At 59.3% G+C, this 57,120-nt stretch carries 53 protein-coding genes and 1 tRNA gene (1 of these 54 cut by a window edge); 22 read left to right on the top strand and 32 right to left on the bottom strand.

The window, feature by feature from the left end; genetic code table 11:
• Both ACR0CG_RS07300 and ACR0CG_RS07295 read right to left on the bottom strand, forming a co-directional pair.
• A protein-coding gene (locus ACR0CG_RS07300; protein WP_480523766.1) for a peptidoglycan-binding domain-containing protein crosses the window boundary here: on the bottom strand, positions 1-447 show its 5' end (the start). 843 nt of this gene lie to the left of the window's left edge; only the first 447 of its 1,290 coding nucleotides appear in the window; it begins with the start codon at positions 445-447; its stop codon lies off the left edge, out of view.
• 304 nt (positions 448-751) lie between these two features.
• Positions 752-2,287, bottom strand: a complete 1,536-nt coding sequence (locus tag ACR0CG_RS07295) for a formylglycine-generating enzyme family protein (RefSeq protein ID WP_480523764.1) — start codon at positions 2,285-2,287, stop codon at positions 752-754.
• 239 nt (positions 2,288-2,526) lie between these two features.
• Here ACR0CG_RS07295 and rfbC point away from each other — a divergent pair, with 239 nt between their 5' ends.
• Genes rfbC through rfbA form a run of 4 tightly spaced genes read left to right on the top strand, consistent with a single transcriptional unit; the run spans position 2,527 to position 5,859 of the window.
• Positions 2,527-3,093, top strand: coding sequence for a dTDP-4-dehydrorhamnose 3,5-epimerase (gene rfbC / locus ACR0CG_RS07290; protein WP_480523762.1), 567 nt, complete (start codon positions 2,527-2,529; stop codon positions 3,091-3,093).
• Complete coding sequence (gene rfbB / locus ACR0CG_RS07285) at positions 3,090-4,139, top strand: dTDP-glucose 4,6-dehydratase (protein ID WP_480523760.1); 1,050 nt, start codon at positions 3,090-3,092, stop codon at positions 4,137-4,139. Before rfbC ends, rfbB begins: the two co-directional genes overlap by 4 nt.
• Positions 4,136-4,990 (top strand): dTDP-4-dehydrorhamnose reductase, encoded by an 855-nt coding sequence (gene rfbD, locus ACR0CG_RS07280; RefSeq protein WP_480523758.1) that lies wholly within the window; start codon positions 4,136-4,138, stop codon positions 4,988-4,990. Before rfbB ends, rfbD begins: the two co-directional genes overlap by 4 nt.
• On the top strand, positions 4,987-5,859 hold the full coding sequence (gene rfbA / locus ACR0CG_RS07275) for a glucose-1-phosphate thymidylyltransferase RfbA (RefSeq protein ID WP_480523756.1): 873 nt from the start codon (positions 4,987-4,989) through the stop codon (positions 5,857-5,859). Before rfbD ends, rfbA begins: the two co-directional genes overlap by 4 nt.
• 59 nt (positions 5,860-5,918) lie before the next feature.
• Here the strand turns inward: rfbA and ACR0CG_RS07270 are convergent, their stop codons facing one another.
• Positions 5,919-6,779, bottom strand: a complete 861-nt coding sequence (locus tag ACR0CG_RS07270) for a DUF5672 family protein (protein ID WP_480523754.1) — start codon at positions 6,777-6,779, stop codon at positions 5,919-5,921.
• Between the two features lie 536 nt (positions 6,780-7,315).
• Positions 7,316-7,990: a phosphoglycolate phosphatase gene (gene gph / locus ACR0CG_RS07265; RefSeq protein ID WP_480523752.1), complete on the bottom strand. Its 675-nt coding sequence runs from the start codon at positions 7,988-7,990 to the stop codon at positions 7,316-7,318.
• Between the two features lie 223 nt (positions 7,991-8,213).
• Between gph and hemP the strand changes: the two genes are divergently transcribed.
• The gene (gene hemP, locus ACR0CG_RS07260; RefSeq protein ID WP_170615874.1) at positions 8,214-8,381 is read left to right on the top strand and encodes a hemin uptake protein HemP; all 168 of its coding nucleotides are present in this window, start codon (positions 8,214-8,216) and stop codon (positions 8,379-8,381) included.
• 74 nt (positions 8,382-8,455) lie between these two features.
• On the top strand, positions 8,456-8,794 hold the full coding sequence (locus tag ACR0CG_RS07255) for a hypothetical protein (RefSeq protein WP_480523750.1): 339 nt from the start codon (positions 8,456-8,458) through the stop codon (positions 8,792-8,794).
• 112 nt (positions 8,795-8,906) lie between these two features.
• Here ACR0CG_RS07255 and ACR0CG_RS07250 read toward each other — a convergent pair whose 3' ends face one another.
• From ACR0CG_RS07250 to ACR0CG_RS07215, 8 genes are all read right to left on the bottom strand, one after another.
• Positions 8,907-11,969 (bottom strand): aminotransferase class III-fold pyridoxal phosphate-dependent enzyme, encoded by a 3,063-nt coding sequence (locus tag ACR0CG_RS07250; protein ID WP_480523748.1) that lies wholly within the window; start codon positions 11,967-11,969, stop codon positions 8,907-8,909.
• A 99-nt stretch (positions 11,970-12,068) separates the two neighbouring features.
• Positions 12,069-12,941, bottom strand: a complete 873-nt coding sequence (locus ACR0CG_RS07245; RefSeq protein ID WP_480523826.1) for an NAD(P)-dependent oxidoreductase — start codon at positions 12,939-12,941, stop codon at positions 12,069-12,071.
• Between the two features lie 100 nt (positions 12,942-13,041).
• Complete coding sequence (gene cueR, locus ACR0CG_RS07240; RefSeq protein ID WP_480523746.1) at positions 13,042-13,431, bottom strand: Cu(I)-responsive transcriptional regulator; 390 nt, start codon at positions 13,429-13,431, stop codon at positions 13,042-13,044.
• Positions 13,428-15,908 (bottom strand): heavy metal translocating P-type ATPase, encoded by a 2,481-nt coding sequence (locus tag ACR0CG_RS07235; protein WP_480523744.1) that lies wholly within the window; start codon positions 15,906-15,908, stop codon positions 13,428-13,430. Before ACR0CG_RS07235 ends, cueR begins: the two co-directional genes overlap by 4 nt.
• Before the next feature lie 88 nt (positions 15,909-15,996).
• A complete protein-coding gene (locus tag ACR0CG_RS07230; protein ID WP_480523742.1) occupies positions 15,997-16,755 on the bottom strand; it encodes an SDR family NAD(P)-dependent oxidoreductase in 759 nt (252 codons plus the stop codon).
• Positions 16,752-17,684, bottom strand: coding sequence for an SDR family oxidoreductase (locus ACR0CG_RS07225; RefSeq protein WP_480523740.1), 933 nt, complete (start codon positions 17,682-17,684; stop codon positions 16,752-16,754). The genes ACR0CG_RS07230 and ACR0CG_RS07225 overlap by 4 nt, the downstream gene beginning before the upstream one ends.
• Positions 17,681-18,583 carry a bile acid:sodium symporter family protein gene (locus ACR0CG_RS07220; RefSeq protein WP_480523738.1) on the bottom strand — a complete coding sequence of 301 codons (903 nt, stop codon included), beginning with the start codon at positions 18,581-18,583 and terminating at the stop codon, positions 17,681-17,683. Before ACR0CG_RS07220 ends, ACR0CG_RS07225 begins: the two co-directional genes overlap by 4 nt.
• Complete coding sequence (locus ACR0CG_RS07215) at positions 18,580-19,896, bottom strand: flavin-containing monooxygenase (protein WP_480523736.1); 1,317 nt, start codon at positions 19,894-19,896, stop codon at positions 18,580-18,582. The genes ACR0CG_RS07220 and ACR0CG_RS07215 overlap by 4 nt, the downstream gene beginning before the upstream one ends.
• 64 nt (positions 19,897-19,960) lie before the next feature.
• On the opposite strand from ACR0CG_RS07215, the gene ACR0CG_RS07210 reads away from it, so the two are divergent.
• Positions 19,961-20,623 carry a TetR/AcrR family transcriptional regulator gene (locus ACR0CG_RS07210; RefSeq protein WP_480523734.1) on the top strand — a complete coding sequence of 221 codons (663 nt, stop codon included), beginning with the start codon at positions 19,961-19,963 and terminating at the stop codon, positions 20,621-20,623.
• Between the two features lie 226 nt (positions 20,624-20,849).
• Here the strand turns inward: ACR0CG_RS07210 and ACR0CG_RS07205 are convergent, their stop codons facing one another.
• Together ACR0CG_RS07205 and ACR0CG_RS07200 are read right to left on the bottom strand one after the other, a co-directional pair.
• Positions 20,850-21,470: a pyridoxamine 5'-phosphate oxidase family protein gene (locus ACR0CG_RS07205; RefSeq protein ID WP_480523732.1), complete on the bottom strand. Its 621-nt coding sequence runs from the start codon at positions 21,468-21,470 to the stop codon at positions 20,850-20,852.
• 11 nt (positions 21,471-21,481) lie between these two features.
• Positions 21,482-21,946, bottom strand: a complete 465-nt coding sequence (locus ACR0CG_RS07200; protein ID WP_480523731.1) for a nuclear transport factor 2 family protein — start codon at positions 21,944-21,946, stop codon at positions 21,482-21,484.
• A 300-nt stretch (positions 21,947-22,246) separates the two neighbouring features.
• On the opposite strand from ACR0CG_RS07200, the gene ACR0CG_RS07195 reads away from it, so the two are divergent.
• A complete protein-coding gene (locus ACR0CG_RS07195; protein ID WP_170682180.1) occupies positions 22,247-22,810 on the top strand; it encodes a TetR family transcriptional regulator in 564 nt (187 codons plus the stop codon).
• 139 nt (positions 22,811-22,949) lie between these two features.
• Positions 22,950-24,107, top strand: coding sequence for an acyl-CoA dehydrogenase family protein (locus ACR0CG_RS07190; protein WP_170682179.1), 1,158 nt, complete (start codon positions 22,950-22,952; stop codon positions 24,105-24,107).
• Positions 24,108-24,210: 103 nt separating this feature from the next.
• Here ACR0CG_RS07190 and ACR0CG_RS07185 read toward each other — a convergent pair whose 3' ends face one another.
• A complete protein-coding gene (locus ACR0CG_RS07185; RefSeq protein ID WP_480523728.1) occupies positions 24,211-24,735 on the bottom strand; it encodes a GNAT family N-acetyltransferase in 525 nt (174 codons plus the stop codon).
• Between the two features lie 30 nt (positions 24,736-24,765).
• A complete protein-coding gene (locus ACR0CG_RS07180; protein WP_480523726.1) occupies positions 24,766-25,662 on the bottom strand; it encodes a LysR substrate-binding domain-containing protein in 897 nt (298 codons plus the stop codon).
• Positions 25,663-25,759: 97 nt separating this feature from the next.
• Here ACR0CG_RS07180 and ACR0CG_RS07175 point away from each other — a divergent pair, with 97 nt between their 5' ends.
• Genes ACR0CG_RS07175 through ACR0CG_RS07160 form a run of 4 tightly spaced genes read left to right on the top strand, consistent with a single transcriptional unit; the run spans position 25,760 to position 31,483 of the window.
• The gene (locus ACR0CG_RS07175) at positions 25,760-26,926 is read left to right on the top strand and encodes a pyridoxal phosphate-dependent aminotransferase (RefSeq protein ID WP_480523724.1); all 1,167 of its coding nucleotides are present in this window, start codon (positions 25,760-25,762) and stop codon (positions 26,924-26,926) included.
• A 22-nt stretch (positions 26,927-26,948) separates the two neighbouring features.
• A complete protein-coding gene (locus tag ACR0CG_RS07170) occupies positions 26,949-29,141 on the top strand; it encodes a dehydrogenase E1 component subunit alpha/beta (RefSeq protein ID WP_480523723.1) in 2,193 nt (730 codons plus the stop codon).
• A complete protein-coding gene (locus ACR0CG_RS07165) occupies positions 29,138-30,172 on the top strand; it encodes an ACP S-malonyltransferase (protein ID WP_480523721.1) in 1,035 nt (344 codons plus the stop codon). Before ACR0CG_RS07170 ends, ACR0CG_RS07165 begins: the two co-directional genes overlap by 4 nt.
• A 39-nt stretch (positions 30,173-30,211) precedes the next feature.
• Entirely contained in the window at positions 30,212-31,483 is a 1,272-nt protein-coding gene (locus ACR0CG_RS07160; RefSeq protein WP_480523719.1) for an NAD(P)/FAD-dependent oxidoreductase, read from the top strand.
• A gap of 2 nt (positions 31,484-31,485) precedes the next feature.
• Here the strand turns inward: ACR0CG_RS07160 and ACR0CG_RS07155 are convergent, their stop codons facing one another.
• On the bottom strand, positions 31,486-32,187 hold the full coding sequence (locus ACR0CG_RS07155; protein ID WP_170824707.1) for an SDR family oxidoreductase: 702 nt from the start codon (positions 32,185-32,187) through the stop codon (positions 31,486-31,488).
• A gap of 105 nt (positions 32,188-32,292) precedes the next feature.
• Here ACR0CG_RS07155 and ACR0CG_RS07150 point away from each other — a divergent pair, with 105 nt between their 5' ends.
• Positions 32,293-33,144, top strand: coding sequence for a LysR substrate-binding domain-containing protein (locus tag ACR0CG_RS07150; RefSeq protein ID WP_480523717.1), 852 nt, complete (start codon positions 32,293-32,295; stop codon positions 33,142-33,144).
• On the opposite strand, the gene ACR0CG_RS07145 is transcribed toward ACR0CG_RS07150, so the two are convergent.
• On the bottom strand, positions 33,135-34,037 hold the full coding sequence (locus ACR0CG_RS07145) for a LysR family transcriptional regulator (protein WP_480523715.1): 903 nt from the start codon (positions 34,035-34,037) through the stop codon (positions 33,135-33,137). The genes ACR0CG_RS07150 and ACR0CG_RS07145 overlap by 10 nt on opposite strands.
• A gap of 73 nt (positions 34,038-34,110) precedes the next feature.
• Between ACR0CG_RS07145 and ACR0CG_RS07140 the strand changes: the two genes are divergently transcribed.
• The 5 genes from ACR0CG_RS07140 to ACR0CG_RS07120 all read left to right on the top strand — a co-directional run bounded on the left by ACR0CG_RS07140 (position 34,111) and on the right by ACR0CG_RS07120 (position 41,287).
• Positions 34,111-37,323 carry a reductive dehalogenase gene (locus tag ACR0CG_RS07140; RefSeq protein WP_480523713.1) on the top strand — a complete coding sequence of 1,071 codons (3,213 nt, stop codon included), beginning with the start codon at positions 34,111-34,113 and terminating at the stop codon, positions 37,321-37,323.
• 128 nt (positions 37,324-37,451) lie between these two features.
• On the top strand, positions 37,452-38,318 hold the full coding sequence (locus ACR0CG_RS07135; RefSeq protein ID WP_480523711.1) for an FAD binding domain-containing protein: 867 nt from the start codon (positions 37,452-37,454) through the stop codon (positions 38,316-38,318).
• Positions 38,315-38,794, top strand: a complete 480-nt coding sequence (locus tag ACR0CG_RS07130; protein ID WP_170615926.1) for a (2Fe-2S)-binding protein — start codon at positions 38,315-38,317, stop codon at positions 38,792-38,794. Before ACR0CG_RS07135 ends, ACR0CG_RS07130 begins: the two co-directional genes overlap by 4 nt.
• On the top strand, positions 38,794-41,049 hold the full coding sequence (locus ACR0CG_RS07125; RefSeq protein ID WP_480523708.1) for a xanthine dehydrogenase family protein molybdopterin-binding subunit: 2,256 nt from the start codon (positions 38,794-38,796) through the stop codon (positions 41,047-41,049). The genes ACR0CG_RS07130 and ACR0CG_RS07125 overlap by 1 nt, the downstream gene beginning before the upstream one ends.
• Positions 41,042-41,287 (top strand): MoaD/ThiS family protein, encoded by a 246-nt coding sequence (locus tag ACR0CG_RS07120; RefSeq protein ID WP_480523706.1) that lies wholly within the window; start codon positions 41,042-41,044, stop codon positions 41,285-41,287. The genes ACR0CG_RS07125 and ACR0CG_RS07120 overlap by 8 nt, the downstream gene beginning before the upstream one ends.
• Before the next feature lie 27 nt (positions 41,288-41,314).
• Here ACR0CG_RS07120 and ACR0CG_RS07115 read toward each other — a convergent pair whose 3' ends face one another.
• The 4 genes from ACR0CG_RS07115 to ACR0CG_RS07100 all read right to left on the bottom strand — a co-directional run bounded on the left by ACR0CG_RS07115 (position 41,315) and on the right by ACR0CG_RS07100 (position 44,241).
• Positions 41,315-41,851: a hypothetical protein gene (locus tag ACR0CG_RS07115; RefSeq protein ID WP_480523705.1), complete on the bottom strand. Its 537-nt coding sequence runs from the start codon at positions 41,849-41,851 to the stop codon at positions 41,315-41,317.
• Positions 41,852-42,112: a hypothetical protein gene (locus tag ACR0CG_RS07110; protein ID WP_480523703.1), complete on the bottom strand. Its 261-nt coding sequence runs from the start codon at positions 42,110-42,112 to the stop codon at positions 41,852-41,854.
• Positions 42,109-43,368, bottom strand: a complete 1,260-nt coding sequence (locus ACR0CG_RS07105; RefSeq protein ID WP_480523701.1) for a hypothetical protein — start codon at positions 43,366-43,368, stop codon at positions 42,109-42,111. The genes ACR0CG_RS07110 and ACR0CG_RS07105 overlap by 4 nt, the downstream gene beginning before the upstream one ends.
• A 174-nt stretch (positions 43,369-43,542) precedes the next feature.
• Positions 43,543-44,241, bottom strand: a complete 699-nt coding sequence (locus tag ACR0CG_RS07100; RefSeq protein WP_480523699.1) for a lysophospholipid acyltransferase family protein — start codon at positions 44,239-44,241, stop codon at positions 43,543-43,545.
• A 143-nt stretch (positions 44,242-44,384) separates the two neighbouring features.
• On the opposite strand from ACR0CG_RS07100, the gene ACR0CG_RS07095 reads away from it, so the two are divergent.
• Positions 44,385-44,460, top strand: a tRNA-Trp gene (locus ACR0CG_RS07095).
• A 141-nt stretch (positions 44,461-44,601) separates the two neighbouring features.
• Positions 44,602-45,744, top strand: coding sequence for an LPS export ABC transporter permease LptF (gene lptF, locus ACR0CG_RS07090; RefSeq protein ID WP_480523697.1), 1,143 nt, complete (start codon positions 44,602-44,604; stop codon positions 45,742-45,744).
• A 2-nt stretch (positions 45,745-45,746) separates the two neighbouring features.
• On the opposite strand, the gene ACR0CG_RS07085 is transcribed toward lptF, so the two are convergent.
• Positions 45,747-46,580 (bottom strand): LysR family transcriptional regulator, encoded by an 834-nt coding sequence (locus ACR0CG_RS07085; protein WP_480523696.1) that lies wholly within the window; start codon positions 46,578-46,580, stop codon positions 45,747-45,749.
• Positions 46,581-46,679: 99 nt separating this feature from the next.
• Here ACR0CG_RS07085 and ACR0CG_RS07080 point away from each other — a divergent pair, with 99 nt between their 5' ends.
• Complete coding sequence (locus tag ACR0CG_RS07080) at positions 46,680-47,282, top strand: HD domain-containing protein (RefSeq protein ID WP_170806902.1); 603 nt, start codon at positions 46,680-46,682, stop codon at positions 47,280-47,282.
• 40 nt (positions 47,283-47,322) lie between these two features.
• Here the strand turns inward: ACR0CG_RS07080 and speB are convergent, their stop codons facing one another.
• The 9 genes from speB to ACR0CG_RS07035 form a co-directional block, all read right to left on the bottom strand.
• Complete coding sequence (gene speB / locus ACR0CG_RS07075; protein ID WP_480523694.1) at positions 47,323-48,165, bottom strand: agmatinase; 843 nt, start codon at positions 48,163-48,165, stop codon at positions 47,323-47,325.
• Positions 48,162-49,331, bottom strand: coding sequence for a carboxynorspermidine decarboxylase (gene nspC, locus ACR0CG_RS07070; RefSeq protein WP_480523692.1), 1,170 nt, complete (start codon positions 49,329-49,331; stop codon positions 48,162-48,164). Before nspC ends, speB begins: the two co-directional genes overlap by 4 nt.
• A gap of 81 nt (positions 49,332-49,412) precedes the next feature.
• A complete protein-coding gene (locus ACR0CG_RS07065; protein ID WP_480523690.1) occupies positions 49,413-50,624 on the bottom strand; it encodes a saccharopine dehydrogenase family protein in 1,212 nt (403 codons plus the stop codon).
• A gap of 24 nt (positions 50,625-50,648) precedes the next feature.
• Entirely contained in the window at positions 50,649-52,538 is a 1,890-nt protein-coding gene (gene speA, locus ACR0CG_RS07060) for a biosynthetic arginine decarboxylase (RefSeq protein WP_480523688.1), read from the bottom strand.
• Between the two features lie 103 nt (positions 52,539-52,641).
• Positions 52,642-53,727 (bottom strand): DUF1513 domain-containing protein, encoded by a 1,086-nt coding sequence (locus ACR0CG_RS07055; protein ID WP_480523686.1) that lies wholly within the window; start codon positions 53,725-53,727, stop codon positions 52,642-52,644.
• A gap of 5 nt (positions 53,728-53,732) precedes the next feature.
• Entirely contained in the window at positions 53,733-54,743 is a 1,011-nt protein-coding gene (locus ACR0CG_RS07050; RefSeq protein WP_480523684.1) for an imelysin family protein, read from the bottom strand.
• A gap of 3 nt (positions 54,744-54,746) precedes the next feature.
• Positions 54,747-56,294 carry a di-heme oxidoreductase family protein gene (locus ACR0CG_RS07045; protein WP_480523683.1) on the bottom strand — a complete coding sequence of 516 codons (1,548 nt, stop codon included), beginning with the start codon at positions 56,292-56,294 and terminating at the stop codon, positions 54,747-54,749.
• Positions 56,254-56,739: a bacterioferritin gene (bfr, locus tag ACR0CG_RS07040; protein ID WP_170806895.1), complete on the bottom strand. Its 486-nt coding sequence runs from the start codon at positions 56,737-56,739 to the stop codon at positions 56,254-56,256. The genes ACR0CG_RS07045 and bfr overlap by 41 nt, the downstream gene beginning before the upstream one ends.
• Positions 56,687-56,980, bottom strand: a complete 294-nt coding sequence (locus ACR0CG_RS07035; protein WP_170615961.1) for a (2Fe-2S)-binding protein — start codon at positions 56,978-56,980, stop codon at positions 56,687-56,689. Before ACR0CG_RS07035 ends, bfr begins: the two co-directional genes overlap by 53 nt.
• Between the last annotated feature and the right edge of the window lie 140 nt (positions 56,981-57,120).

Below are 57,120 nucleotides of genomic sequence, written 5' to 3'. Positions count from 1 at the left end.
TTCGGCGGCCATCAGTCGTGGATATGCGTTGCCCGCGCCAGCCTGATACTTGCGCCATGCGTTGATCAACGTATCCCGTTCCCACTGGGAAAGGCGTCCGTTGGCGGGATCGCCCATGAAGTACTGATAGTCGCGGATGGCTGCGCGGCTCCGGCGGCCCAATACACCGTCAGCGTTTCCGACCGGAAAGCCGAATGTGTTCAAGGCGTTCTGCACGTCGCGGTTTTGTTGACGTTCTTCCTCGCTTAGAACGGGCGTTGGGACCGGCTTTCTGCCGGGAGGTCTTGGTTTGTTTCTTGGGCAGATGTTTGGATTGGCGAGACATAACAGCATCGCTGTACCGATCACTTCCTTGGCGCCTGCGTTTGCGCGTTCAACCGATGCTGTCATCATCATGGATGCGGCCAATGCGCCGCCCAGCGTGTGTTTGAAAATACTGCGTGCCATTGTCGACCCCCTAAGCAAAAAACTATCTGGGACCAACGCTAGCCAGTGCCGTTCAAAATAGCCCGTTACAAAAAATGTTATCGCTCAGGATCGGGGGGAAGTTCGAGTTTTGCGTTTTCTTTTCAAGGAGTTGGCTTTAGTCTTCGGTTTTTTTGGCCTCAAGACTGACCCATAGCGCAAACATGCATTAGGGCACCAAGGGACGGAGCGTGCCCGGATTTTTGCCCGAAATAGCTTTTGGTCATTAAGATTTGCGGGGGCTGCTCAGTCAAATGAATGGGTCCACAAACCGCACAGGTTCACCCTACTGAATAGCGATCAGCAGCAGTTGATCTTTCTCCATGTCCGGTTCTTCAAGATAAAGCCCCATATCCGTCCAGAACCGGTTGAGCATTGTCAAAAGCTGCGCCTGTTCCGCCTGGGCCAGATCCTGCGCCAGCCCTTCATAGGCGCGTTCACGGATTTCTGCTTCGACGTCGGAACCCAAGGTCTCAAGCGTTGCCCGGTAAGACAGCAAGTACGTATCCCGGCTTGCCCGCAAGGCATCCAGCCGGTCGAGGTTCAGGTTCAATGTCTGCATTAGTTGGGTTCGTTGATTGCCGACCGTGACCTTGATCGTGTCCAGCAGGCGCAGGCTGTCCCGTTCCAGTTGCTGAATTTCGCGGCTGCCTTCGATCAAGGTCTCCACGAAAGCTGCCCCGCTCAGAAGCGTGGATTTTGCGGCTTGAAACAGGGATTCCGCCGCCTGTTCCCGCGCGATGCGAAATTCCAGCTGAAGATCGCCCAAGGCAGATTTGCGGCGGGGGTCCACTTCCTCTTCCAGCAGCGCGTTCAGGGTCGCCAGTGGGTCAGATTGCTCTTCCGAGGACCGATCAGCCTCTTGCGTCCAGCCATCCCGGATCGCGTCATAGCGGTCTTCGGATACCACGGCGGCACTGATGACCAGCCTGACGCCAAAATACTCGCCGGCCAGAGCCTGACCATTCAGGCTGCTGTACATCGGGTATTCATTACGGCGCGCGGTGTAGATTTGCGCGTCTTCCTGATCGACCGAACCGCCACGCGTGACCAGTCCGCCAGACTGGCCGTGACTGCGCCCGATGGCATTCAGGCGGAACGGTTCAAGCATCAACTCCTCAACATTGCCATAGATATCCAGAAGGCCCAGCGGGTTGGGTTTGCGCCGCGCTCCGATGATGCTGAGCTTGGTGCTGCCGCTGCCAGGCGCCAGATAGGCGGCGTAATCGGACAACGTCCCTTCGGAAAAGAACCTGCGGGCGGCAAATACCGAGGCGTCGGCTTTTGCGCCACCACGGGCGGCATATTCCCATTCAGGTTCGGTCGGCAGCCGCAGAAAGCCGGTGCGGTCACCCTGCCGGGGCAGGCTGTCGCGGGCGTTCTGCATCAGCCATTCGGAATAGGCGCGCGAGAGATCAATGGCTTCGAACCAACTTAATCCGCCTTTGGCCCGGGCTTCGACCGGTTTGAAGCCGCCGTCGCAATTCATGTTGATGGCGCGGTACTGAGCCTCATTCAATTCGTACCGGGCAATATAATAGTAGCTGACACTGTTTTCGGGGTCGTCGAATGCCCCGCGCAGATAGGTGGGCTTGAGGTAGTCCGAAAAAGCGGTATCGGCATCAGACTGCCCCATACGAAAGGGTCGGTCCGACAACGGGCGGGCGATATCGACCGGCACGTTGACTTTCTGAAAGGCCATGCCACCGCCACAAGGCATCGGTAAGATCAGATCTGCGGGACCGTGCTCCTGGCTGGACGGGTCGATCAGAATTGGGGGCCAAGGGGCGTCGCTTGCCCAAGCCGAAGACAGCCAAGCCATGAAAAAACACAGGCTCAGTCGAGCAGATACGGGCAAAATCGGAACTCCCCAAAATTCTGTAACCACCCGGCATCGGGCAGGAGACAGTTTTGCACAGATGAAACAGATTGCAACTGATGCAGTCCGGCGGTTCTTGCCGGAATCGCGTTCGCGTGGTGGTAATTCCACATCAGGCGGGTTAGAGGGTGGGCAACCGACAAACCGAGCATTTGCGATTGAAACGGCAGGAAGTTTTCTCAATGCAGATAGAAGATACTTCAATAGAGGGTGTGAAAATCCTTACGCCAGCACGCTTTAGCGATAATCGTGGGTTCTTTTCCGAAAGCTGGAGTAGGAGGCGCATGGAGGATGCGGGGCTGAACTTTGACTTTGTACAAGACAATCATTCGGTATCTGCAACTGTGGGAACGCTGCGCGGGCTGCATATGCAAACTCCGCCTCATGCGCAGGATAAGCTGGTGCGCTGTGGACGTGGGCGGTTGTTGGATGTGGTCGTCGATATTCGCAAGGGCAGCCCGACCTACGGAAAATGGGTGGGTGTCGAATTGAGCGCCGAAAATGGCAAACAGATGCTAATTCCAGCTGGGTTCTTGCATGGTTTCGTCACCCGTGAGCCGGACACCGAGATCGTCTACAAGTGTTCGGACTACTACGCCCCGGACTGCGACCGCTCGGTCCGGTTCGACGATGCCGATATCGGTATCGACTGGGAGCTGGAAATTGATCCTGTGCTGAGCGCCAAGGATGAAGCGGCCGTGACACTGGCGGCTTTGGACAATCCGTTTGTATATGAAGGTCAGAAATGAAAATTCTCGTGACCGGCGGGGCCGGGTTCATTGGATCCGCGGTAGTACGTCAGGCTATTCGTGACGGCCACAGCGTGGTCAACCTGGATGCGCTGACATACGCGGCGTGTCTTGAAAACGTGGCCAGTGTGACCAACCACCCTAACTACGGTTTTGTACAGGCCGATATTCGAGACCGCGCAGCCCTGGACAAGGTGTTTGCAGAACATGAGCCGGACGCGGTCATGCATCTGGCGGCGGAAAGCCATGTTGACCGGTCGATCGACGGGCCGGGCGATTTTATCGAAACCAACATCACGGGCACCTATCAGATGCTCGAAGCTGCAAGAGCATACTGGACACACATGGGTCAGCCCGAGGCGTTCCGGTTTCACCACATCTCGACGGATGAGGTTTATGGCTCGCTACCTGCTGACCCGCAGGTTCAGTTCACCGAGGAGACGTCCTACGACCCCCGCTCGCCCTATTCCGCTTCGAAAGCGGCAAGCGATCACCTTGTTCGCGCCTGGGCCGAAACATACGGCCTGCCGGTCGTGCTGACCAATTGTTCTAACAATTACGGGCCGTTCCATTTTCCTGAAAAGTTGATCCCCGTGATCATCCTCAATGCTCTGGCGGGCAAGCCACTGCCGATCTACGGGGATGGTTCTAACATCCGTGACTGGCTGTACGTGGAAGATCACGCGGATGCGCTTCTATTGGTGGTGCAAAAGGGGCAGGTGGGCCGCACCTATAACATCGGCGGCGAAAACGAGCGCACCAATCTGGAACTGGTCAAAACCCTTTGCGAAATCCTTGACCGCAAACGTCCAAAAGACAGCGGGTCTTACGCAGACCAGATCACCTTTGTAACCGATCGCCCCGGCCATGACGCACGGTATGCCATAGACCCGACCCGCATTCGCAATGAGTTGGGTTGGAGCCCGTCCGTAACCGTCGAGGAAGGGCTGGAAAAAACCGTCCAGTGGTATCTGGACAACGAAGACTGGTGGCGCGCGCTGCAAAACCGCGACGGCGTTGGCCAGCGACTGGGGACGGGAAAATGATCCTTGTCTTTGGAAAAACCGGGCAGGTCGCCCAGGAAATCGCCCTGAATGCGGGCCAGCGCGAGATCGTGTTTCTTGGCCGCGATGCAGCGGATTTGACCAACCCGGAACAGTGCCAGGCCGCCATCGAAACGCACCGGTCGCAAGCGGTGATCAATGCCGCAGCCTATACCGCTGTGGATCGGGCTGAGGATGAGGCCGAGACGGCAATGGCCGTCAATGGCACGACGGTTGGGGCCATTGCCCAGACCTGTGCAGCGCTGGGTGTTCCGTTGGTGCATATCTCGACCGATTACGTTTTTGACGGCTCGGGTGAGGCACCACACCAACCGGAAGATGCCACGAATCCAATCAACACCTACGGCCGCACCAAGCTGGCTGGTGAAACAGCGATCCGGGCCAGCACCTGCCGTCACGCCATATTGCGCACCTCGTGGGTGTTCTCGGCCCATGGCAACAACTTTGTCAAAACCATGCTGCGCCTATCTGAAACCCGGGATGCGCTGAACGTTGTAGACGATCAGATTGGCGGCCCGACCCCGGCTGCGGACATCGCGCGGGCCTGCCTGCGTCTGGCCGACTGCCTGATGGCTGGTGAGATGGACAGCGCAACCCTGCATTTTGGCGGTGCACCGGACGTCAGCTGGGCCGGATTTGCGCGCGAGATTTTCTCGCAGGCCGGTCGGTCCGTGACTGTTACTGGTATTCCGACCTCTGACTATCCTACTCCGGCCAAACGGCCCCTGAATTCGCGAATGGACTGCAGCAGCCTGTCTGCCTGCGGTCTGGAACGCCCCGATTGGCGGGCCGGCCTGCGCGACGTATTGAACAGCAAAGAGATTTCATCATGACGAACCGTAAAGGTATCATTCTGGCCGGCGGCTCGGGCACCCGTCTGTACCCGATCACGATGGGTGTGTCCAAACAGCTTCTGCCGATCTATGACAAGCCGATGATCTATTATCCGCTGTCGGTACTGATGCTGACGGGAATCCGCGAGATCTGCATCATCACCACGCCCCAGGATCAGGACCAGTTTCAGCGCACGCTGGGGGATGGCAGCCAGTGGGGTCTGGAACTGACCTACATCACCCAGCCGTCGCCGGACGGTCTGGCGCAAGCCTATCTGCTGGCCGAAGAATTTCTGAACGGCGCGCCGTCGGCGATGGTGCTGGGGGACAACATCTTCTTTGGCCATGGTCTGCCGACCCAACTGCAAAAGGCCGATGCGCAAAGCACAGGCGGAACCGTTTTTGGCTATCGCGTGGCCGACCCGGAACGTTATGGCGTGGTTGGCTTTGATGCGACCGGCGCAGTGCAGAGCATCATTGAAAAGCCCAAAGTGCCGCCGTCGAACTATGCCGTGACGGGCCTGTATTTTCTGGACGGTACCGCGCCAGAGCGCGCGCGGCAGGTCAAGCCGTCGGAACGCGGAGAGCTTGAGATTACGTCTCTGCTTGAGACGTACCTAGACGACGGAACATTGCGCGTCAGGCAGATGGGGCGCGGTTATGCCTGGCTGGACACCGGCACACATGCGTCATTGCTTGAGGCCGGAAACTTCGTGCACACGTTGTCGAACCGACAAGGTCAGCAGGTCGGGTGCCCGGAAGAGATTGCGTTCGAACACGGCTGGATTTCGCAGGAGCAGCTTCTGAAACGCGCGAAACTATTTCGGAAAACGGCATACGGAAGATACCTGCGCAACCTAGTGGACTAGTCCCACCGGGTTCCGATCCGCGGTTTTTTTTGAGACTGGTGAATATTGCGCGGGCCGGATTACCGGTCGGCGCTGAAATACTCGTCTGGGAAATATTTGCGCCAGAACGTGCTGCCATATCTTTGGAAGGCGTGGCAGCCAAATGGCAGCTTCCCGTCGTTGCATTCCAGCAGGTATTCCGGGGCCGCCTCAAACGCGAACCGCGACGCCTGAATCGGAGTGGGAATTGTAAACCCGCTGAAATAGCGCGGCACCAGGTTTGTCCAGATCACATCCTCGTTCACGCTGGGTTTTACGGGAATAATTGTTTTTCCGAACAGACGAAGCACTAGGTTTGCCAGGGCCACGGCACCAACCTTGTTGGCTATTCTGACGGCACCTGCGCAAGTCAGGAAAAGCGCCTCATGCGTCACCCTACGGCAATCGCTGATTTTGCGAAGGGACAATCCACCGTTCAGTTCACCCGTGAAGTCATACGGCAGGTTTGGTTGGCTGTACCCGTCAAAAACCGGCGCTCCGACAAAGGAATATCCATGCGCGGTCCAGGAATCGAGATGATCCTGAATGATCAGACAATCGACCTGACAAATCAGGATGTAAGAATAATCAGCAAATTTGTCATAAAACTCCTGACTGATCATCAGTTGGTTGTACGAGTCGATGCTGACAAAATGGGAATCGGACAGGCAAAGAGTCCGCGCTGTTCCTTCCGTTTCCCGCAGGACGTTTTTTGTGACCGTGTTGTCAAGGTAATCGCACAGAGCGTCTGGCCCCAGAATGGTGACATCGTGCGATTTCAGAATCCTGACATTGTGCAGAAGGGCCGCCATTTCCGTGTCCGTCAGTTCCCGGTGAACGGGCACGACAACATTGCAGCAGCCAGAAGTGTTTCCTGCGTCTGAACTGTGCGGCACTTTCATGAATTCGCCCCTTCATAGGCCAACTATTTGTAATCTTGCAATATTAGTGGGCCGATACACGATTCAGCCAAACTGTCAGGTTGAGCGAAATTTTCTTCGTTTCTGCTCTCAATCTAACAGCACCGCAATTGATTGCCAACGATACTCGGCGCTTGTCCTGCCGTGACAGGTGATGCTGACGCCATGACCCTCAGGTTGTCTTGTAACCCCGTCGCACATTCATGATTTGGGCTGAGGTGTCAATCCGATCTTTGCCCGCGGGGCGCATCCAGCCAATCCAGTGGGGTAATCCAGGCCAGATTCACTCAAGTACGTGCGGCTTTGCCTACCAATTGTCGGGCCGCATTCTGTCAGGAAAATCGGCGTTCATGGGCGTGAAAACTGGGTCCTACGGGAATCCCCCAATATCGCTGTCAGCCGCGAATCGTTAATTATGTATTTCAGATACCGGGTCTAAACAGACCAAACCACTTTTCCCCCAAGAAGGGGCTGGCTACTTACCCCCTCGGCCGGCCCCTTACCCCTTTTAGGAAAGTTTACAGATCTCCGGCCTGACCAGTCGCCAACCGCGCGACAAGCGCGGGCAGTTCCAATGCATCGTTGTACACCACATCATGGTGAATGTCCGAAATGGCCGATTTCCGGTAACCATTGGTGAAAAGCAAAAAAGGCACCTGCGCGCGGCGCGCCGTTTCAGCGTCAACTTCGCTGTCTCCGACAAACAGCCGCGGTCCTGTGTCGGGCAGGGCTTCGAAGCAGGCATTAAGATGGGCCGGATTGGGCTTGCGTATGTTCAAGGTATCGCCGCCGATAACAGCATCAAAGAAACCTGACATTCCCTGCGCTTCCAGGATGTGCCGGGCGGGCCGTTCGGGTTTGTTGGTGCATACACCCATCGCACAGCCCATTTCGCTGAGCGCATGCAGCGCCTGGATCATGCCGGGATACGCAACGGTGTGGACGCTGCTGGCGGCGTTGTAGTGGGCCAGAGTTCTCTGTGTCAGGTCCGAGTGCTGTTCAAGGGGAAGGCCGCAATGATGGATGACCCGCTCGACCAGTTTGGGAAGGCCGTTTCCAACGAATTGCCGGATAGTGTTCTGTTCCAACGGTGGATGACCGACATCATCCAGCATTCGGTTTGCCGCCGCCGCAATGTCGGCGAGGCTGTCGAGCAGGGTTCCATCCAGATCGAATACAAGGGTTGCAGTCACAGAAATGTCCACCGGTATCAATGCGTTCCAAGACCTACCCGGTGTCCCGGCCCGACGCAATCAAACAGTTATTCGGAAATGTGAAGGCACATGCTTGACAAACCTGAGTAAAATAATCAGATTAAGGCGTAGACAGTCAGCCAACCCGGCTCCGGGTCAGCCAGATCGTTGAAAAACGCAATCAGATCAAGGCGATTTGCCAAAACCTATCCGGAGTTGCCCGATGAACATGCAGAACCCGAATCCAAGCCAGGCCTATGCCGTTTCCATGTTGCCTGCTCATAAGGCGGAAGACCTGACCAAGGGTGGAAATCTGGCTCATATCGAGTTGGGGGACCAGCTTTACACGCTGCGCATCACCCGTGCCGGCAAGCTGATCCTCACGAAATGAGCGCGCAGTCCTCGCGCGGCGGGGCAACGGTTGGACATTTGGCAGATCTGAGCCCGGTTGAGGCAGGAGCCGTCATGTATCTCCGGCTGTGGGGAAACGGTGCCAACGGCCGCGCTGATGCCGCAAGCGATTTTGAAATCGCTTTGGGTAATGATCACGGTCGCGCCGCAATGCTGACCTTGGACAGGTTGTGCTCGCTTTGCGCCAACCATGGGCGCCGACCTCTGATACGTCACGGCCTGAACTGCGCATGCCTGGGTGCGGACGAAAACTGCTTTGCGCAGATGATTGCTGCCGCATCCGAAGGGGCGCGAGAGGATGCGATGATGATGGCCTCGCTTATCATCAGGCCGGATTTGCACCGGCGCTTGTCTGTCTGTCCGAAGAATTTGGGCTGGCGCTGCGCCGAATGACCATCTCGGCTCCGTTGCCCAACACGGGGCATCATACCCCGGCAGCTATTTTACATTGAAAGAGACCGAATGATGAGAGAACCCCGCGCTGCGCAGTGGGGTTCTTCTGAATTCAGCAGCAACTGCAACCAACATGGTGGTCGTGATCGCAGACTGGGGTGGGTGCATAATCACCCACTTCGCTCAGAACGCTTCTCAAGGCCCAAAGGATCATGTCCACGTCTTCAGCCTCGATCGTCAGCGGCGGGCGAATCTTCAGGATATTGTCCTTTGGACCCTCGCTTCCGATCAGAATGCGATGATCCCGCATCCGGTTCTTGACGAACTTGCAGATCTCGGTTCCTTCCGATCCGTCAGGGTTGATCAGTTCGACGCCCAGAAACAGACCCATCCCGCGTACATCTCCGACGCAGCCAAAATCAGCCTCAATCCCGCGCAGGCCGTCCATCAGGCGTACACCCATATTCCGGGCATTGTCCTGCAATCCCTCGTCATCGACGATGTCCAGCACCTCTTTCCCAATCCGGCAGGACAGGGTCGAACCGCCGAAAGTCGAAAAGAACTCGATGCCATTGTCGAAGCTGTTCGCGATTTCCTTGGTCGTGACCAGAACGCCCAGCGGATGGCCATTGCCGATGGGTTTGCCCATGACAACGATGTCGGGCAGTGCCCCCTGATGTTCAAAGCCGAAATAATACTCGCCCAGCCGGCCAAGGCCGGTCTGCACTTCGTCCGCAATGCAAACGCCACCTGCGGCCCGAATTTTTTCGTAAACGGCCGGAAGATAGCCCTTGGGTGGAATGATCTGGCCGCCGACCGATGGGAAGGTTTCCGCGATGAAGCCAGCAACCCCATGTCCTTTGGCCTGCAATGCGGCAATTGCGGGGTCCACCAAGTCTGCGAACTTCGCGGCACGGTCGGAATCGTCACGTCGGAATGAACCGCGATAGTCGTCGGCCACTTCGACCAGTTCGACCCAATCCGCCTGCCCCACGCCGCCGGGCTTGTTGAACTTGTAGGCCGAGATCGCCACAGCCGCATTGGTGTTGCCGTGGTAGCCGTGATCCGGCGTTACGATCCCCTTTGCCCCTGTGCGCGCTCGCGCCAGCCGAAGGGCCAGTTCGTTCGCCTCGGTCCCCGAGTTCACGAAGAAGCAGACCTCCAGGTGATCCGGCAACTTCGACAGAATCTTGTCGGCAAATGCCGTTTGGGCCGGGTGCAGATAGCGCGTGTTCGAGTTCATCCGCTTCAGTTGGTCCGCTGCGACCGCCTGAATGCGGGGATGTGCATGGCCCACGTGGGGGACGTTGTTATAGGCGTCCAGATAGGGGCGGCCCCACTCGTCGAACAGATGATGCTTCCAGCCGCGAACCAGCATGACCGGATCGTCATAGGTCAGCGACAGGTTGCCACCAAAATGGTCCTGGCGCCCGCGCAGGATCGCCTGTTTGTCGGTCGGGCGATAAAACACCTTGTCGTCCGGCAGGTTCAGTATTGCCGCAGGGTTCGGGCATACTGCGTGCCACAGATACATCTCGTCCGGGTCGCCGACACCGGGCCAGTCCGCCTGCATCCCGGCGGTGGTCAGGGCCAACTGGAAATGCACATGAGGGGCCCAGCCTCCATTCTGACTGGCATCCCCTAGGCGGGCAAAGGCCGCGCCCTGTGCGACGGGATCGCCCGGCTTGAGCCGCGCGCAGACCTCGGGGTCCAGGTGACCATATAAGGTATAGAACGGATCGCCTTCAGGGGTTTCATGATGCAGGATCACAACGCCGCCGTAATCCAGATGGGCATCGCGGTTCTCGACCACTTCAACACGTCCGCTCATCGGAGCATACAGCACGGCTCCGGCGGGCGCGAAGACATCAACGGCCAGATGAACAGTCCGCCGGTCCGAGGCCTTCCAAGACCCCTTACGGAAACCGGGCTCGGCATAAATCAGGCGCGGCTCGTTGTAATACCCCAGCCACAGGCCATCGCCGAACTCGGCGCCCACGCGGGCGGCCTCTTCCAGAGGCATGTGGAACGGGTTCTGCGGCCATGTCGAATTTTCAACCGAAAGCGATCCCATCGGCACATCCGCCAGATTCTGCCCGAACATCTGCGCAAACTGGCCGCGGTGGTCGGACAGATAGGCGTGGATACGCTCGGCCCCGTCCGTGACCGGCAGCCCGCAGGCCGCGCGCAGGCGGGCGGGCATCAGACCGCCATTGACGGATGTGTTCTCTAGGAACCGCCAGGCCGGAGCCTGCGAGATGGTGACATAGGGATCATCCGGGTTTTCAGCCGCCATCAGAGTCGAATTCACGACGGACACCGCCAGACGCATCCGCAGCAACGGCCAGATCAGGTCGACTTCGTCGGTGCGCAGCGGGTTGGCGGCGTGATAGCCACGCACCAGCGCCGTCAGGGCGCGTTCAGGCCTGGGATGATCCAGAACAATATAGGCCCCGGCAATTGCGAGGTCACAGATACGCGGCGCTGCACACATGTCGCCCAGATCAATCAGGCCCGAGATCTTCTGGCGTTGTCCAAGCTCACCCTCAACAAGAATGTTGTAATCGTTTGCGTCATTGTGGATGGCCTGCCTGGGCATCGCAGCCAACCTGCCGGATACCTCATGGAACCCATCACAGATTTCGGTCAGCAACGCGCGTCGGTTGGGATCCGAAACAACCTCAAGCCTGCCGGAAATCCACCCGGCCTGTGTCAGATCCCATTTGAAATTGTCCCTGCTCAGCCCTGAATGATCGAACTTTTCCAGAGCTCGATCCGTCGCTCCAAGAACACGGCCCAACTTCATGATCAGCTCGTCGGTTTTGGGCGCGGCCTTGGCGTAGCACTGGCCCGGCAGACGCTCCAACAACCAAGCAAGTCTCGGCTGCCCCTGATCGTCAGGGATTTCGGGCAGCAATCCACCGGTCAGGTCCGGGATGACCGCCGGCATCGGCAGGCCGGGGGCCTCGGATGAGATATGGCGCAATGCCTGAACCTGCAGGTCCACAAACTCGGCCTCACACCCGGCCCGCATCACCTTGAGAACGTAGTCCCGTCCGTTGGTGGCTTCGGCCAGGAAGTTCAGATCGTATTCGCCGTCCAGCCGGGTCAGCCTCGCTTCGATCCCCCAGGTCGCTCGCAGCGCGTCCGCCCAGAATTGCGTCAGATCATTCATGCGCTTTGTGTCCTTTCCCAAAGCCGATCTCTTCTTTTGTGCCCAAATATCTCGGGGGTGAACTGCCGCTTACGGCAAAACGGGGCAGCCGCCTTGCCTTCAGTCCAGCGCGCGCAAGCGTTTGATCAAGGAAGAGGTGTCCCAGCGCCCGCCGCCCAGTTTCTGAACGTCCTTGTAGAACTGATCAACCAATGCCGTCAGCGGCAGCGACGCGCCGTTCCTGTTTGCCTCGTCCAGACAAATACCCAGATCTTTCCGCATCCAGTCCACCGCGAACCCGTAGTCGAAATGATCGTCCAGCATCGTTTCGTGCCGGTTTTCCATCTGCCAGCTTCCGGCAGCACCCTGACTGATCACTTCGATCACGGCACGGCCATCCAACCCGGCTTTCTCGGCAAAGTGCAGGGCTTCGCTCAGCCCCTGCACAACACCGGCGATGGCGATCTGGTTGCTCATCTTCGTCAACTGGCCCGCGCCGCTGTCGCCGATGCGGCGGCATATCTTCGAATAGACCTGCATGACCGGCTCGGCCTTGTCATAGGCGTTTTGCGCACCGCCGCACATGATGGACAGAACGCCGTTCTCTGCGCCCGACTGGCCACCCGAAATGGGCGCGTCCACAAAGGCAAATCCCCTATCATCCGCAACCGAGGCAAGCTCTTGCGTCACTTTGGCGGATACCGTGGTGTGATCGACAAAGACGGCACCTTGCGACATGCCATCAAAAGCGCCGTTCTCGCCGGTGCAGATCGCGCGCAGGTCGTCATCATTGCCCACACAGGCAAAGACCAGTTCCGCGCCTTGCGCAGCCTCCGCCGGGGTTTCCGCCATTGCGCCGCCGTGCTGATCAACCCAGGCCTCGGCCCGTTTTGCGGTGCGGTTGTAAACGGTGACGTCATGCCCTGCTGCCTGCAGGTGGCCAGCCATGGGATAACCCATGACTCCAAGACCTAGGAACGCGAGTTTTGCCATCAGGTGATCCTCCCAGCTGTCCGGCCCTGCATCCGTCTGGTGGCGGGCCGGAATGTTCAGCAGAGACAAAGCAAAGCTGCGGGCAAAGGGCAACCCCGTGTCAGCTTTTGCGGCTCAGATCGCTGAGGATTGGACAGTCGGGCCGATTGTCTCCGGCGCAGGCATCAATCAGGTGGCTTAGCGTGTCACGCATGGCGTTGAGATCCGCAATCTTGATTTCGATCTGCGCCAGGTGATCGCGCGCGACCTTTTTGACATCAGCACTGGCGCGGGTCTCATCTTCGTAAAGGGCCAGCAGCGTCCTGCAATCGCCGATCGTAAAGCCCAATGCACGGGCGCGACCAAGAAAGATCAGCTTGTGCACGTCCTGTTCGCGAAACCTGCGATAGCCGTTGTCATCACGCATGGGCCTGATCAGTCCGATATCCTCGTAGTACCGGATGGTTTTGGCGGGCAGACCGGTCTGGCTGGCAATGTCTCCGATATTCATGGTGTCACCGATTGGGCTGTTGGGATTGCAGAGGGTACGGGCGCGCTGACGCTCACCCGCCGCAAACGCAGTGCGTTGGTCACAACAAAGACGCTGGACAAGGCCATCGCCCCCGCCGCGAGCGCAGGGGACAGCAGCGGCCCGCCAAACGGAAACAAAACACCCGCGGCGACGGGGATCAGCAGCGTGTTGTAGCCAAAGGCCCAGCAGAGGTTCTGGCGGATGTTGCGCATAGTCCGGCGGCTGATTTCCAAGGCGTTCACGACGCCCCGCAGATCGCCGGAAATCAAAACGACGTCTGCCGTCTCGATTGCCACATCCGTTCCCGTACCAATGGCAAGGCCGATATCTGCAGCAGCCAGCGCCGGCGCATCGTTGATCCCGTCGCCAACAAAGGCCACCACGCCAAGACTGTCCTGCAGTTCGGTGATCGCGGAAAGTTTACCATCGGGCAGAACATCGGCCACGACATGGTCAATGCCCAACTCATCGGCCAGCGCCTGCGCGGTGCGGGCGTTGTCGCCTGTGATCATTGCAAGGTTCAGCCCCATATCGCGAAGCTGCGCCAACGCTTCTTTTGTTCCCGGCTTGACCGGATCGGATACGGCAAGCATGGCCGCTGCCGCGCCGTCAATGGCAACATACAAGGGCGTGGCCCCCGATGCCGCGCGCCTGTCCGCCTCGGCCCTCAGATCGTCAATGTCTATTCCGTTTTGCATCATCAGCTTCGCTGAGCCGATCATGACGTCCTGTCCTTCGACCTCGGCGCGTACGCCAAGCCCGGTCATCGATTCAAACCCGGACAGCTCAGGCAAATCCGATGGACCGGCCCTTGTGATCGCGGTGGCAATTGGATGTTCGGACCGTGCCTCAAGCGCGGCGGCAAGGCGCAGCATTTTTTTCGGGTCAAATCCGTTGGCCGGGATAATGCCGTCAAGCTCGGGCCGGCCCAACGTCAAGGTTCCGGTTTTGTCAAAAGCGATGACCTGCGCCTGCTGCAATTGCTGCAGAGCATCACCTTTGCGGAACAGAACACCCAATTCGGCCGCGCGCCCGGTGCCGACCATGATTGAGGTCGGCGTTGCCAGCCCCATCGCGCAGGGGCAGGCTATGATCAGCACCGAAACGCCCGCAACCAGCGCCAGGGGCAGTGCGGGTTCGGGGCCGAAAACAAGCCATAGCATGATTGTCAGAACTGCCACCGCAATGACCACAGGAACGAAATAATAGGTTATGCGGTCGACAAGACCCTGAATCGGCAGTTTCGCGCCCTGCGCCTTTTCAACCATCTGTATGACCTGGGCCAGCACGGTGTCCGCCCCCACGCGTATGGCGCGGACGCGCAGCGCACCGGTGCCGTTGACCGTGCCGCCCACCACGGTGTCTCCGGCGGATTTCCCGACCGGCACCGGTTCGCCGGTGATCATGCTTTCGTCCAGATACGACGTGCCGTCCAGCACTTCGGCGTCCACCGGAACGCGCTCGCCCGGGCGGATTTGCAGGATGTCGTCCACCACAATGTCTGCGACGGGCAGGTCTGCGACCATGCCGTCCCTTTCAACCCGCGCCGTTTTGGGCTGCAATCCAATCAGCCTGCGGATCGCGGCACCTGTTCGACCCTTGGCGCGCGCTTCCAGCAGGCGTCCCAAAAGGATCAGCACGATGATGACGGCGGCCGCTTCGAAATAAACATTCGCCGTTCCTTGCGGCAGTATTCCGGGCGCAAAGGTGGCGATGACTGAATAAAGAAAAGCCGCGCCTGTGCCGAGAGCAACCAGCGCATTCATATCGGGCGCGCCACGTAGCAGGGATGGGACGCCTTTTGCATAAAAGACACGACCGGGGCCAACCAGCAGAACCGCGGTCAGAAGAAACTGGATCATGTGGCTGGTTTGCGCGCCGATATTTGCCTGCACCCAATGATGGAAGGCAGGGACCATGTGCCCGCCCATCTCAAGCACAAAAACCGGTAATGCCAGAACCGCCGCCAGCAGGGTCGAGCGAAGGAGGACGTTCAACTCGTCCGATTTATCGGCGGGCTTGGGATCAGGCGCATTCCCCTGGTCGACATGCGCGGTATACCCGATTCCGTCCGACACCTGCGCCAGTGCCTCGGGGGTCGTCGTCCCTTCGAGGTACGAGACCAGTGCTGTCTGGGTCGCCAGGTTGACCTGCGCATCAATGACACCGGGGCTGGCCAGTAAGGCCCGTTCAATCCGGGACACGCATGAAGCGCAACTCATCCCCTCGATTCTCAGCGTCGCTTGCTGGGTTGCCGCAGGGTATCCAACGCTAACCAACGCCTGAACCAGCGGTGCCAAGGGGCCTTCGATTGAAACCTGTGCCGTTTCCGTTGCGAAATTGACAGAAGCGTCAGTGACGCCGGAAACACCCCGCAGCGCCGCTTCCACACGTCCGACACAGGAAGCGCATCCCATGCCCGTGATCCTGAGTTGCAGTGTTTTCAGTTCAGCCATCCGACTCGTCCCGACATAAGTTCTTCCCTGCACATGGGGGTTCCAGTCACGGGAAGGTCAAGGGGTTCGACTGGTTTTTTGTCCGAATTCAGGATCCGCGTATGTTCCGTTCCATCAGTCGCTGATACAGGCGCGGCGACAAACTGTTGAGCCACCACGCAATGCGCGCAACACGCCCGACCGGGATCATGGGCTTGGACCTGTCCAACCCCCGCAGGATGACCTCGGCGGCTTTTTCGGGGCTCATGGCGTCCATTTCATCGGATGCCGAGCCGGGACGTGCCATTCCATCTGCCTGCGTTTCGGCATTGCCGGGATTGGTGGAAACAAAGGACGGCGCGGCAATATGCACTCTGACGCGGTGCGGCCCCTCTTCGGATCGAAGCGATTTGAAAAACCCTTCAAGCGCATGTTTCGAGGCAGCATAGGCCGTCCGGTGATAAAGCGGCGCGAAGCCTGCGACCGACGAGATCGCCAGATGCGTGCCCTGCGTTCTGCGAAGCTCCGGAAGAAACGCGCGCGCCATTGCGACGGCGGCGAAATAGTTGATCTCGAACAGTTTGCGATGGCTGGTGTCGTCGGAAACGTCAAACCCGCGAATCTGGGTGACACCAGCATTGTAGATGACCAGATCGATGCCATCGCTGGATGTGATGGTCTCGAGGACCGCTTCCTGCAACTGCTCGGGTTTCGTCAGGTCGCACCCGATCGGAAGCTGTGTTGGGGTCGCCGTAAGATCTGACACATTCAGATCCAACAGGACAACACGCCAGCCCCGCCGCTGAAGCCCCGCCGACAAGGCCCGGCCCAGCCCACCTGCGCCGCCGGATATCACCGCCGTTTTCATAGCCCCGCCCATCCTTTCCACAGCGCGAATACCTCGGCGCTGGACTTTTCCGGGGTGTATCCGAAATTGGTTTTCAGCGCAGTGTTGTCCAGCACCGGCCGGTATTGCAGAAATCGCACCTGTTCCGGTCCGTATCGCGACAGGCCAAGGGGGCGGGCAAGGCTCAGGGCTGATCGGATCACCCACGCAGGCAGGCGCAAAACAGGTTTGTTCATGAGGTGCGCCAGTTCCGTTATTCCCAGCGCTCCGTCGCCGGCCACGTTGAAGATACCGGCCGGTCCATCTGTCGCCGCACGTTTCAGTATACGCGCCAGATCGCGGGTCCAGATGAAGACAAAGGGACTGTCGCTGCCGGAAACCGCCAGCAGTCGTGGTTTGTGAAACAGCGCCGTAATCTGATTGTCCGTGCCTTCCCCCAGTACAGTGCCCACGCGCAGGACCACCTGCTCAAGCTGCGGCGCACGTTGACGGGCCTCGGCCAGCATCTCCTCGACCTGCCGTTTGTGGTCGGCATAGGGAAATTCGGCATTGCCACGCAGCGGATCCTTTTCGCGTAGCGGGACGCGGTTGTCCGGGTGATAGCCGTAGGCAGCGCCCGACGACGTGACGACCAGCCGCCGAACGCCATTGGAAATTGCAGCGTTCAACACGTTTCTTGTGCCGGTGACATCCACCTCAAACGCTTTCTGGCGGCCCAGTCCGGGCGGTGGTGTCACAATCGAGGCCAGGTGAACGATGACTTCCGGCTTCACCTTCGCGATCACACGGGCCGCTTCGTCAGTGGTCACGTCCAGATGCAGAAACGCGATGTCTTCGGGCAGGTCGGACGGTCGGTTCAGGTCTGTGGCAAATACAGCAAAGTCTTTGACTTCGGCCAGAAGGGCGCGCCCGACTGTTCCGGCAGCGCCGGTAATTAGGATGCGGGTCATCGCGCTGCCTCGGTCCGAGCCATTGCCGTTGCCAGCGCAATCCCCGAGATCGCGTGCCAGATGCCCCAGAAGGCTGCCACAACGGCCATGCCGCCCAATCCGTTGAAGAACGCGAATATCAGGACCAGCCCGAGGCCGGAATTCTGAATACCGGTTTCGATCGTTATGGCACGGCGGTCATAGGGGGACAGCCGGGTCAGAGTGGCCACAACCCAACCGCCCCCCAAAGCCAGCGCGTTGTGAATGATCACAAGCCCGGCGACGGCTCCGGCAAAGCCCAGGAAAAAGTCCCAGTTGGCCGCCAGAGCAAGAATGATGAACGCAACGAAGATGCCCATGGACAGGTACTGCAGCGGTGTCCGCAACCGCGCGGTCAGATCCGGCCGGCGCTGGTTCAGCACCATGCCAAGCACCAGAGGCAGGATCAGCATCAGCCCCACGATGATCGCAATCTGCCAGGGGTCGATTGCCGTTCTTTGAAGGATTTCCCGGGTCGGTGGATAAAGCCCGCCCCAAAACGCAATGTTGAACGGGGTCATTGCGATTGCCCCGATCGTGGCGAATGCAGTCATCGATACGGACAGGGCGGCATTGCCGCCAGCACGATGCGTTATGAAGTTAGAAATATTGCCGCCGGGGCAGGCTGCGACAAGGATCAACCCCAGAGCAATCGAAGGACGCGGGGCCGCCAGCCAGACCAGTACAAACGTCAGCGCAGGCAGCACTACGAATTGAGAGGTCAGCCCCACGATCACGGGCTTGGGCGCCCGGCGCAGGCGGTTGAAATCCTGCGGGGTCAGGTCGATGGCAATCGAAAACATCACGATCGCAAGAATGCCGTTCAGCAATGTCAGTGAGGCCGGGGTGAAGTTCAGGGTGATCTCATCGATGCCGGTCATGGGGCGGCTTTCCTAAACTTGTCAATCCAGCCGGTGACCGCTTTGCGGTAGGTCGCCTTGTCCACGTAATACGCCATGCGGGCGAGGTTGAGGTAGTTCATGCCCCCGGTGGCGCGCTCATAGGATTTTTGTTTTGTGGCCTTCAGTTCGGCCGCCGCGGTGCAGCCGCTCTGAATACCTTTTATATAGCGCGCCACCATCTCGGCTTGCTCGTGGCGTCCCTGCCAGCCCAGACCGGTCGCTTCGATCATCCCCAGAACAAACAGGTCGTCGCGGTCCGGGTGCATGGAGTTGAGGTAAAGATGCGGCGCATCGCCCTGCCAGTTCAGCAGATCTGGGTCGATGAACGGGTAATGCAGTTTGTACCCGGTCGCGGCGAGGATCATATCATAGTCTTCGCTGCCGCCATCTGTGAAATGCACCGTTTTACCGTCGACCTGCTGAATGTCGGGCCGAACGCGCAGATCTCCGTGACCCGCGTGGTACAGCACCAGTGAGTTCACGATAGGATGGCTCTCGTACAGTCTGTAGTCCGGTTTGGGAAAGCCGTATTTCTGCGGATCCCCGATGAACCACCCAAGGATCAGGCTGTCGATATTGCGCTTCAGCCACATGGGCAGGCGGATCATTCCGCCCATCGTATCAGCTGGCTTCCCAAACACGTATTTTGGAACGAAATAGTACCCGCGCCGCATCGACAGATCGCAGCGCACGGCATGGTGAATGGCGTCCACCGCAATGTCGCAACCCGAGTTTCCTGCGCCCACGATCAGCACGCGTTTGCCATCGAACTGTTTGGGATACCGGTATTGCGAGGCGTGGATCAGTTCACCTTCAAAAGTGCCTGCGAACTGCGGCATGTTAGGTTCGGACAGGGTGCCGTTGGCGATCAGAACACCGGCAAACTCGGCCTCATGTTCCCCGTCCTGATCCCGCCAGCAAACGCGCCAGCCATCGCCGGGTGCGCCCAACGGCCTGGCTTTCGTTACCTCGGCATTGAATGTGAAGAACTTGCGCAGATCGAAGTGATCAGCAAAGGCGCGAAAATAATCCCGCATTGCCCGATGCGACGGATATTCGGCGACCCCATCCTCCATTGGGAAGTCGGTGAATTCCGTCATCCGTTTTGACGAGATCAGGTGGGCAGTCTCATACATGGTTGATCTGGGGGCATCAATGTCCCACAGACCACCGACATCCGAATGCAGCTCGAACCCCTGAAATGGAATACCTTGCTCCTTTAGCACCTTGGCCGCAGCCAGCCCCATCGGGCCCGCCCCGATGAGGGCGAATGCCTCGCGCTTTTCTGACATGAACTCTCCCCTGTTCGCACGGCTTAAGTTGAACGATCGTACAAAATAAGGCAAGATGATTTTCATGACCGCCAAAGTGACTGAAATAAAACGACAAAGAGCACCATCGAAACGATCGCTGCAGACCCGGGCGCGCATTCTGGACGCGGCCGAGGCGCTGTTTGCCGATCGCGGATTCGAAGGGGCGTCGATCAGGGACATCGCGGCCAAAGCCGGTGTGCAAGTCGGGTTGGTGCATCACCACGGGGGCGGCAAGGAAGAGTTGTTTCACAAGACCGTTGCGCGTCGCGCGGATGAACTGGCCCAGATCCGGCTGGACGCCCTGAACGCGTTGAAAGAAGCTGGTCAGCCAACACTGCGCGGTGTTCTGGACTGCTTCATTCGCCCTTACATTACGTTAGCCGAAACGGGCGGAGCGGGATGGATGGCCTATGGGCGTCTGGTGGCACATGTGTCTGTGGACCCGCGCTGGCGCGCCATCGCGGCGGAATGCTTCGACCCAACGGCGCGGCGTTTCATTGCGGAAATCGCGGCGCTGTACCCGAAGGTCGATGCCGCTTTGCTGGCCAGCGGGCAGGTGTATTCGGTGTCCGCAGTTCTGGCGCATCTCAACAGTGCATGGCGGGTGGATGCCTTGTCAGAAGGCGGACAACTTGCCGGGACCGACGAACTGATCGATTTTTGCGCGGCAGGGATCGAAGCGCTTGTTCGATCCGCAAACCCCTAGACGGTTTGGCATTACCTGGTTTCAAACTGTATCAGCAGAAGCGAATTATACGCCGCGGGCGGAGACGTTCGAACCGCTTCGGGCGAGGCAAAGAACCCAAACGAAATCACTGCCAGTGAAAAAACGATGCCAGCTAACAGCGCGCTGGCTAAATTCATTGTTGATCGCATCATTCGGGTAATTCCTTGTTCTAATTCAAGGGTAAGGAGCGTTGTTGACGCCGTGTTCAGGATCGCCCTGCCAATTGCTGCCTGAGCTTTTCGTTTTCGGCCTGAAGCTGCGCCAGTTGCTGGCCAAGCGAATTCAGGTGAGGCCGAAGCTCGGCCTCGGTGAAACGAGGGGTGATGTGGCGGGGGCAGTTCCAGTCCAAGGCCTCGACCTTGATGATCACTGCGCGCTCGGCGGGGGCTTCGGCGTTGTCAGGGTAAAGCCTGGCGGCTGCGGCTTCGCCTTCGGTGAATTCGACCCGTCCCAGAATCTTCAGACGGCGCTGATTGGCATAATCCATCAGGATCAGGGCAATCCGGTCGTTGCCGTCCAAATTCCCGCGTGAAATGTACTGTTTGTTGCCTGAAAAATCAGCGTATCCAAGGGTTTGCGGCCCAAGCACTTTCAGGAACCCGACCGGACCGCCGCGGAATTGAACATAGGGCCAACCGGTCTCGGATACAGTGGACTGATAAAAGCTGTCGCGGGCCTGAATGAATGCCTTTTCAGCCTCTCCGATCAGGTGTCCTTTTTGCGGACCGCCGTCCAGGAACTTGGCATAGCTTCGCGCCGAACCCATCCTCTCCTGATGGGCGCGAACGGCGGGGGTGAAGGTCAGTTCGGAAAACGCGCGTGGCATGGGCTGTCCTTTCAAAGACCCAGATCAGACAGGCCGGGATGGTCGTCGGGGCGCTGTCCTGCGGGCCAGTGGAACATGCGTTGTTCTGCGGTGATCGGCAGATCATTCAGCGACGTGTGGCGCGAAGCCATTCGGCCGTCTTCAGCAAATTCCCAGTTTTCGTTGCCATATGACCGGAACCACTGACCGCTGTCGTTTTGCCATTCATAAGCATACCGTACGGCGATGCGATTGTCGCGATAGGCCCATAATTCCTTGATCAAGCGGTAATCAAGCTCCTTGGCCCATTTTCGTGTCAGAAACGCGTGAATCTCGGCGTGCCCGCTCAGGAACTCGGCGCGGTTTCTCCAGCGGCTGTCTTCCGTGTAGGCGGGCGTTACGACGTCCGGGTCGCGGCTGTTCCAGGCGTTTTCCGCCATGCGCACTTTCCGGGTGGCCGTTTCATGCGTGAAGGGCGGCGAAGGGGGGCGGTTCATATTTCAGGCTTTCAGGTTAAGGCGGCAGTGATCAGCGCCAGAGTCAGAAGAAACGGAACGTATTGCGGTGAAAATAGACTGGCACGACGTCGCATCGGTAAATTCCTTTGGTGTACAGATCGGTAAATCTTGATGATAAGATGTACAGATCGGTACACTTTTTCAAGTCCTTTTTTCGAGAATATTCGATGTCATTCTCCTGACTTGAAAAATAGCATTATAAAACAATGCAGTAATTGTTATCATTGAAGGTGCTTTGAAAAGTGTATATGTACTGATCAGTACAATCCGGAGCTAAGAATGCGCCCCAACAAACGTGATGAGCTTGTCCGCAAGGCCTTGGAGGTTTTCTACAGGGACGGTTTTCATGCCACCGGAATGGACAAGCTGGTGGTTGAAACAGGCGTATCCAAAACATCGATGTACAAGCATTTCCGCACCAAGGAGGAGTTGATCCTTGCGGCATTGCGCCTGCGAGATGAAAACTTCCGAAACTGGTTCGTCCGAAGGATTGAAGACCTTTCCGAAACGCCCGCCGGTCAGCTGATCGCCAGTTTCGATGTGCTGAAGGAATGGTTCGAGGAAGACAAGTACCGCGGCTGCATGTTCATCAAGGCCGGGGCTGAGTACCAGGAAAAAGACCACCCGATCCACGTTCAGGCGGCCGAGCACAAGCGGTTGCTTCTGGACTACATGACCGATCTGTGCCGCAAGGCCGGGGTTCGTGATCCTGAAAGTCTGGGGTGCCAGCTGCTGCTTTTGCAGGAGGGCGCGATTGTGACGGCGGTTCTTCTGAAAAAATGCGACCCTGCGCAGGATGCAAAGGAGGCGGCGCAGGTTCTGCTGGACCACGCGCTGACATGACCGGATTTGATGAGAAGGTCAGACACCAGACCGCGCAAAGGAACGTCGCGTAGCAAGGGTTGAGAACGCGGCGTCACCCGGATTGGAAGAATCCGGGGCCGGGGATAGCATCGGACTATCAAAGACCGGAGAATACGATATGTCGCTTTTCACTTCGACCGCCGCATGGGTCACCGACGAACACCGGATGTTTGCCGAAATGGCCGGCCGGTTCATGGATGACGAGCTTGTCCCGAGCATTGATCGCTGGGTCGATCAGGGGATCGTTGATCGCGCGTTCTGGACGAAAGCGGGCGAAACCGGTTTGATGGCGGGCTCGATTGACGAGGCTTACGGCGGCGTCGGCGGCGGCATGGGGTTCGACTCGGTCACGCTGTACGAACAGGCTTCACGAGGCGATGCCGGATGGGGATTTGGGATTCAGTCCATCGTAACCCATTACATCACCACCTATGGCAGCGAAGATCAGAAACAGAAATGGCTGCCAAAACTGGCCAGCGGCGAGATGGTCGGCGCCATTGCCATGACCGAGCCGGGAACCGGGTCAGACCTGCAGGCAGTGCGAACCACGGCCGAGAAGGATGGTAATTCCTACCGGATCAACGGATCCAAGATATTCATCACCAATGGCCAGACCGCCGATCTTGTCATTGTGGTGGCCAAGACCGACAAATCGCAGGGGTCCAAGGGGGTGTCCCTGATTGCTGTCGAAACCGACGGCGCGGAAGGGTTTCGTCGGGGCCGCAACCTGAAGAAACTGGGTATGAAGGCGAACGACACGGCCGAGCTGTTTTTTGAAGACGTCAAGGTTCCGATGACGAACCTGATCGGCCCGGAAGAGGGGCAGGGCTTTTATCAGTTGATGAAGCAGCTGCCCTGGGAGCGTCTGACCATTGGCATCATGGCACTGGGCGCGATCGACTTCGCCATCGCAGAAACGGTGAAATACACGCAGGAACGAAAAGCCTTTGGCCAGCGCGTGATGGATTTTCAGAACACGCGATTCAAGCTGGCCGAATGCAAGACCAAGGCCGAAGTTCTGCGCAGCTTTGTGAATGACTGTATCGGAAAGCTTGAAGCGAGCGAACTGGATGCGGCCACGGCGTCAATGGTGAAGTACTGGGGCTCCGAGGTTCAGAACGAGGTCATGCATGAATGCCTGCAACTGTTCGGTGGATACGGGTTTATGATGGAGTATCCGATTGCCCGCCTTTATGCGGATGCGCGGGTTCAGATGATCTACGGCGGGACAAATGAGGTGATGAAGGAACTCATCGCCCGTTCACTGGACGTCTGAATCCGGAACGCTCCCGCCAGTCGTCAATGTTCCTTGCGGAACACCTCCTCCTGTTGGGCCGCGCAGCGCGCCGGGGCGCGCTGCGTTCGTGACAGCAGATGGGTCAGCCCCACAAAGTGGGGTTCATCCACGGATCTGGCAGGCGCAGAACGCCAGACGCCTTTGTCTGGTTCCGGTTGATGTGCAGGGACTGCCACGCCGGGGCCCATTCCGTTGGAATGGGATAGGGCGTGGATACCCGGTCTTCCGCAAGAAACCCAAAACGGCTGTAATACTGCGGATCACCAAGCACATAGACCTGCAGATGCCCGAGTGTCTGAAGCTTGCTGATGCCTGCGTTGACCAGCCGTGTGCCGATCCCCTGTCGCTGAAGGTCCGATGAAACGGCAAGCGGCCCCAATAGGGCCCCCGGTGTCGGGTCGTTCTCCGTCCGGCAGGTGGTGAAAAGGACATGGGCCACCAGCCGATCACCGGTAAATCCACCCAATGACAGGATATCCTGTTCCAGCGTCAGAAGTTCCGCGACCAGCAGTGTCAGATCTTCGTCCGGGAACGCATCAGGGTACAATTCCAGAATTTGCGCCCGATCCGATGCGCCCGTTTCGCGAATGGTGATCTTGTCGTCCAATTCGGCCTCCTTTGACAGCGGTCCAGCCGCTTAATCCGGTGGTGTTGCGACCTGCCCCTCAAGCCAGGCGCGGAAAGAAACAAGCGGTGTTGCGGCAGGTCGGTGCTGCGGCCACACCAGGTAATAGTCACCCAGGCTGACCGGCGGACCCTGCCAGGCCAGCGACAGCCTGCCTTTCCTGAGATCCTCGGCAACCAGATAGCTGGGAAGCAGTGCGACACCCAGCCTGTGGATTGTGGCCTGAATCATGGTTGAGAACTGATCGAACATCATTCCGGTCAGGCCTTTGACGGGGTGTCCCTGTATTGCGAACCATTGCTCCCACGCGTCGGGGCGGGTTTCGATATGCAGCAATGGGGCCGACGTCAGCCATTCTATACTGTCCTGACTCTTCGGCAGAAGATCCGGGGCGCAGACAGGCAGAATATCTTCCCGCATGATGGGCAGGTAATTGACGCCGGGCCAGTCACGTTGTCCGAAATGGATGGCGGCATCGAAATGCTCGGTCTGGAAGTCAAACGGTCTGAGGCGGGTATTCAGGTTCACGGTCACTTCGGGGTGGCGGCGTGCAAAATCCTGAAGCCGGGGGGCCAGCCAATGCATGCCAAACGCAGGCAGAATGGACAGGCTCAGCGATCCGCCTGTCGGGTTTGCCTTGAGTTTGAGAGAGGCCTGCGCAAGCTGGTGCAGTGCGGTTCGGGCAATCTGGACATATTCCTTTGCCGCCGGTGTCAGATGCAGGCGCATCTGGGTGCGCTGGATCAGTTCGACCCCCAGCTGCTCCTCCATGGTCTTGAGCTGACGGCTGATCGCACTTTGCGTCAGAGACAGTTCCTCGGCCGCTGCTGAGGCGCTGCCGAGACGATCAACCGCTTCCAGCGCCAGCAACGACGGGATCGAAGGCAGAAAGCGTCGGGGCGCAATCATATAACGAATCCTCATACCTTTCGGATGGAATATCACTGGCATTGCGAAGGCGCTAGCCCGATACAGGGCAGGCTGATGGGTAACGGGATTCTGGCATATGGGCAGTCTAGAAACAGTGGCCGAGTTTAACCGGGCCGAGCGGCTCGACGGGATAGAGCTTTCGGAAATCGTTCAGGTCTCCGAACATGCGGCGCGTCTTCGGGCCGAGGGCGTGGATGTGATCGCGCTCAGCACCGGAGAACCCGACTTTCCAACGCCGCCGCACGTGGTCGAGGCCGCGCATCTTGCTGCTGTTCAGGGTCAGACGCGATACCCGGCCACGGGGGGAACACCGGCCCTGCGTGCGGCGATTGCAGGCCAAGCGGGGGTCGGGCCCGCGAATGTCATCGTGTCGACAGGTGCCAAGCAGGTTTTGTCCGGAGCGCTGATGGCGACCCTGAACCCGGGCGACGAAGTTATCACCGCGGCCCCGTTCTGGACCAGCTATGCAGACATGGTCAGGCTGGCGAGCGGTGTGCCTGTGGTGCTGGAGTGCCCGAAACAGCAAGATTTCAAACTCTTGCCCGCACAGTTGGAGGCGGCGATCACGCCGCGCACGCGCTGGCTGCTGCTCAATACGCCGTCAAACCCGACGGGAGCAGTCTATTCCAAGGCGGAATTGCAGGCTTTGGGGGCGGTGTTGCAACGTCATCCGCAGGTCTGGGTCATTGCTGACGAGATTTATCAGCATCTGTCCTATGTGCCGTTTTCCCCGTTTGTCGAGGCCTTGCCCGAGCTTGCGCACCGGACGCTGACTGTAAACGGCGTGTCCAAAGCCTATTCGATGACCGGTTGGAGGATCGGTTGGGGTATTGGGCCTGAACCCTTGATCAAGGCGATGATCGCGGTGCAGGGGCAGATCACTTCGGGTGCGTGTTCGGTCGCGCAGGCTGCGGCTTTGGCTGCGATTACCGGACCGCAGGACCTGTTGGCGGACCGGCGCACCGAAATGCAGGCGCGTCGTGATCTGGTGGTCCGTGGTCTGAATGCGGCGGGGATGAAATGTGCGGTACCGGACGGGGCGTTTTATGTGTTCCCCGAAACTCCAAGCAAAATGCCGGTCGATCACGAGTTTTGCCGTTACCTGCTGGAGGAAGTGGGTGTGGCGCTGGTGCCGGGGCGGGCCTTCGGGATGCCGGGGCATCTGCGGCTTTCTTTTGCTTATGCCACCGAAAGCCTGCAACAAGGGCTAAGCCGCATTGCGGCCGCCGTCGAAAAGCTTTGAATTCAAAGACCGGGGAATTGCAATGGACCGCGCCCAGATCGTTCACGACAACTTCCTGACCCGCGTCGCCCGCCGCGACTTGCCCGAAGGCGCGCCGCCCCGTCCGGGGCTGAGCGGGCCCGAGGCTGTCTTGCTCTACCGATCGCAGGTTCTCAGCCGTGCGCTGGACCGGACAAGCCGGGCGATGCAGAAGGCCGGCCAAGGGTTTTATACCATCGGTTCTTCAGGGCACGAAGGCATGGCGGCCGTGGCCCACGCGCTTCGGCCGACCGACATTGCCTTTCTGCACTACCGCGATGCCGCGTTTCAGATTGCGCGGGCTGAACAGGTTCCGGGTCAGCAGATCGCCTGGGATATGCTTCTCAGCTTTGCCTGCTCGAAAGAGGATCCGACGTCAGGCGGCCGGCACAAGGTGCTGGGATCCCGGGCGCTGATGATACCGCCGCAGACCTCGACCATTGCCAGTCATTTGCCCAAGGCCGTGGGCACGGCCTATTCGCTGGGCGCCGCCCGGCGTCATGACCCCGAGCATCGGGACCTTCCCGCAGACGGGATCGCCATGTGTTCCTTCGGTGACGCGTCGGCCAATCACTCGACTGCACAGGGTGCAATCAATACGGCCGGCTGGACCAGCGTGCAGTCAACGCCGCTGCCATTGTTGTTTGTCTGCGAGGACAACGGCATCGGTATTTCAGTGAAGACGCCAAAGGGCTGGATTCAGGCCTCGATGGAGCATCGGCCGGGCATCAAGTACTTTCAGGCCAACGGGCTGGATATATTCGAAACCTATGCCGTGGCACAGGAAGCCGCCGAATATGTCCGGACGCGCCGCAAGCCCGCTTTCCTGCATCTGAAAACGGTTCGTCTTTATGGCCATGCGGGGGCGGATGTGCCGACAACCTATCTCAGCAAATCCGAGGTCGAGGCGGATGAAGCCAACGATCCCTTGCTGCATACCGTTCGCCTGCTGGATCAGGCCGGGGCCATGACGCCGGACGAGGCATTGAAAATCTATAACCAGACCTGCGCCCGTACTGACCGGATCGCCGCCGAGGCCGCGACCCGCCCGCATCTGGCCAGCGCCGAAGACGTTGTGGCCAGCCTGGTCCCACCAAAACGCGTCTGCAAACCCACAAACGGCCCCAGCGCCGGGGCCCGATCCACGACGTTTGGCGGAGATATGCGGGCAATGGATGAACCGCAACCAATGAGCCGCCTGATCAACTGGGCACTGACCGATCTGATGCTGGAACATCGCGAGATCGTCTGCATGGGCGAAGATGTCGGGCGCAAGGGCGGTGTCTATGGCGTGACACAGAAGCTGCAGCAACGGTTCGGACCGGATCGGGTCATCGACACCCTTCTGGACGAGCAATCCATCCTGGGGCTGGCGATCGGAATGGGGCACAACGGGTTCATTCCGATCCCGGAAATTCAGTTCCTCGCCTATCTGCACAACGCCGAGGATCAGATCCGGGGCGAGGCGGCGACTCTGCCGTTTTTCTCGAACGGGCAGTTCTCGAACCCGATGGTTCTGCGGATTGCGGGCCTTGGATACCAGAAAGGCTTTGGGGGGCATTTCCACAACGACAACTCGCTGGCCGTGTTGCGGGACATACCGGGTGTGATCATTGCCTGCCCGTCGAACGGAGCGGATGCGGCGAAAATGTTGCGCGAGTGCGCCCGTCTGGCCCGGGAAGAGCAACGGGTGGTGGTGTTCCTGGAACCCATCGCGCTGTATCCGATGCGGGATCTGCATGCACCGCAGGATGGCGGTTGGATGACGACATATCCTTCGCCTGACCAGAGAATTGCATTGGGGGACGTGGGCGTGCATGGCGAAGGAACCGATCTTGCGATCGTGACCTATGGCAACGGATATTACCTGTCGAGGCAGGCTTTACCGGATCTGGAGGCCGCAGGGCTGAGCGTGCGTGTCATCGATATGCGCTGGCTGGCCCCCCTGCCGGAAGACGCGTTGCGGCAGGCTACCAAATCGTGCCGGCATGTGTTGATCGTGGATGAATGCCGCAGGACTGGCAGCCAGTCCGAGGCGCTGATGACGTTTTTCCGCGAAGAAAGTGACGCGATACCAACCGCCCGCGTCGTGGCCGAAGATTGTTTCATAGCGACGGGCCCCGCCTATGCCGCGCCGCTGCCGTCCAAAGATGGTATCGTCGCCTCTGCACTGAAGCTGACCGGAGTGCAGCCATGACCCGAACCGCCGTAGTGATTTGCCCCGGACGGGGTACCTATAACAAGCCCGAACTGGGTTATCTGCACCGACACCATTCGGATCGGATGAACATGTTCGCCGCGTTTGATGCCATTCGCGCCGAAGCGGGCCAGGAAGGTGTCACGGCGCTGGATGGCGCTCAGCGCTATACGGTCGGCAAGTACTCCAGAGGCGATGTGGCCTCACCCCTGATTTATGCGGCGTCGCTTGCGGATGCTCAGTCGCTTTCGGACGATATCGAAATTGTGGCCGTTACCGGCAATTCGATGGGGTGGTATATCGCACTGGCCGCCGCGCGCGCGTTGAGTACGCAAGATGGGTTCCGGGTGGTTAACACGATGGGAACCCTCATGCAGGAACAGCTGATTGGTGGTCAGCTGGTGTATCCGTTTGTGGGTGACGATTGGGTGAACGATCCTGCGCGGAAGGCTGAGTTGCTGGCGGATGTGGCGCGAATTGATGCGTTGAACGGCCACGATCTGGCACTCTCCATTGATCTGGGGGGAATGCTTGTGCTGGCGGGCAACGAAAACGGGCTGAAAGCGTTTGAGCAGTCGCAGCCGGTGGTGCAGGAACGGTTTCCCATGCGACTGGCAAATCACGCGGCGTTCCATACCGGGCTTCAGGCACCGGTTGCAGCCAGGGGCCGTGCCCTGCTTGGCCAGGAACTGTTCGCTCAGCCGGATCTGCCGCTGATCGACGGACGCGGCAAGATCTGGTGGCCCGGTGCAACCGACACAAAGGCGCTTTGGGACTACACGCTGGGGCATCAGGTCACGGAAACCTATGACTTTTCACGTGCAGTGCAGACCGCCGCGCGCGAGTTTGCCCCCGATCTGTTCATTGTCACCGGGCCGGGCGCAACGCTTGGTGGCGCGGTCGCGCAATCACTGGTTCTGGCAAATTGGCAGGGCATGGCCGACAAGGCTGCGTTTCAGGCCCGACAGGAGGCAGAGCCCCTTTTGATTGCCATGGGTCGCGACGATCAGAGAATGCTGGTAACCGGCTGATACACCGATGAGGACTGGTGCGAATCCGAGGGCGTCGAGTTGAGCGATCATGAAAAGCCATTGTGGCTGAATACCAGCCGCGAGCATGTGGACAGCACCCGGCTGACTGCCGATCTGACCGTGGATCTGGCGATAATCGGCGGGGGTTACACCGGCTGTTCCGCTGCCCTGACGGCCGCCAAAGCAGGCGCATCGGTCTGTCTGCTCGAGGCGCAGGAGATCGGGCACGGCGGATCGGGGCGCAATGTGGGGCTGGCCAATGCGGGCCTATGGCTGCCCCCTGACGACATCCGCGCGCATCTCGGTAAGGCCGAAGGCGACCGACTGATTGACCTGTTGGCCGGGGCTCCGGACGAAGTCTTTCGCCTGATCGGGCAACACGGAATTGACTGTGCGCCGGTCAGGAACGGGACATTGCATTGCGCACATTCCCCGGCAGGCAATCAGGACCTTGCGAAACGCCATGCGCAGCTCCGCGCATCCGGCGCTCCGGTCGAGCTGTTGACTGCCGAGGAAACCAGCAGACGTACCGGCAGTTCCGCGTTTCACGGTGCGCTTTTTGATCCCCGGGCGGGAACCATCCAGCCGCTGTCTTATGTTCAGGGGCTTGCCCGGGCCGCAATCGCGGCCGGGGCGCGAGTGTTCACGAACAGCCCCGTGCGTTCCGTGACACAGAACGAGGGCGGCTGGTCACTGATCACGGAAGGCGGAGTTGTTCGGGCCAAGGCGCTCATTCAGGCGACAAACGCCTATCACTGCGACCTGCAGGAAACCGCGCCTGCCTACGTGCCGGTCTACTACTTCCAATATGCAACGCAGCCTTTGCCGGATGATGTGCGCGAAAGCATCCTTGCGGGCGGCGAAGGGTGCTGGGACACCGGCCTGATCATGACATCCTTCAGAATGGATGCCGATGGGCGCTTTATCATCGGCGCGATGGGGGATCTGGGCCACGCCGGGCGGTGGGCCCATTCCGGGTGGGTGCGCCGCAAGATGGCCGAGCTTTATCCGCAACTGGCGGACCAGCCGCTGACAGATGGCTGGCATGGGCGAATTGCAATGACATCGGATCACATCCCGAAAATCACTCGGCTTGGACCGCGCGCCTTGTCCGCGCACGGCTTTTCCGGGCGTGGCATCGGGCCGGGAACCGTGTTTGGGCGTCTCATGGCCGAAAGCCTTCTGGTGGATGATCCGTCAGTGCTGCCAGTACAGCCCGTGGCTGCGCATCGTGAAGGCTGGACAGGATTGCGCCGCGCCTTTTTTGAAACAGGCGCGGCATTGACGCATCTGGTGAAGGCACGGTTCTGAGGTCAGACGGATCGTGTGATGCCACCGTCCACGCGAATGTTCTGACCCGTGATGTATCCGCCCCCTTCGGATGCCAGCAGGGCAACGACGGACGCGATCTCATCATAGCTGCGACCGTACCTTCCCATGGGTATGCGCGCCCGGAATTCCTCTTTCTCGGGCAGGCTGTCGATAAAGCCGGGCAGGACGTTGTTCATGCGGATATTGTCTGCTGCGTATTTGTCCGAGAACAGTTTTGTAAAGGCCGCCAGACCAGCCCGAAACACGCCGGAGGTCGGAAACACCGGATCCGGTTCGAATGCGGCGAAGGTCGAGATGTTGATGATCGATCCACCGCCCTGCGTCTGCATGATTGGTGTGACCAGCCGTGTCGGGCGGACGGCATTCATGAAATAGACGTCCATTCCGGTGTGCCAGTCCTCGTCCGTCAGTTCCAGAACAGGCGCGCGCGGTCCGTGTCCGGCGGAATTGACCAGCACGTCAATGCGGCCCCATTGCGCCATGGACGTATCAACCAGCCTTTGCAGATCTTCATTGGACTGGTTCGATCCGGTAACGCCGACGCCGCCCAACTCATCCGCCAGCGCCTCGCCCTTCCCGGATGAGGACAGGATGCCGACCTTGAAGCCATCCGCCGCCAGCCGCCGAGCCGCATCCGCGCCCATGCCGCTGCCGCCAGCCGTGATCAGAGCCACTTTTGCCATTTCTTCTCTCCGATTGAATGTCTGGATTGAATGTGGAGGTTGCGGCCGGGTTTGACCAATCAGTTCTTCTGCCATAAAACAGTAGGAAATCTACTGGTTTATGCGATGGCCGCTCTACCTCCGTTGAATGCATTGCGGGCTTTTGAAGCTTCGGCACGACACCTGAACTTTCGACGCGCCGCTGATGAACTGGGCGTTACACAAGGCGCGGTCGCGCAGCAGGTGCGCGGGTTGGAGGCGCGGCTGGCGGAAAAACTGTTCGACCGCATGCCACGCGGGTTGCGCCTTACCGAAGCGGGGCGGCGGTTTCACGCACCGCTGCAACGGGCCTTCCAGCTTATCGAAGAGGCCGTCGATGACCTGGCCGGCACAAGACAGATCACCATTTCGGTTACACCCAGTTTCGCGTCGAAATGGCTGGTCCCGCGCCTGAACACATTCACGGACCTGCACCCAGACATCTCGGTTCAGGTAGACGCCCGAGAGCGGCTGGCAGACTTCCGGGCCGACAATGTAGATATCGCCGTCAGGCAGGGTCGCGCACCTTTCGGGCCCGGGCTGATCGTAACACCCCTGTTTTCGACCGAGTTCGTTGCCGTTTGCAGTCCGGACCTGGCAGGGAATGTGCGGGCTGCGCGTGATCTTCTGGGCCAGGTCCTGCTGAACGATACGCACGGACTCTGGCCGCTTTTTCTTGAGCGTGTCGGAGTAACCGGCAAACCCCGGATGATGAGTTTCAGCCAGACCAGCCTTGCCATCGATGCGGCGATGTCGGGGCAGGGGATCGCGCTGGCAAACGCACCGCTGGTAGAGAGGGAACTTGAATCCGGTCGTCTGGTGCAACCCCTGCCGGATGTTCTGATCGGGGATCTGGGGTTTCACGTCGTGGCACCTGCCAATCCACGACAGCCAGAACTGGTCGGGTTGGTTCGCGACTGGCTGTTGTCTCAGACCTGAAGCCTTGCGGCAACCGCTTCGATCCGGTTTCGCAGCCACCGATGCGCGGGGTCGTTGGTCGATCGTTGGTGCCAGACCATGTAGATCGAAACCGGGTCGCAGTTGAACGGAAGCGGCGCGCAATCAAGCGAAGACAACGGCCCCTGTTTCATCAGCGCCGTGTCGGTCGAAATCAGATCGCTGCCTTTCACGAAAGATGGAATAGCGTTGAAATGCGGCAGGGCCACGGTGGGTGGCCTGATCTGCGACTGATCCACGCCGCGCATCACCGCGCGCGAACTGCGTCCATCGGCAAACCGCACTTCGACATGTTCCGCCTGACAATAGCTGGACCAGCTGTCCGGGGGCGTTCGCATCGCGCCGTCATAGAAAATCATCAGCGGGCTGGTGATCAACAGCTTCTGAATGATGTCCGGCCCGTCCGGCGGCAGCGGCGTCAGCATCAGTTGGCACCTGTCACCGCGCAGCAGGTCGGGGTCGGGTACACCTGACGGAATAAAACCAAGTTCAACGCGAATGCCGTCCGCGCGGCTTGCGCGCAGCAGCTCGGGAAAGATCAGCTCGCGCGGCATGTCGTTGGTGGCGATCCCGAACGCCATTTCTTCGGACAAGGGATCGAATGGGCGCTCGTGGGTCAGGGCCCGCATATCGTCGAGCAGCGTCTGAACCGGCTCTTTCAGGGACAAGGCGCGCTCGGTCGGGGTCAGGCCCTGACCTGAACGAATGAACAGCGGATCGTTCAACACCAGTCTCAGCTTCGCCAGTGTATGACTGATTGCAGATTGCGTAACGCCAAGCCGGTCGGCCGCCTTCGAGACCGAGCTTTCCTCGAGTATCGTCAGGAAGATGCGCAGCACCTTGCCATCCAAATCAGTAAAATCAGTTTTGCTCATACAATCTATGATTATTCATGAATGGATTTGCTGTCCACGGCAGGATAGGCAGCTTTCAGATCAGGAGGCGCGAATGGGAATACGCTTTTTCTCGGACAAGAACCGACCCGTCCACATGGGGGCTTACCCAATGGAGCGGTTGGCTCGGCAGGACAACCTTCCGGATCTGTCGCTTGTGCCGCCGATGAAAGAGCTCAGCTTTCACCGCCCCGACCAGCCTGAAAGCATCGTAAACGCGATGGGCGAATTTCAGGCCATGATGGATGCTATTCGTGACGGGTTCGTGAACCCCGCGATGGCTGGAATCCCGAACAGCCCGTCGGAGCGTGCCAATCATCTGAAGGCGTTTGGTTATTTCAATGATGCCTCGATGATCGGATGCGGACCGCTGCCGGCTGAGGCGCTGTTGCCCGAACCCCGGAGAAATCGCGACATCGACCGGCTGGCCCACGCCCTGAGAACGCGCCAGACCAAGACGCTGGCCTCGGGCATCGATGTGATCATGGCGGATCTGAAGGAAAGCATGGAGGCGGAGACCGGCTCGATAGACGCCCACCGACACGCGATTGTTTTCCTGTACGAACATCATCGCGACCCGGACGCGGATGAGCCGGGGACAGAGTGGATCAGGGATGCACAGGACCATCGTGCCTGCCTTTTGGCGACCGAAAACGCGGTGGTGATTGCCAACTATATCCGATTGCTCGGGTTCGATGCGCGGGCGCATACGGTCATGTCGTCCGAGGTGGATCTGAACAGGCTGGCCGTTGCCGCGGGGCTGGTCACGGCCGAGGGCGGCGTGCTTGTCGCCCCCTGGCTTGGCAAACGGTTCGGGTTGGCCGCAATCACCGCCGAGATGGAGATCGCCCATGACAAGCCCCTGAAGCCCATGGCGCAGCAGCCGTGGTTCAAAACTCAGGGTCCCGCGTGGTGGCTGGGGGCAGGTTTCGCCAAAAGTGCGCTGAACCGTGACCTCTATGCCAAGCGGCGCTATGTGGATGGCGCGCATCCGTTCGAAAAGCTGACGCGTGTCGACGATCCAACCACATACATTGACGAGGAAAACGTGGCCCGTGTGCCGAAACGGGCGGACATGTTTGCCCGCGCGCAATTCGGAGATATGGGCAAGCCCCTTCAAGACGCGGCCAAAGGCGGGCACTACGTCCGCAAATCCGCGCCCAGCTTCGCACAAAGGCGCGCGCTGGGTGCCTTCGTTCTGCTGCAGGATGGCGACAGCGCCGACGGGTTCAAGCCAACAGATGCGCAGCGGAACGCGGCGAACATCAAGGCGGCGTCCTACTTTCTGGGGGTCGATGCGGTCGGTCTCAGCCGGTGCCCGGACTGGGCCTGGTATTCCCACGACGCAACCGGCGAAGCCATCGACCCGCCCCATGATCAAGCCGTCAGCATGATCATTGATCAGGGGTATGAGACGATGGAAGGCGCCAGCGGTGACGATTGGATCAGCGTCGCCCAGTCCATGCGCGCGTATCTGAGATTTTCCTTACTGGGCGGGGTGATTGCCCAGCAAATCCGCAATCTGGGCTACAAGGCCAAGGCGCATACGGTCATGGATGGCGAAGTGCTGCAGCCACCACTGCTGTTGCTGTCTGGGTTGGGCGAAGTCAGCCGCATTGGCGAGGTGATCCTGAACCCCTATCTCGGGCCGCGTCTGAAATCGGGCGTGGTAACGACAGATATGCCGATGAGCCACGACAAGCCCATCGACTTTGGCCTGCAAAGCTTTTGCGAGTCCTGTAACAAATGCGCGCGCGAGTGCCCCTCGGGGGCGATCACTGCCGGACCGAAACTGATGTTCAACGGCTATGAAATCTGGAAGTCCGACAGCCAGAAATGCGCCACCTATCGGATCACGACACCGGGCGGGTCCATGTGCGGGCGGTGCATGAAAACCTGCCCTTGGAACCTTGAAGGCCTGTTCAGCGAACGCCCTTTCCGCTGGGCAGCGATGAACATCCCATCCGCCGCACCCGTGTTGGCGCAATTGGACGACGCGCTCGGAAATGGCGGTTTGAACGACACCAAGAAATGGTGGTGGGATATCGAGTTGCAGGCGGACGGGGCCTATCGCCCTTCGACCCATCCCCTGAACCGGCGTGACCTGCAAAAGGATCTGGACCTGAAATACGAGGATCAGACGCTGGCCGTCTACCCGGCTTACCTGGCCCCGCACCCATGGCCCTATCCTTTCGCGATGGACCGCGAGGCCGGGATTGCCGCCTATGAGGCTCTGGTTTCGGCAGACGAGTACAAGGCGCGCAAAGCCGCCGGGGATATGAGCGTGGTTCACCGCTATCAGATCGCCGGAGACGCACCGGTGATGCGGGTTGAACTGACCAGGGTCGACAAGATGTCTTCTGATGTCACGAAATACGAATTCTCGGCCATGGATGGTGCGCCGTTGCCGGACTGGACTGCCGGCGCACATTTGGATGTATTGGTCGCCCCGGAATTTCTGCGTCAGTATTCCATGTCGGGCGATCCTGCTGACCGGACTACGTATCAGATCGGCGTCCTGCGCGAAGATGAAGGGCGCGGCGGTTCGGCGCTGTTGCACCGTATCTTCGGCAAGGGGCGCAAGGTATTCATTTCAAAACCCATCAATCACTTTGAACTGGATGAGACTGCCAGCAAGACGTTCCTGATGGGCGGCGGTATCGGCATCACCCCGATGATTGCCTTTGCGCACAGGCTTCACGCGCTGGGCAGAGACTTCGAGCTGCACTATTCCGCCAGTACGCGGGCGGACGCTGGTTACCTGCAGGACCTTGCCGCAGCGCCCTGGGGCGATCATGTGCACTACCATTTTTCAGACGAAAACACCCGGGCCGATCTGGATGTCATCCTGTCTGATTATCAGGAAGGATGGCACGTTTATACCTGCGGTCCGGATCGATATATGGACGGCGTGATACAAGCGGCAGAACGACAGGGTTTTCCCGAAGACGCCCGGCATCTGGAGTATTTCTCGGTTCCCGAGCAACCCGAATACGAAAACCATCCGTTCATTCTGAAGCTAGCAAAGTCAGGCAGGGAGCTGACCGTCCCATCGGACAAGGATGCCGCGCAGGTTCTGAATGAGGCGGGAATTCATGTGGATGTGAAATGCGCCGACGGCATTTGCGGGGTCTGCAAATGCGGGGTTATCTCGGGCGAAATTGAGCATCGTGATTTTGTGTTGTCGAACCGGCAGCGCGAAGGAGCTATCATTTTATGCCAAAGCCGCGCCGCGACTGCGGATGGCGTGATCGAGATTGACCTCTGACAATTGCTCAAAAACGACTTTGGGAAACCTAAATTTTGGTCGTTCCGGCCATGGACGCCACTTGGTTGCTGCACTAACGTCCCGTTCAAACCCCAGTTAATCCTGATCCACAGGTGCGAGGTAAACAAATGGACTATCACAGCCCCAACAGTTTCGAAGAAGCTTCGGCGCTGGCAGCGAATGCAACGGGCACGACCCGGTTTCTTGCAGGCGGCACCGACGTTCTGGTGCAATTGCGTTCGGAACTGGTGACCCCCGATACACTGATCGACGTGAAAAAAATCAATGGGGTGCGGGACATCACCCGAAACGCCGATGGCAGCTGGACCCTTGGCGTCGCCGCCACCGGTGCCGAAATGAGCGAGCACCCCGAACTTGGCCGCGACTGGCCCGGCGTGGTCGAGGCAATGGATCTGATCGGCTCCACCCAGGTTCAGGGACGCGCGACTTTGACGGGCAACCTGTGCAATGGCTCGCCTGCGGCTGATTCCGTGCCGGCCATGGTAGCGGCCGGTGTCACGGTGACCGTGACCGGTCCTGGCGGCACGCGGGAGGTCGCGGTCGAAGATATTCCAGTCGGCCCCGGAAAGACCTCGCTGACCAAGGGCGAGTTGATTTCCGCAGTGCACATTCCGGCGCGGGGAGACAACGGTGGAGACGCATATCTGCGCTTCATTCCACGTACCGAGATGGACATCGCCGTCGTCGGCGTCGGCGTGAACCTGCGCCTGGATGGTGATAAGATCACCGAGGCGCGTGTTTCGCTGGGTGCGGTGGCCCCGACCGTTCTGCTGGTCGAAGACTGCGCCAGGGCCATCATCGGCACCACTCTGGACGACGCCGCGCTTGATGCACTGGCTGCGGCTGCATCCGCAGCCTGTAATCCGATCAACGACAAACGCGGCACAATCGAATTCCGCACCGAAGTTTCGGGTGTTCTGGCAAAGCGCGCCGCAAAAATCGCCTTTGCCCGCGCGAAGGGAGAGCAAGCATGAGCAAGTTACACGTATCCACCACCGTGAACGGTGACGCGGTTGAATACCTGTGTGATCCCCGCGAAACCCTGCTGGACTGCCTGCGAGACAAGCTGAACCTGACCGGCGCCAAAGAAGGCTGCGGCACCGGCGATTGCGGCGCGTGCTCGGTCACGGTTGATGGCCGTCTGGTATGCTCGTGCCTGATGCTGGGTGTCGAGGCGGAGGGAAAGCAGATCGAAACCGTCGAAGGTATCGCGGATGGCGATGTTCTGCACCCGCTGCAGAAGAAATTCATCGAATACGCCGCCCTGCAATGTGGCATCTGCACGCCGGGTATTCTGGTTGCGGCGAAGTCCCTGCTGGAAAAGAACCCGAACCCGACCGAGGAGGAGACCCGGTACTGGCTGGCGGGCAACCTGTGCCGCTGCACGGGATATGACAAGATCATTCGTGCCGTGATGGATACGGCAGCTGAGATGCGGGAGGCTTCGTAATGGCACTCGACGATCGGAAATCCGAATTCAATTTCGTGGGTACCCGTCCTGACCGGCCGGATGGTCTGGACAAGGTGACGGGCCGGGCCCGGTTTGGCGCCGATGCTTATGCGCCCGGTATGCTGCATGGTGCGATCCTGCGTTCCCCTCATGCGCACGCGCGGATCGTGAAGATCGACGCATCGAAGGCCGAGGCGCTGAAGGACGTCAAAGCCGTTGTGACCCGGGCCGATTTCGCGGATGTGCCCTTCAAGCCCGGTTTGGAAGGCGAATTCTGGAGCGTGCTGGAAAATGTCATGGCGGGTGAAAAGGCCCTCTATGACGGTCACGCTGTTGCGGCGGTTGCGGCCACGTCGGCTTTGGCTGCGCGCGATGCGCTCAAGCTGATCGAGGTCGAGTACGAAGTGCTGCCCCACGTCACGGATGTGGACAAGGCTATGGCCCCTGATGCGCCGGTAATCCGCGAAGGGGCTGCGGACTATTCCGTGCCCGAAGGGATGCACCCCAACGTCGTGCGTTATCACGAAAGCGGCCATGGCGACGTCGAGGCCGGGTTTGCCGAGGCGGATTTGATCCTGGAAGACAGTTTTGTGACCGAGGCAACGCATCAGGGCTATATCGAACCGCACGCCTGCCTTGGATCTCTGGGCAGTGACGGCAAGGGTGAGCTGTGGTGCTGCACGCAAGGCCATTGGTACGCGCAGAAATACTGCGCCACGCTGGTAGGCATTGAAACGGCGCAGCTGCGGGTGACCGCCTCGGAAATCGGTGGTGGCTTTGGTGGCAAGACCACCGTGTTCATCGAACCGGTTGCACTGGCGCTGAGCCGCAAGGCCAACCGGCCTGTTAAGATCGTAATGAGCCGCTCTGAGGTGTTCCGAGCTACCGGCCCGACCTCGTCCGCGTCGATGGATATCAAAATCGGCATGAAGAAAGACGGCACGATCACGGCGGCCGAAGGTATCTTCCGACTGCAGGGCGGTGCTTTTCCGGGAGCGCCCGGGGATATGACCGCCATGTGCGCTTTTGCGCCCTACAACCTGACCAATGTTCGTCAGGTCGGCTATGACGTTCTGGCCAACCGTCCGAAACAGGCCGCCTATCGCGCCCCCGGCGCACCCATGGGGGCGTTCGCAGTGGAATCCGTGCTGGATGAGCTGTGCAAAAAGCTGGGGCTGGATCCGGTGGACGTGCGTCTGAAGAACGCGGCGCACGAAGGCACCAAAGCCAGTTATGGCCCGACTTACGAACGTATCGGTCTGGTCGAAACGCTTGAGGCGGCCAAGGCCCATCCCCACTATTCGGCGCCGCTGAAACCGGGGCAGGGGCGCGGCATTTCGTGCGGGTTCTGGTTCAATCACGGTGGTGAAACCAGCGTCTCGCTTGCGCTGTCCGAGGACGGCTCGGCCCAGGTTATGGTCGGCACACCCGACATCGGTGGCTCGCGTGCGTCGATGGCCCTGATGGCGGCCGAAGTGCTGGGTATCCCATACGAGAACATTCGTGTCACCGTCGCGGATACGGCGACGCTGGGCTACAACGACGTAAGCCACGGCTCGCGCGTGACTTATGCCAGCGGTTTGGCGACCATCAAGGCAGCCAGAAACGCTGTGGAACGTCTGTGCGAACGCGCGGCGGCCAAATGGGGTATCCCGGTCGATGCGGTTAAATGGGAAAACGGCTGTGCCGTGCCTTCGGGTCCGAACGCAGGCGATTTCGATCCAATGCCGCTGGCCGATATCACCGCCGATATGGGTGCGACCGGTGGTCCGATCTCGGGGCATTTCGAAGCCACTCCGGAAGGGGCGGGTGTGTCATTCGGCACCCATATCGTCGATGCCGAGGTCGATCCGGAAACCGGCAAAACCGCGATCACCCGCTATACGGTCATTCAGGATGCCGGTAAGGCCATCCACCCGACTTACGTGGAAGGTCAGTATCAGGGCGGTGCCGCGCAAGGCATCGGCTGGGCGCTGAACGAGGAGTATATCTACGGCGAAGATGGCAGGCTGCAGAACTCGATTTTCCTCGACTATCGCATTCCTGTGGCCAGTGACCTGCCGATGATCGACACGGTGATTGTCGAAGTGCCCAACCCCGGTCACCCGTTCGGTGTGCGCGGCGTGGGCGAGACCGGCATCGTGCCGCCGCTGGCGGCCATCGCCAACGCTGTCTCCAATGCGGCGGGCGTGCGGATGAAGCAACTGCCAATGTCGCCGCCCCGCATTCTGGCGGCGCTCAAGGACAATGGTTGAGGTCCATCTCTGGTCCGGCCTCCGGTCTCTGACCGGGGGCCGGCAGGTGGTCGAGGTGCAGGCCAAAACCACCGGCGAGTTGCTGCGCGAACTTGTTCGCGCGCATCCGCAATTGCAGGCACCGATTGATGCCGGGGTATCAATCGCCATCGACGGCCGCGTCATCGCCTCGGGTTTGACCGAACCGATCCCGGAAGGCAGCGAGATTTACCTGATGCAACGCCTGCGTGGCGGCTGAGCGAGGTTGACCCCGAAGGGGCAACGATCAGTTCACTAAGTCTTCGGCTATTTGATCCACGGCGGTTTGCAGAGAGTCGCGTCGATATTGCGTGCTGTCGGCGAAGGCGTCGAAACGGGCCGAGGCCGTCAGAATTTGAACGCCGTCCCGTGGGGTGATATCGAAACTGATCGAAGAGATAATGCAGTTTCCCAGCAAGGCGCGGATTTCAGTACAGATTCTGCGTGCATTTTCGAACACCTCTGCGCGGTTGCCCAGAGTGTTGTGAAGATCGCGGCCACCAATCAGCCGCACCCGGGCCGAGATGAGTTCGCCGTTCTTTACGACTGACGGATCGCCGGTTTCGTAATCCGGGACATATTGCAGGTTTCCGATGATCCTGACGGTTCCATCCCGTGAAAGCGTGGCGTTGGATTTGGAAACATCACATTTTGTTCCCAGGTTGCCCAGTACTTCAAAACAGTATCCCGCAAGAGTTTGCGGCGCGCGTGCATGGGCATAAAGTTCCTGAAAATCCGGCTCTGGCAGGGTTTCTCCGGGCTTCAGCAAAGCCTCAAACGGCATTTACAGCTTGTATGACACATAGCGACCTGTGGTCAGGTCCGTGGGGTTGAATGCTGCGTTCAGCTTCTTGTTGTTGCGCAGCCAGGCAACTAGTGGTTGGCCTTCGGCAAGTTCACCCACGGTTTCAAACGCCGCGTCGTCGCCGGACTGCGCCCGGGATACCGCGTGGCTGATTTGATAGCCCCAGTACTTCGTCGGCAGATACCACACCGCAAGTAACGCCAGGATTGAAAGAGTCAGGGCCGTACCTATCAGTTTCATTGCCGGGACACCTCCTGCGGCGCCGGATCAAGCAACGCAAGGTCACCACCGACCGCAGCGGTCAGCAGCATGATACGCGTGTCCTCAAACGTGTCATCTCCGATCAGCGTAAAGTCGTTTTCCGAGACATAGACATCACGTCCTGCCATGCTGCGATATTCGATTGGCTGGTCCGGCAGGTCGCCCACCAGGACATGGGCCGCACTGTTGGGGGCTGTTACATTGGTGTCCGCAGGCACACCCATGAGCTGCCGGTACCATGCGTCAAACGCGCGATAGCCGGTGTTGAAGCTGTAAATTTGGTTCGTGTACAGATCATTTCCGTTATCCGCCTTGGTCTGCGCGGGCCAATGCGCCTGTGGCCTTCGCCATGGTGCAACCATGCAAGGCCCCGGGTCATCATTCGCGCCAAATTCAAAGTTCGTTACAAAGTCGCTGATCCGGATTGCCTCGAACGGCACGTCCTGTTCAGGCGCCACAAGACCCGAGTTCTCGCCGATCATCGCGACATGCGACAAGGAGACTCCCTTGGCCAGTTGCAGGTTCCAGATCACGTTCTGTCGGAAGCTTTGCAGCACCAGGTAGACGGGTGCCGACGTGTCGGTGACAAACACGTCCACGGCAAACATCCGTCCCTGCGCCTGGGATCCGGTCTGATAGTGTTTTTCCGAAACCTGCAAACCCTTGATATGGTCGATCAGTGCATTTGCGATGGCCCGGTTCGAGAACACATGGGTCGTTGTCGGCAGCGTGCCGGTCTCCATGCGCACGTTATAGACAACATCATTCGGCTGCGGTCTTTTGAAGGTGCATTCGGAGTTAACGGCAAAAGGGATCAGCACGTTGGGCGGGGCGTCCTGCCCTGCCGGATCAAAGCCCGTCGCCACATCCAGAACGGTTAATTGTTCCCGGTCCGCAGTTGCCAGACCCGGGCTGGGAATGCTCCAGCCTTGATCGGTGATCTGGCGAACGTCCTGCACAGGCTTGGGTTGTGGCTGTGGGGCCGGCTGGTTGTCCGGGGCCGCCGCTTGCGACAGTTTCCACTCGTCGAACATCATCAGGCCGTAGAACCCGCCAATTCCGGCCATGGCCGCCAATATGGCCCAGATCATCGCGTTGCGGAGATTATGACCTTTCGGTGCCGGTTCACTGGGTGGAGCTTCTGTTTGGACTTGCGGTGGCGGAGGGGTGCCGTGTTTCTGCTGAATGCGTTGTATTCGTTCTGAAAAATCTTGCTTTTGCTTTGAATCGGTCATGGCGTCGTATCTCGTGATTCGGCATCGACGTTAATTGAAAGTTTCAACCGCTGCGAGAATGCGTGGCGGCGAAACATGCCGTTCGAAATGACTGTTGCAGGAAGACATATCAACTGCACCTTGTTTGAAGCAGTTAAAGTCCGGATGTTTTTACTGGATTTGATGCTTGGCTTGTTAACCCTGCCAGGGTTCACGCCCGACCATCCGGTCCGCTTCTGCCGTGATATCGTTCATGTGGTGCTCAAGACTTTGCCTGAGCGTTTCGATCTGTTCTTCACTGGCCTTGCGGGGGACGGTTTCGGTCCATTCCCGGCACAGGAAAACGCCCTGATTGCGCCAGGGGCGGGGCAGCAGCATGCGGTCCCACGTTCCGGCCTCGCGCCCGTAGCGGGTAGAAAAGGTAATGCCAAACACCCGTTTGCCCGAGGTGCGGGCCCAAACCAGCGGCACGGTCGACAACACCCGTTCGGGCCCACGCGGACCGTCGGCGGCAATGCCAATCGAAATGCCCTGCTTGATCATCCCCAGCACCTCGCGCGACAAGGCGACGTGGCGTTTCCGGCTGGTCATGGCGATCGAGTCCAATCCGAACAGCTTTTGCACCCGGCCCACCATGCTGCCGGCGCGCGCGGCCGACGTGATGGTACAAACCCGTCCCTTATCCAATGGAAAGAGATAGGGCGATAGCGTCAGCCGCTGGTGCCACATCACAACGATCACCGGCTCACCCTGTTCCACCAGTTTGTCCATTTCCTCAAACCCGAGGCGCTGCCAGCTCGTGTTGCGATGAACCATCCGGATGTAGCTGGCGATCCGCCGCGCCGCCCAGTTGAGAACGGCTTCGCTGTCTGCGATTTTCTTGCGGAGGCTCACGTATTGTATCCCTGTACTGACCAGACCTTGTCTTAAAGAACTGCGCGTCCGGTGCAACTTGTTTGTCCCCGGGATGATCTGACGATGAATCGCAAAAAGCCTCTTGAGTCCGCCGCGCGGCTGGCATATCTGGGTCGCACCACAGGGGTATAGCTCAGTTGGTAGAGCGACGGTCTCCAAAACCGTAGGTCGCGGGTTCGAACCCTGCTGCCCCTGCCATTTCCTTCCATGTTGTAGACGAAGCCCAGGTTGGGGATACCCTTCCTTGTGCGGGTTCAGTTTCACGGGCAATCGCTGTTCCCTCCGGCGAATGAATGGCCTATTGTCACGTGCAGACAGAACGCACCGGGATGGGGATACATGTCGCGTTTCGATGGTTACTTCCTGCGGCAGTTGCTGGTGCTGTTCGGATTTTTCACTCTGGTTCTGGTTGGCGTCTTCTGGATTACCCGATCAGTCAGCCTGTTTGACCGGGTAATCAGCGGTGGTCAGTCGGCTATGGTGTTTCTTGAATTTACGGCCCTGACACTGCCGACGCTGATCCGCACGGTGATGCCAATGGCCGTATTCGCCGCCGCAGTCTACGCCACCAACCGGCTGAGTCGCGAAAGCGAGATGACGGTGATGCTGGCCACCGGTTCAAGCCCGTGGAGGCTGGCGCGCGGAGTATTGGTTTTTGGTGTCATTGCTGGGCTGATGATGGCGGTCATAAGCATATTCCTGCGCCCCGCATCCGTCGATCAGCTTGAGCAGCGGCAGGCCGAAGTCGCCGGGGACGTCACCGCGCAACTGTTGAACGAGGGTGAATTTCTGCACCCGGCCGCTTCGGTGACGGTCTATATCGGCAGCATTGATCTGGACGGTACTTTGCACGAAGTGTTTGTTTCCGATCGTCGCGACAAACTGAACTCGGCCAGCTATTCCAGCAAGACGGCGTATCTGGTCAACAATGATGCGGGTCTGCATCTTGTGATGCTGGACGGGATCGCGCTGCGCCTGGACCGTGAAGGCCGGACGTTGTCTTCGACCCTGTTTCAGGACGCGTCTTACGACATATCCGGGTTGACCAGTTCGCGCGGCATGAACGACCGCAGCCTCGAAGCGGTTCCGACAATCGAGTTGCTCAATGACCGGGATGCAATCTCGGAAGCGGAAGGATTCAGTCAGGGTGAGATGATCGAGGAGTTACACCAGCGGTTCTCCTGGATCGCGATCTGTATTGCTGTCGCGATGGCGGGGTATTCCACCCTGATGCTGGGCAGTTTCTCGCGGTTTGGCCTTTGGCCACAGATATTCGGGGCTTTCACTATCCTTATTCTGCTGGAGGGTGTTCGCGGATTTATCTCTCCCATTGTCATCGCCGATCCTGCCCTGTGGCCGATGCTGTATCTGCCGGCCTTCGGGGGCATCCTGATTTCCTGCATGTTCCTGTTTGTTGCGGGCCGGCCGATTGTCGTGATGCGGCGAACCGAAAACCAGGCAATGCCGCAGGCAGGTACCTGAGTTCAGCCGCGAAGATCGGCAAGGCAGCTCAGGATATCGTCGATGCCCGCGCCATCACGGCGGGTCACCAGATAGAGCGGCAGTAACAGGTCACGTGCCCCCTCGATCGGGATCAGTTCCTGCGATCGCAGGTGGTCTTCGATGACGTAGCGCGGGAAATACCCGGTTCCGCCTCGGCGCAACACATAGCGCAGCGCCATCATGCAATTGCCAAGAAAAATCGTCTGCCCCGGCGCCTGTCGGGCCACGGATCTCACGTGGTCCTGATAGACTTCACCTAATTCCAAATTGACAAATACCAGATCCTGGCCGGTGTCGGCCGTGCCCCGGGTTCGGACAAGTATCAGGCGCTCGGTGCCCAAGTCGTGAAACACCACGCGCGGATCGGCCGGTTTTTCATGGGTCAGGGCGGCATCCAGAACATGCGTCGCGACAGCGTCGACCATGTTCAGATCGTGGTCATAGTTCAGCGTCAGCAACAGTTTTCCGGACTGCCGTTCGAACCGCACGGCCAGATCAACCAGCAACGGATCCCAGATGCTCAGCTGTGCGCCAAGCCGCAAGGCGATGCGGTTCTGGGATTGAGACGGCAGGTCGTGTGAAGCAAAGGACCAAAGCGACAGCATCTGTTCAGCGTAAGGGCGGAATTGCCGCCCGAAATCAGTCAGTGTGGTGCCACCCGCGCCCCGATTGAACAGTTGCTTTCCCGTTTCATCTTCAATCGCGCGGATACGCGCACTGACGGCAGTCTGGGTCACGTTCAGCTTGCGGGCCGCGGCGTGAAAGCCTCCGACCTCGGCAACGCACAGAAATGTTTCGAGCGCTTTGATCTGCATGCCGAAAGTATTTTTTGATCGAACCGATAAAATCAATTCATTTTTTTGGCCACAGGGATTGCACTATCATGATGCGCAACTTCAGCCAAAGGACGCGCCATGCTGGACAAAAGCCACAAACCCACCTGGACCAGTTTCGAAAACGCCACCAAGGAAGATTTTCTGGCGGTAATGGACTACGAAGACGCCTATAACGCGGCTCTGCCGGATCGCATTCTGGATGCAATCCGTTCGCTCGATGAAGAGTGGACGCCCTATCCTGTAAACCGTTATCAACACAGCCTGCAGGCCGCGACCCGTGCCTATAACGACGGGGCCGACGAAGAGATCGTCATCGCTGCATTGGTGCATGATACAGGCGATATCCTGTCCCCCTACAACCATGGTGAGCTGTCAGCGGCGATGATGAAGCCCTATGTCAGCGAAAAAACCTACTGGATTCTCAAGCATCACTGCGTGTTTCAGGGGTATTATTACAATCACTTCCTGGGTGGCGACCGCAACGCCCGCGACAAGTATCGTGACAGCCCGTACTGGGAAGACTGCCGGTATTTCTGCCACGAATACGACCAGTGCGCCTTCGACCCCGACTACCCGACCAAACCGCTGGAGTTTTTTGAGCCCATGCTGCGCCGGGTTCTGAACAAGGGAGAAGGCCACATGGAATTGAACGAGACGGCGGACGACGGCAAGACTGATTAAGAAAAATGACAGGCGGGCCTGAGTGGCCCGCCTGAACCGATCAGCAGCTTGCCATCAGACGATAGACGATCTGCGCGGCGGTAAAATCCCATGCGGCATCGCCATCGGGGGCCAGTTCGACCACATCAAGGCCGACGCATTTTCGCCCCTTCAACGCGTGTTCCACCAGATGCAGCGCCTGGTAATAGGCCAGCCCACCGGGTACAGGGGTGCCGGTGGCCGGCATGATCGCCGGGTCCAATCCATCCACATCAAAGCTGACATAAACCAGTTCCGGGAAGTCTTCGGGCAGGTCAATGGCGTGGATGTTGTCGGTCACCAGTTCTTCGGCATCGACGTGAAAAACGTTGTTTTGTACACGGCTCTGCGCCTCTTCCTTACAAAACGCACGAACGCCGAACTGGGCCAGTCGGATGCCTTCCTCGGCCAGAAGATGCATGACCGAGGCGTGGGAGTGTTTTTCGCCCTGATAGGCGTTGCGCAGGTCGGCATGCGCGTCGACTTGCACGATGCCAACCGGCTGCCCCAGCGCACGGGCGACGCCCATGACTGCACCGTAGCTGAGCGAATGCTCGCCACCCAGCGTCACCGGCACCTTACCCGCGCGCACTGCGGCTTCGGTACGTTGGGCCAGGCGTTCCATGATTTCCGGCAGCGAGGCATCGCAATCCAATGGCGGTTCGGTGAAGATGCCCTGCAGGCAGGGTTCAGCACCGCCCACGATCCGCTCCAGCTCATTTGAGGCCTCGACAATTGCTTCGGGCCCTTTGGCCGTGCCCGAGCCATAGGACACCGTGCGCTCCAGCGGCACCGGGATCACGTGGAACCGCGCGTCCTCGGTGCGCTCGGAAGCGGTCAGTTCACTGTCGAGGAAAATGCTCATGAGAGTCTGTCCTTAAAGTCTTCATAGCCGAACTTTTTGATGATTTTCAGTTCGTCCGTTTGGCTGTTCCAAAGCGCGATGGTAGGCAGCGGCACGCCATTGAATGTGTTTGTCTTGACCATCGAGTAATGGGCTTGGTCCAGGAAGGCGAAGCGCTGCCCGATCTCCAGCGGCTTGTCCCATGTGTAGTCGCCGATCACGTCACCCGCCAGACAGGACGGGCCGCCCAGACGGTAGGTGTGGCCAGCCTCGGCTTCATCCATCAAAGCCGGACGATAGGGGGCTTCGATCACGTCGGGCATGTGGCAGGTGGCCGAGATGTCAGTGATCGCAAGGTTCATGCCATTGGTGGGCAGGTCGAGGATTTCCCCGACCAAAATACCGGCGTCCAAGGCGACCGCCTCACCGGGTTCCAGATAGACATCGATGCCGTAGGTTTTGCGGATGGTCTTGATGAAGGTCGCCAGCCCGTCGCGGTCATAGTCGTCGCGGGTGATGTGGTGGCCGCCGCCGAAGTTCAGCCATTTGAGTTGCCCCATGAACGGCGTGAGTTTCGGTTCGACGGCGTCCCACGTGCGCTGCAGCGGCTCGAATCCCTGTTCGCAGAGCGTGTGCATGTGCAGGCCATCAACCCCGGTCAGGATTTCCTTGGTGAGCTGGCTGACGGGCGTTCCCAGCCGAGAACAGGGGGCGCAGGGATCGTACTTCGGAATTTCACCTTCGGAGTGTTCCGGGTTGATGCGAAGACCGACCTGAACGCCGGCGGCCTGGGCTTTGTCGAGGAAGCGGTCTTTTTGCGCCGGAGAGTTGAAGATGATGTGGTCGGACAGGGACAGGATTTCGTCGATATCGGCGTCCTTGTATCCGGCACAGAAAGTTGCGACCTCACCGCCATATTCCTCGCGGCCCAGCCGAGCCTCAAAGATGCCGCTGGCGCAGGTGCCACTGAGATGTTTGCGTACCAGGGGGGCAAGCGAGAACATCGAGAAGGCTTTCAGAGCACTCAGCACATGTGCGCCCGAGCGGGTGCCGATATCGGCGAGGATGCTCAGGTTCCGTTCGACGGCTTTTTCGTCGACCACAAAGCACGGCGTGGGAACGCGGCTGAGATCGAAGTTGCGGAAGGCTCCGGCATCCCCGGCTTGTGTGGTCATCATGTCGGACATAACCGGCGTCTCCTTGGTGTGGAGAGGCCGGGGGCGCTGCCCCCGGACCCCCGGAGTATTTGGGAAAAGGTGAAGACCAGATCAGAATTCGACGGGACCGTCGAGTTCGTGAACCTGCCACGGCAGGCCGTGGTCGTTCAGCATGTCCATGAAATCATCGGGGTCGAGCTGTTCCATGTTCCACACGCCGGGTTGAGTCCAGTTGCCCTTCAGCACCTGTGCCGCGCCGATCATCGCGGGGACGCCGGTGGTATAGCTGACCGCCTGGCTGCCGACCTCGGCATAGCATTCCTCGTGGTCGCAGATGTTGTAGATGTAATAAGTCTTCTCGCCCGAGCCATCCTTGGCCTGACCCGTGGCGATGTCGCCGATGCAGGCTTTGCCCTTGGTTTCCGCGCCCAGATCGCCAGGATCGGGCAGCAGGGTTTTCAGGAACTGGATCGGGATGATTTCCTTGCCGTCGTGCATCACCGGGTCGATGCGGGTCATGCCGACGTTTTCCAGCACTTTGGCGTGGGTGATATAGGCGTCACCGAAGGTCATCCAGAAGCGGGCACGCTCGATCTCGGGGAAGTGGGTCGAGAGCGATTCCAGTTCCTCGTGATACATCAGGTACATGTTTTTGGGGCCGATGGCGGGGAAATCGAACTCGACCTTGTGTGTCATTGCCGGCGAGTGTTTCCATTCGCCGCCTTCCCAGTGGCGGACCTCGGCCAGCACTTCGCGCAGGTTAATCTCCGGGTTGAAGTTGGTGGCGAATTCCTGATCGTTCGAGCCGCCATTGGCGTCCAGAACGTCGATCTGACGAATGGTGTCCAGCTTGTGTTTCTTGAGCCATTTGGCGAACACACTGGTCACACCCGGATCGAAACCCGAGCCGAGGATGGCGGTCAGGCCAGCCTCTTTGAACCGCTCCTGATAAGCCCACTGCCAGTGATATTCGAACTTGGCCTCATCCTCGGGCTCGTAGTTCGCGGTGTCGAGGTAATGGATACCGGCCTCAAGACATGCATCCATAAGAACCAGATCCTGATAGGGCAGGGCGAGGTTCACGAGGATTTCCGCGCCGGTCTCCTTGATCAGCTTGACCGTGTCTTCGACCTTGTAGGCGTCCAGTTCTGCGGTGGCGATATCAACGCCCACAAGCTCTTTCACCGATTTGGCGATGGCGTCGCATTTCGATTTCGTGCGGCTGGCCAGAGTGATCTCGGTGAAGATGTCCGAATTCATTGCCATCTTGTGCACGGCGGCGTGGGATACGCCGCCTGCGCCGACAACCAGTGTTTTGCCCATGGGGTTTTCTCCTCTCACAGGGGGTTATTCGTAATAGGTGTAGCCGTTGATCGAGTCGCGGTAGGCGCTCATTAGGGTTTTGCGGTCCTTGGCTTTCAGAGTACCGGTCGAGATCGCCTCGTCCACCATTTTGCGGAAGGCAGCGACGCAATCGCCGGGGTCAAACTCGACATAGGACAGAACTTCGGAGATGGTGTCGCCTTCCTGCTCGTGCAGCAGGTCGAAGCCGCCGTCAGCGCGCAGGTCGATGGTGACGACGTTGGTATCACCAAACAGGTTGTGCAGATCGCCCAGCGTTTCCTGATAGGCGCCGACGAAGAAGACGCCCATGTAGTATTCGCCGTCTTCAGGCAGCGAATGCACCGGCAGGCTGGGAGAGACACCATCGGCCAGGATGAAGCGGTCGATTTTGCCGTCGCTGTCGCAGGTGATGTCGGACAGGACCGCGCGGCGGTCGGGTGTTTCGTTCAGTCCCTGCAGCGGCACGATCGGGTGCAACTGGTCGATGGCCCAGACATCGGGCAGGGATTGGAACAGCGAGAAGTTGCAGTGGTAGATATCGGCCACTTTTTCAAGCTGGTCGTCCACATCGGTTTCCAGATCGTCGCTGGCCGCAAGCGCCTTGAGGCGGGTCATCAGCGACAGGTAGATGCGCTCGGCCCGGGCCATCTGGCGCAGGTCGACATAACCGCGGCGGAACAGGGCACGCAGTTCATTGCGATAGAAGGTGGCGTCGTTCCAGCATTCCTGCAACCGGTCGATGCTGAGGTAACTGGACACAGCGGCCAGGTCCGAAACCATATGGTGGTCATCGGGTTCCACCTCGGGTCCGTTGGGCGCATCGTAGAGCGTGCTTTCCAGCACGTTGAACAGCAGCATCGACGAGGTTGCCACCACAGCGCGACCGCTTTCGGTGACCAGAGTCGGGTGGGCCACTTCGGCCTCATCCATCGCGTAGGCCACGGTTTCGACGACATTGGCGCAGTATTCCTCGACCGTGTAGTTGATCGAGTTCTCGGCGGCTTTCTTTTCGCCGGTATAGTCCACACCCATGCCGCCGCCGAGGTCCAGATGGGTCAGCGGCACGCCTTCGCGCGTCAGCTCGGTGTAATAGCGGCAGGCCTCGCCCACGGCGCGGCGCACGTCGTTGACGTCCTGCACCTGAGATCCGAGATGCGAGTGCTGCAGCTTCAGGCAATGCAGCAGACCGGCCGCTTTCAGCTTGTCGACAGTAGCGACCAGCTGATCGGTGTTCATGCCAAAGGCGGACCGGTCGCCCGAGCTTTCTTCCCATTTGCCGCTGATCTGGTTGGTCAATTTGACCCGGACACCGATCAGGGGCTCGATGCCCAGTTCGTTATATACCTCGATCACCGTGTCAGCCTCTTTCGGGCTTTCCAGCACGATGACGGTGTTAAAGCCGATCTTGCGGCTGAGGATTGCCAGTTGGATGAACTCGGCATCCTTGACGCCGTTGCACACGATTAGCGCTTCGCTGGCCAGACGATGGGCAAGCGCGATCACCAGTTCGGGTTTCGATCCGGCTTCCAGGCCGTAATTGTACTTCTTCCCGAACTCGACGATCCGGTCCACGACCTGCGCCTGTTGGTTCACCTTGATCGGGAAAACACCGCGATAGTGCCCCTTGTACCCGGTACGGGCAATCGCATCACGGAAGCTTTCATTGATATGAGCGATCTCGTTTTCCAGGTAGGAACTGATACGCAAAAGCATCGGGGCCCTGATGCCGCGTTCCTCAAGGTCGCTCAGGATGCCGGGCAGGCTGATTGCCGCAGCCTCTGGTGCCATGGGATTGCGCAGACCGATCTCGCCCTGCTTCGTCACCTCGATGAGGCCTTTGCCCCATTTCTCAACCCCGTAGATGGAATGCGGTGCGTTGGGCGTATGTTTCAATCAAGTCAGTCCTTGTACGTCTGGAGTGCCGGTTTTGCGCCCGCCAATACGGCAGCAGTTTGATTCGTCCAAGTGTAATCTATGCGATGGAAAATGCCGAGGTTCAGCCAAACGCCCGGACATGGATCAGGTGGTTGTCCCATTGGCAGTCCAGTTGGGCCAAATTGTTGGCGCTGATGCCGCTCAGGCTGCCGATCACTCCGGTGCCGGTGGTAAAGACATACCCCTTGGGCCCTGCGCTTAACCCGCATACATCGTCAAGCTGGTGGATGCTGGCCAGTCGCCCGTCTGCGACATTGAACTGATGCAACGCGTTGCCGCGCGGGCAGGTGATCGCGACGGTTTCGCCATTGGCAGAAAACGCGATACTTCCTGCGTAGCCTTGAAGCGTGGCTTGATCGGTGTCGGGTGCCGCCAAAAGCCTGGGCGCCTGACCACGGTGATGCAGGCCCAATAACGGCGGGTGAGCGGTCGCGTCGCCCTGCCATTGCATGGCAAAGGCAACAAGTCCATCCCGGCGCACCGCCAGATGACGGGTCGAGCTCTTGTGCATCGCGCGCGGCAGTTCCACCGTCTCCAGAATGTCGCCGGACAGGTCAAGATAGGTCAGGTTGGGTTGCATCACCGGCAGGTTCAGCTTGGTGCGGCCCGTGTCGGGATGGGTCTCGATCCCGCCATTGGCGACGACCAAAGAAACGCCATCCGGCATCAGGCGCAAGTCGTGCGGGCCGATACCGCCCGAGGAAATCTCTCCGATCCGGGTGTAATCTTGGCCGTTCCAGATGCCGATGATGCCCGCGCCAGCGTCATAGTTGTTTTCGGTCGTGTACAGCCTTGTTCCATCTCGCGAATAGGTGCCGTGGCCATAGAAATGGCGCCCTTTTGGGGCCTGCAACTCAGCGATTTGCGCCCCAGTGGCGCAATCAATCACCGCGGCAAAGGTACCGGGACGGCGGGCAAAGGCCACCGCCTGCGGCAAGTGTGGATGCGCGGCGGCGGCGTGGCCCCGGGCGGGCAATGGCAGGGAAAACAGGATGGTTCCGTTCACATCCAACCCGGCCAGGCGGTACGTATCATCCGGGAATAACGCTGCAGCCAGATAGTCAGGCCCGCCCACCGACGCCCACCCTTTCATCGGGGCAAGACCGGCGGCGGTCAGACCGGCCAGAAAGCGGCGGCGGGTGGTCATGCGGATCAGTCTCCGTCCAGTGAGTTGAACCCGGCGCTAATGCCAAGGGTCGGGCCGAGTTCGGTAGAGGCAATAGCGCGGATGTCGTTGATCGACTGTTGCAGCGTTTCGACCCGGATGCGTCCCTGTGGATCGGCGACACCCGCAAAGGCCGGATCGTCCAGTGATTGTGCCCGGCTTATGGCTCTTGCAAAGGCGGCGTCCAGATCATCGGCAATCCCGGGATGACCGGTCGACAGATGAGTGGCAAGATCGTGCAAGGCGATCAGCGACAATTCCACATGGCGCAGCGATCGTTCGGACCGGCGTGCCTCGGCCCGGTTGGGGCGGGGGCGGTCATGCGTTCCCATGGGGCGGCCAAGGCGGGTGTCGGCGGTAAACTCCAGACCGGTGATCAGGGCTTTAAACAGTTCCTGCATCGCTTCATCATCGGACCGGTAAGGGCCGTCGGGTCCGGGTCGAGCCATTTTGCCGGCATAAGACTGCCAGTCGTTGTCGATAGCCCGCGCATTCCGTTCGATATCTGTCGCGATGGCCCGAACCAGCGCGCAGCGATAGTCATCCGCGCCTGCCACGGACAGTTGCGAGTCGAACAGAACCTGCTCCAAAGCAAAGAAACCGCGTCCAGCGATGGATGTTTCCGCGAATCCTTCGGCGGAATAGACCGCATCATCTTCCCGGGCGATCAGTCCAGACAGCGCCTTGGGCGTGAAACCCTTGCTGTCGGGCCAGAACGCCAGGGCAAAGGCGCGGTCATCGGTTTCCGACGGGCCAAAGCGCAGGTGGCTGGCAGAAACCCATGCGTCGAAGGCATCGTGATAAGCCGCCTGCAGATCGGGGGCGTCCATTGAGCAATCCGCTTGCGACGATGCTTTCAGTGTACCGGACATGTCCGCAAGCTGCGCAAAACGCGGCAGGATGTGGGATGGCACCGTGTCCGCGAGTACAGCCTGACGATCCTGAGCCTGGACAGCTATTGGCAGTATGAGGGCAGCCAGTAAGGTGAGAATTCGCATGAGTCAGAAACTTTCGAGGAAACGCACAAGGGCGTCGCGGTCGGCTTTTGGCATCGAAACAACACTGTCCCGCGCCGCCTGCGCCTCACCCCCATGCCACAGGATGGCTTCAAGCAGCGACCGGGCGCGCCCGTCATGCAAAAACTGGGTATGGCCGGACACCTGCTCGGTGAAGCCAATGCCCCACAGCGGTGCGGTGCGCCATTCCCGGCCATCGGCGCGGGCTTCGGGGCGGTTGTCTGCAAGTCCCTCGCCCATGTCGTGCAGCAGCAGGTCTGAATACGGCCAGATCAATTGAAAGCTGTGTTCAGGCCGGTTGTCCATCCGGTGCGTGACGAAAGCGGGCGTATGGCAGGAAACACAGCCGGAGGTGTAGAACACCTCTTTCCCGCGCAGCACTTGCGGATCATCCACATCGCGTCGGGCCGGAACGCCAAGATTCTGGCTGTAGAATGCAACCAGGTCCATGCTCTGCTGGTCAATTTCGAATTCCCGAATGTCCTGATCGCCATGGGGGGCCGCAACGCAAGCAGTCTGGCGGTCGGTGCAATCGCCATGCGGGGCCGGGTAGAGCGGGCTGGAAATGCCGATATCACCGGCAAAGGCGGCGGCGGATTGTTCCATGATCGTCGGCATTCCGGCCTTATGGCCGAACCGGCCAATCATCGGTTCACCAAATTCCGCTGACCAGACGATATTCGGTCGTCCGGAAATTCCGTCGCCATCCATATCTTCGGGATCGGCGTTGGCCAGCAGATCGTCGACCGGAATGGCTTCAAGCAACCCCAATCCGATCATCTGAGGCGCCACGCGGGGGCTGAGCATCGCGTATGGGTGCAACGGGCCGTATCCCAGATCTGCCGCGCTGTAGGTCGGGCGGCGCAGGATGGCAGTTTCGCCTTCCGACAGTTCAACGGGAACATCCTCATATGCGATATCCAGCCGGTATTCGGCCGGATGGCCGGGCAAGGCAAGGTCCTGCATCTGGCCGCCGTAATTCGGTTCGGGACGGGTGGCGATGTAGTCCTCAATCTCGGAATACCCGTCGTCGGGGCCATCGGGAACAGACACGCGCAGGAACATCGATATCGCGCTGTCGTCCGGGCCGTTGGGCGTATGGCCGCGCCCGTCCTTGATGTGGCATCGCTGACAGGATCGGGCGTTGTAAAGCGGGCCCAGACCGTCCGAGGCCAATGTAGATGCGGGGGACGAGACCCAAATCTTTCTGAACAGCCCGTTGCCGACTCGGAAATCCAGCTCCTGCTCGAAGCTCAGATTGCCCGAGGGTTGTGAAAAGGCATCGGCGTCCTGGCGCGCCCGCACGGTGGCCGCCCCGGCGGGCAGGTCCTCGAACCGTTGCTGCGCGCTGAAATCATCGGGCAACGCCGTGACGGCGGAGATCCGGTTGCGCTCTTCCTCCGTTCTGGGCTGGAAGTTCAGGTGAATGTCACGCAGTTCGGCGGACAGGGAGGGGATGGCCACGCACGTGACCACCGACAAAAGACAGAGTTTAGTCCACTTCGTCCATTTTCGACGCGTTGAGCTGCGCATAATTGGCTTCGCCGATCCTTTCATACAGGTCGAGCTGCGTTTCGAGGAAGTCGATATGGCCTTCTTCATCGCTGATCAAATCCTCGAACAATGACATCGACACATAATCACCCGCCTCGCGGCAATATTCCCGGGCTTCGACATAAAGCGCTCGCGCATCCTGTTCCGCCGCCAAGTCGCATTCCAGCGTTTCCTTCGGGGTCTGGCCGATCCTCAGAGGATCGAGTTTTTGCAGGTTGGGATGCCCTTCCAGGAAGATGATCCGTTCGATGAGCTTGTCGGCATGGCCCATCTCTTCGATGCTTTCCTCGCGGCTTTTCTTGGCCATATGGCCAAGGCCCCAATCCTCTTGCAGGCGGTAGTGCAGCCAATACTGGCTGACCGCAGTCAGTTCATGCCGCAGGGATTTGTTGAGGTATTCGATGACTTTGGGGTCGCCTTTCATCTGCACTCTCCTGTGTTGCTCCGCTGCGCAGGGCGCGGAGTTGCATGGGGACTTCCAGATTATCGCAGGACCGCATCGAGTCGAGAAAAAGCGGCATGCATCCGCCACAATCCGCTGATTTCCCAAGCGCATGGTAGATTTTTCCGGGCGTGATCACCGTGTGCGGGTCAGACGCGCGCATCCAGTCGATCGCGGCGCGGATGTCGTGGTCCGAGATATGCGTGCAATGGCAGATGATCATGGTAATGCGCCCATTTTTACGGTCGAGCTTTGATGTCAGTTGGGGGTTCGGATGCGGTTTTTCACATCAATCCCCGGTGATCCGGATATCCGGAAGCACCCGCTTTCAGATGCTTCCGGTTCAGTCAGGCCGGGAGGGGG

It is taken from the genome of Ruegeria sp. AB8 (genome assembly GCF_056542605.1).
This window is presented reverse-complemented; position numbering and strand designations above follow the sequence as displayed.

Coding starts and splice junctions, on each gene's coding strand:
- ACR0CG_RS07295 (WP_480523764.1), bottom strand. CDS start 2,287: ATGGCTTGGCTGTCTTCGGCTTGGGCAAGCGACGCCCCTTGGCCCCCA.
- rfbC (WP_480523762.1), top strand. CDS start 2,527: ATGCAGATAGAAGATACTTCAATAGAGGGTGTGAAAATCCTTACGCCA.
- rfbB (WP_480523760.1), top strand. CDS start 3,090: ATGAAAATTCTCGTGACCGGCGGGGCCGGGTTCATTGGATCCGCGGTA.
- rfbD (WP_480523758.1), top strand. CDS start 4,136: ATGATCCTTGTCTTTGGAAAAACCGGGCAGGTCGCCCAGGAAATCGCC.
- rfbA (WP_480523756.1), top strand. CDS start 4,987: ATGACGAACCGTAAAGGTATCATTCTGGCCGGCGGCTCGGGCACCCGT.
- ACR0CG_RS07270 (WP_480523754.1), bottom strand. CDS start 6,779: ATGAAAGTGCCGCACAGTTCAGACGCAGGAAACACTTCTGGCTGCTGC.
- hemP (WP_170615874.1), top strand. CDS start 8,214: ATGAACATGCAGAACCCGAATCCAAGCCAGGCCTATGCCGTTTCCATG.
- ACR0CG_RS07255 (WP_480523750.1), top strand. CDS start 8,456: ATGTATCTCCGGCTGTGGGGAAACGGTGCCAACGGCCGCGCTGATGCC.
- ACR0CG_RS07250 (WP_480523748.1), bottom strand. CDS start 11,969: ATGAATGATCTGACGCAATTCTGGGCGGACGCGCTGCGAGCGACCTGG.
- ACR0CG_RS07245 (WP_480523826.1), bottom strand. CDS start 12,941: ATGGCAAAACTCGCGTTCCTAGGTCTTGGAGTCATGGGTTATCCCATG.
- cueR (WP_480523746.1), bottom strand. CDS start 13,431: ATGAATATCGGAGACATTGCCAGCCAGACCGGTCTGCCCGCCAAAACC.
- ACR0CG_RS07235 (WP_480523744.1), bottom strand. CDS start 15,908: ATGGCTGAACTGAAAACACTGCAACTCAGGATCACGGGCATGGGATGC.
- ACR0CG_RS07230 (WP_480523742.1), bottom strand. CDS start 16,755: ATGAAAACGGCGGTGATATCCGGCGGCGCAGGTGGGCTGGGCCGGGCC.
- ACR0CG_RS07225 (WP_480523740.1), bottom strand. CDS start 17,684: ATGACCCGCATCCTAATTACCGGCGCTGCCGGAACAGTCGGGCGCGCC.
- ACR0CG_RS07220 (WP_480523738.1), bottom strand. CDS start 18,583: ATGACCGGCATCGATGAGATCACCCTGAACTTCACCCCGGCCTCACTG.
- ACR0CG_RS07215 (WP_480523736.1), bottom strand. CDS start 19,896: ATGTCAGAAAAGCGCGAGGCATTCGCCCTCATCGGGGCGGGCCCGATG.
- ACR0CG_RS07210 (WP_480523734.1), top strand. CDS start 19,961: ATGACCGCCAAAGTGACTGAAATAAAACGACAAAGAGCACCATCGAAA.
- ACR0CG_RS07205 (WP_480523732.1), bottom strand. CDS start 21,470: ATGCCACGCGCGTTTTCCGAACTGACCTTCACCCCCGCCGTTCGCGCC.
- ACR0CG_RS07200 (WP_480523731.1), bottom strand. CDS start 21,946: ATGAACCGCCCCCCTTCGCCGCCCTTCACGCATGAAACGGCCACCCGG.
- ACR0CG_RS07195 (WP_170682180.1), top strand. CDS start 22,247: ATGCGCCCCAACAAACGTGATGAGCTTGTCCGCAAGGCCTTGGAGGTT.
- ACR0CG_RS07190 (WP_170682179.1), top strand. CDS start 22,950: ATGTCGCTTTTCACTTCGACCGCCGCATGGGTCACCGACGAACACCGG.
- ACR0CG_RS07180 (WP_480523726.1), bottom strand. CDS start 25,662: ATGATTGCGCCCCGACGCTTTCTGCCTTCGATCCCGTCGTTGCTGGCG.
- ACR0CG_RS07175 (WP_480523724.1), top strand. CDS start 25,760: ATGGGCAGTCTAGAAACAGTGGCCGAGTTTAACCGGGCCGAGCGGCTC.
- ACR0CG_RS07170 (WP_480523723.1), top strand. CDS start 26,949: ATGGACCGCGCCCAGATCGTTCACGACAACTTCCTGACCCGCGTCGCC.
- ACR0CG_RS07165 (WP_480523721.1), top strand. CDS start 29,138: ATGACCCGAACCGCCGTAGTGATTTGCCCCGGACGGGGTACCTATAAC.
- ACR0CG_RS07155 (WP_170824707.1), bottom strand. CDS start 32,187: ATGGCAAAAGTGGCTCTGATCACGGCTGGCGGCAGCGGCATGGGCGCG.
- ACR0CG_RS07150 (WP_480523717.1), top strand. CDS start 32,293: ATGGCCGCTCTACCTCCGTTGAATGCATTGCGGGCTTTTGAAGCTTCG.
- ACR0CG_RS07145 (WP_480523715.1), bottom strand. CDS start 34,037: ATGAGCAAAACTGATTTTACTGATTTGGATGGCAAGGTGCTGCGCATC.
- ACR0CG_RS07140 (WP_480523713.1), top strand. CDS start 34,111: ATGGGAATACGCTTTTTCTCGGACAAGAACCGACCCGTCCACATGGGG.
- ACR0CG_RS07135 (WP_480523711.1), top strand. CDS start 37,452: ATGGACTATCACAGCCCCAACAGTTTCGAAGAAGCTTCGGCGCTGGCA.
- ACR0CG_RS07130 (WP_170615926.1), top strand. CDS start 38,315: ATGAGCAAGTTACACGTATCCACCACCGTGAACGGTGACGCGGTTGAA.
- ACR0CG_RS07125 (WP_480523708.1), top strand. CDS start 38,794: ATGGCACTCGACGATCGGAAATCCGAATTCAATTTCGTGGGTACCCGT.
- ACR0CG_RS07120 (WP_480523706.1), top strand. CDS start 41,042: ATGGTTGAGGTCCATCTCTGGTCCGGCCTCCGGTCTCTGACCGGGGGC.
- ACR0CG_RS07115 (WP_480523705.1), bottom strand. CDS start 41,851: ATGCCGTTTGAGGCTTTGCTGAAGCCCGGAGAAACCCTGCCAGAGCCG.
- ACR0CG_RS07110 (WP_480523703.1), bottom strand. CDS start 42,112: ATGAAACTGATAGGTACGGCCCTGACTCTTTCAATCCTGGCGTTACTT.
- ACR0CG_RS07105 (WP_480523701.1), bottom strand. CDS start 43,368: ATGACCGATTCAAAGCAAAAGCAAGATTTTTCAGAACGAATACAACGC.
- lptF (WP_480523697.1), top strand. CDS start 44,602: ATGTCGCGTTTCGATGGTTACTTCCTGCGGCAGTTGCTGGTGCTGTTC.
- ACR0CG_RS07085 (WP_480523696.1), bottom strand. CDS start 46,580: ATGCAGATCAAAGCGCTCGAAACATTTCTGTGCGTTGCCGAGGTCGGA.
- ACR0CG_RS07080 (WP_170806902.1), top strand. CDS start 46,680: ATGCTGGACAAAAGCCACAAACCCACCTGGACCAGTTTCGAAAACGCC.
- speB (WP_480523694.1), bottom strand. CDS start 48,165: ATGAGCATTTTCCTCGACAGTGAACTGACCGCTTCCGAGCGCACCGAG.
- nspC (WP_480523692.1), bottom strand. CDS start 49,331: ATGTCCGACATGATGACCACACAAGCCGGGGATGCCGGAGCCTTCCGC.
- ACR0CG_RS07065 (WP_480523690.1), bottom strand. CDS start 50,624: ATGGGCAAAACACTGGTTGTCGGCGCAGGCGGCGTATCCCACGCCGCC.
- ACR0CG_RS07055 (WP_480523686.1), bottom strand. CDS start 53,727: ATGACCACCCGCCGCCGCTTTCTGGCCGGTCTGACCGCCGCCGGTCTT.
- ACR0CG_RS07050 (WP_480523684.1), bottom strand. CDS start 54,743: ATGCGAATTCTCACCTTACTGGCTGCCCTCATACTGCCAATAGCTGTC.
- ACR0CG_RS07045 (WP_480523683.1), bottom strand. CDS start 56,294: ATGCGCAGCTCAACGCGTCGAAAATGGACGAAGTGGACTAAACTCTGT.
- bfr (WP_170806895.1), bottom strand. CDS start 56,739: ATGAAAGGCGACCCCAAAGTCATCGAATACCTCAACAAATCCCTGCGG.
- ACR0CG_RS07035 (WP_170615961.1), bottom strand. CDS start 56,980: ATGATCATCTGCCATTGCACGCATATCTCGGACCACGACATCCGCGCC.